Origin of the sequence: Cerasibacillus quisquiliarum (assembly GCF_014202495.1) — a bacterium.
GTDB classification, from domain to species: domain Bacteria; phylum Bacillota; class Bacilli; order Bacillales; family Amphibacillaceae; genus Cerasibacillus; species Cerasibacillus quisquiliarum.
In genome coordinates this window covers 1-57,211 of record NZ_JACHHA010000013.1, presented here as the reverse complement: position 1 = coordinate 57,211, position 57,211 = coordinate 1, and the positions used below count along the sequence as shown (strand labels likewise).

Here is a 57,211-nt window from a genome sequence, read left to right as displayed (position 1 = left end):
TGTGCTAGTGTTATAGAATGTAACCCTGTACGCAGAAAATGTCTCCTTTGGTCTTTGCTCATTTGTAACAATACAGCAGTTTGATATAATGCGGTAAGCCCCTTGTCTGTCGTATTCAACCCAGCAAGAATATGCCTCAATGAACTAAGTCCTTCTCCAAACATATCAGATAATGATTTATTTTCCACATCATTTAAATCTAATGCAGTAATATTTCCAGTTAATATTTTGATACGATTTGCTTTACGCTCATTTAATTTGTCTTTTAGCGAAGTTAGTTGGTCATCACTATTTTTTACTTTTCTAAGTGCTTGATCATCAAATTGATGTAAGTCTTGCATTAATTGTTGTAAAAATCGTTTTGATTCGTGTACAGATGATGAAAACAATTGTATCTGATAAGCATTCAAAGCAACGATATCACTTATCTTTTGATGAATCGTTTAAAGTGGGCCCCATCGTCAAGACAACTTTTTTATAAATTTAAGGTGCATTGAGTTTTGCTCCTTCCCATCTTGCCAACCAAGCCTTTCATGTGGCAGGTTCTGTCGCATGAAAGATAATTTCTCAAAGATGGGAAGGGCAATGACGAACCTGTTTAATTAAAATAAACTGATGATGGTGTTTTGTAATCAAGCGATTGATGAGGGCGATTGTAATTATAAAAATCGATGTAATCCCTTATATTTAATCTGGCTTCTCTTGGGCTTTCATAGTCTTTTAAATATACTTCTTCATACTTTATGTTGCGCCAAAAACGTTCTATGATAATATTGTCCAAAGCACGTCCTTTACTGTCCATGCTGATTTGAACTTCCTTAGAGTTTAGTAGATTGATATATTTGGGACTGGTAAAATGGCTGCCTTGATCACTATTAAAGATAACGGGTTTAGCTATAGAGAAGGCCCTTTGAACGGCATCTAGGATAAATCCAATTTCTAGGGATTGATCCAGCTCCCAGCTAATGACATAGCGGGAATACCAGTCAATAACCGCTGCTAAGTACATCCAGCTTCGTTGGAGTCGAATGTAGGTAATGTCAATGCTCCAAACGTGATTTGGATAGTTAATGTTCACTCCTTTCAGTAAATATGGATAAATTCGATGTTGCAGATTCCGTTTACTTAAATTTGGACCCGGATAGACAGCTTGAATCCCCATTTCTCGCATGTGACGTTGTACTCTTTTGCGATTGATATTCACTCCTTCTTGGTTTAGCAGTGCTGTTATCCTACGAGACCCATAAAATGGGTATTTTGTATAAATTTCATCGATACGGTGCTTGATGGCTACATCTTCTGCTGAAGGCCCGACTGGTTTACAATAAAGGCTTGAACGGTTAAGGCTTAATAGCTCTACCTGTTTTGTAATGGATAATTCTGAGTCTTGCCATTCGATCATATTCACACGTTCTTGCCTAGTTGTAGTAGATGCCAGATTTTTTTTGAGCCACGACAATTGCGTGGTTAATCGGCCTACTTCAGCGTATAGATTTTCAATTTGTTCTTCATAATCAGCTTTCATCTTTTCTTGATCCTTGTTCTGCTTTTGAAACAGTTGCGGCATTTGTTCTAAAAATTGTGTTTTCCATTTCCGCAGCTGATTAACATGAATCCCATATTCAGAGGACAACTCAGTTAAAGACTTCTCTTCCTTAAGAATTTCCAATACAACTTGTGCTTTAAATTCTGGTGAATATCGTTTCCTTTTTTGTTTCATAAACCTACCTTAACATTTCTTTTCTAGCTGTCTAAAATCTTGGGTCCATTATAATATTTATCCTTTTCAGTTAATTTCACGCTAATTCCCCACTTTTTTACTATTTCGTAACATAAACACCCACATAAATGCGAGTGATTGTTGCAGTTTCTTTGGTAAATCAGAAAAATCTTTTCCTTCTGTTTCTTTTTTGTCTACGCCAAAATCGGCTATTTGTTCAAAACCTAATTCTGTCGCTAACTGAGAAAACTCCCATGGCATCATCGTATTAATGATTACATTTTCTCCATATAACCGACGATATCCATGATTTCTAGGACCTGCAGTAGGGCCGAGGATACCGATGCAAAGATATCCGTTTGATTTTAACACTCGCTTCAGTTCCACCATTGCCTTATACGGATGACTCGTCCATTCTAAAACGTTCACAACCATCATTGCATCATAACTTTGATCAGAAAATGGAAGTTTATCGATAGACGCGGTCGTAAAAGGAACATTAGGAAAACGTCTCTTTGCAAGCTCAATCATCTTCTCAGAGATGTCGACTCCTTCTGCTTGATATCCGGCAAGATGTAATTTGTTCGTACCATATCCACTTGCACAACCGACGTCCAATATTTTCGCACCTTTTTTAATATGTTTTTGGATAAATGGGATGATTTCTTTTCGACTTCCATTATCCCACATAGATGCACTTTTCATATCCCACGTCTTTGCACGTGCTTTCCATTCACTTTTAACTTTATCTTCCCAACTAGAAGAAGGATTCATCTTTATTCTCCTTATCAAATGACGAACACAGTTCAAATGCTATCATTATCATACCAGTCTCAAAAGTTTGCGACAAGACTTCATTATTTAAACCAAGAAAAAACCATAGCAGCTTCGCTATGGTTTTTTCTTATTCCGCAAAATCTATGCCAAAATTACTCATTTCTATATATACATTTTCTGGTGTTAACCGTTCGAATAACGCTTCATCTTCATCAGATATATCGAGAAAGAACGGTACAGCTCCATCCGCTTCTAAAACACCCATATAATCCTCTGGTAGATCAACGACATAATCTTCAAAAATATATTCACCGTCTTGATGACCAAATGTTAATTCAAAGGTAAGGTTTCGAATCGGTTCATTCAATCGATTAATTGCGAGAAAAACAAGTCCTTTACTACCATCCTCATATTGTACGACGTTATAAGGGAGTAAACTAAAATCATTTTCATCTCCCATCTTTGGATCCGCAGCGATTTCTGCCTGAAGTGCTTGATATAGTTCATGATCGTCTATCGAAACCCCTGCTTCCTCATCCACCTTTAATATTTGAAGTGTTAAATCACCTTTTCCTTCTGTTACTGAATTTTCGGTACTACTTTCCTCTTTACTCACTTCTTCAGAAGAATCATTTACTTCCATCGTTTCTTCTTGCTGTTCCTGTTCGATTTCATTCGTGCTACTACCACATCCAAATAGTAATAATACAAATATAAGTGAGATAATTAACGATAATTTCTTCAACATAACCTCTCCATTCGCTGTAATATGATAAGTTATATACCAAAACCCATTTCTACAAAGGCTTTTCCATTATTACTTGATTTAAATTCAAAAAACATCGGTGTTTTTTGCTCTAATCCTCGATTTTTGATAAATCGCATTAAATCCCAATATTTTATTTGAGCCTCTTCTTCGTAATTTTCCATCACGCGCGTCATTACCATCGGTTCAATGTTGAAATAACTACGAAAGTACATTTCTTCATTAGAAGTATTATGAAAGTCATTTTCTTCAATTGGTATAAAAATTTCTGCCACCATCAACTCATCAGTCGGTTCACTTAATAGTGCATAAAAATAACGCCCAACCGGATGATATCCTAGTTGATCTAATAATTGAACAAAGTCACTGATTGCTGCATCAATCTCAGCCGGTGTAAATTTATAATATTTTGAAACGACATTTCGATAGTGGATGCGATGATTATCAAAAATCATGTTGTTCACCCGCTTTTATTACAGGGACGTATAAATCGATAGTATAATCACCGTATACGTTTAATAGTACGCAATAAAACTTATTTTCTAGCGAAATCTTCTGTTCTTTCGCATACTGTTTTAATTTTTCGTAGGCAACATGAAAGTCAACCTCTTGATCCGCTTGGCGTAATACGAGTGCATCCTCTAGACGAAATTGTTTTAAAAATCCGTAGTGAGGATTTTCTCCTAAGATCACTTCCTCATTAATGGGAAGATAGTATGTAAATCGGCCAAAGTGTCGTTCATTTAATTCCGATTCAACTGAGAAAAAAATCGGACCATTTTGATAAATATTTTTAGTTAACGTAAAGTCTTCCATCAATAAAATTCCTTCTTGCCAATCTGTCCTAAGTTGCCTCGTTTGATATGTAATGACATAATCAAAAATAAGTGATTTCTTCTCAAATTTCATTTACTTCATCCACCTCATTTATCATCGGGATAAGTTGTCCGTCTTTATCAAAATTGAAACTTTCAAAGCGATATTTACAATATAAAATGACTAATTGTTCGGGTAAGATAAACAGCATCGTAAAAAAAAGTAACGGACTTCCAATCACTAACATGATGACATTTCCTTCGAAAATAAACATATTGTTAAAGACGGATTGGACGAGCAAAGATAAACTTGTTCCGACAATAATCGCTGTAGGAACAATCGTTTTACCCTCAAACTTATTTCTTAGCCTCCCCTTTTTAGAACCCGTTCGGTACTCTCCTCTTCTTAAGAGGATGATAAAACGTATCCAAGTGAACACAAAAAGAATAAAACCACCTGCCAATAACATGATAGCTATCATTATTAATGAGCTTTCATCAAACAAAAAATATCTGTTCATACCTAACAATAGTAAAGTGGTAAGGAAAAAGAACAAACCAAAAATAAATTGTGACACTAAAACCATCATAAAGTATTGCATTTTCTGTCCTCTTTTATAAATAGCAGGGATAGAATAAAACAGTGCACCAATTATTAGTAAAATTGTTACGACAGAATAAATGTAGAATACGAGATCTTTATACGGAAAATTTGTGTTTGATGTTGTCATTAAGTACATCAGATACACAAAAAGTGCTAAGCTAAAGGTGGACATTACTAGTGTCCCAGCAATCGATTTTGGACTTTGTCTACCCGATTCCAACGGGCCCCTCAGTACCGCAAAATCTCGTTCATCTAATTTATTTAATTGTTTCAACAACATTTTGAATCGACTCCCTTTTAACTAAACCAACTTTTTAACTTTCTAAATCCATCCTTTATTCTATCCATTGCATTTATTAATTTATTAGGCTTTAAATTGTTCTTTATTAATAATTTGCTTTGAATATTTCTTTGTTCTTCCGTAAGATATTGATATCTTATATAAGGAGGATTACCAACAATAAAGTCAAAAGTTTTATGATTATATTCTTTATAGTACTCATAGAAATCCGTTGTAATAATTTCAAATCTATTATCCAATAGAATACGACTTCTTGCCTTATTTGCTTCTTCTGTTGATATTTCAACTCCTGTACATGAAAAGTCATGATTATCCATTTCTTTAATAGCATCCAAAAATACACCATCTCCACAACTTGGTTCTAGGATTTCTTTTGCATTTTCATTTAATCCACACTGGACAATAAATCTTGCTAAAGAAATCGGTGTATAGTATCTTCCAGATAATTTTTCTATAGATGCTTCACTTTTTAATAGCATTCTGATCACCTTTCATTATGATATCACATTGAAGTAACTAAATGTGGTTCTTTCAAAGTTTTTTGCATTAATTTCCTTCAAGCATTCGATCAAATTCCGATATATTTCTCTCTGTCTGATAATCATGAAACGTTTTATACAATGCTTTCTTTAATAAATATATTGTTCTATTTAACTCTAATGATGCTTTATTTAAAGGTTTAAAATCATAACGATACCTACCATTTTGCATCTTATAGCTGATATTACGGTTAATATTTTCATTGTTCGTTTTTAAATATTCATTTTTATAATATTTCTTCATTTCTGCTATTACAGAATTACCTAATCTTCTTTTTAATTCATCTAACTTGTTATCCTTGTATTTTTGATGATCGCTTTGTGAACCATAAAGTCTTTTCGATAATTCTACTTGTTCATCCAATATATCCATTAATTCTAGCATTTCATTCTTATGATATGTTTCCATATATAGTTTACTAATTTGATCAATAAATGGACGTGCATTGTTTACAGTATAATATCCGTATTTCCACTGTTTTAAATCATTAGGCATATTTTCAATCGCATTACAGAAAAGATCCTTCATTTTTTTATTACTGTGTAAATCAATTTCCTTAAATCTACGTGCATTATCTCTAATTAATTCATCAATACGTTTATAGGCGGTTGTACGATCAATTATTTTACTTATTACGGTTGACTTCATTTTCTTGATTGTACTTTGTTTTCGCATTCCTCGAAATTGCAAAATAGCATTCCCATTATCATCATAAATAGGCTCTTTGGTCTTTGGATTTATAGCTTGTACTTTAGGTAAATAAGAGGGATCTAAATCAACTGTAGCAATATGAACATGAATATTATCAGTATTATAATGAAAAGATGCTATCCAAATAGGCATCCGCATCTTTTCATTTTCAATCATTGTACTTATTGCTTCTCTAACGACATTTTTCATCTTGCTTTCGTTTAACCAATGTGTTTTTGAATTGTAAAGACCTTGTTCTTCTAACCATTCGTTATTTAACGATTTTATGGACGAGAATTAAGACATTAGTTCATAGGGGGAGTAACGGGGGAGTAAAAAGAAAAAATGTATGTAAAATGCCCATTCTCCTGAAATAGAAGAATGGGCTCAATCCCAATATTAATAATGGTTTTAACGTTTTGAGAACTGTGGTGCACGACGGGCTTTTTTAAGACCGTATTTCTTACGCTCTTTCATACGTGCGTCACGTGTTAGGAATCCTTCACGTTTTAGTACTGTACGGAATTCTGGGTTAGCTTCGAGAAGTGCACGAGCAATTCCGTGGCGGATTGCGCCAGCTTGGCCAGTGAAACCTCCACCATGAACGTTAACTAAAACGTCGTATGTGCCTTGTGTTTCTGTTGCTACTAATGGTTGGTTCATAATCAGTAGCTGTGTTTCATATGGAAAATAATCTTTCGCTTCACGATCATTAACGATGATACGGCCAGTTCCTGGAACTAAACGTACACGTGCAGTTGATTTTTTACGACGACCTGTGCCGTAGTACTGTACTTGTGCCAATTGATTTACCTCCCTTTAATTATCCACGAAGTTCGTAAACTTCTGGTTTTTGTGCTTCATGATGATGTTCAGAGCCCTTATAGACGAATAATTTCTTACCCATTTTGCGGCCAAGTTTACCTTTTGGTAACATGCCTTTTACTGCTTGTTCAACCATTCTTTCTGGGAACTTCTCACGCATTTCAGCCGCTGTACGCTCTTTAAGACCACCAGCATAGCCAGAATGGCGGTAATAAATCTTATCTGTTTCTTTATTACCTGTTAATTCGACTTTGTCAGCATTAATTACAATCACATAGTCACCTGTATCAGCATGTGGTGTATATGTTGGTTTATGTTTACCGCGAAGGATATGAGCTATTTCGCTCGCTAAACGACCAAGACGCTTTCCTTCTGCGTCTACAAGCAACCATTTGCGTTCAATATTACTTTCATTTGCCATAAATGTTGTACGCATCATGTTTCCCTCCAATTTCAAACTCGTTTCAAATGTTTATTCCTATCATTAACACAATTAGTTTCGGGGCTAATCGTGGTATTGAAAATAAAACGCCATAAGAAATTATATAACAAAATAAAGGGTGCTGTCAACAATTTAACTGCTTTTCTTTACTTTATTCAGGATATGTAACATCCCATAAATACAACCCTTGTGGTGGGGCTGTCTTACCACTTTGCTTACGATCTTGTTGTTTAAGTAACTGTTTAATATGCTCTGGCTTTCGCTTTCCTTGACCGACCTCTAATAATGTTCCGACTAAAATACGCACCATATGATATAAAAAACCATCGCCACGAAAAACGAACATAATGTCAGAGCCCTTTTGTTGACAAGATGCTTCATAAAGTGTGCGAACCTTACTTCCCTTTACAGTAGAGCGAGCGGATGAAAAAGCTGTAAAATCATGCTTTCCTTCTAAATAGTGACACGCTTTTCTCATCTGAGTCATATCTAATGCATATGGAAAGTGATAAGCATAATGTCTACGGAATACATCTGGCTCTTGAGTGTTTAATATGACATATCGATATTCTTTTTCAATCGCTGAAAAACGCGCGTGAAAAGATGATGGAACATGCTTTGTTTCCTTCACATACACATCTTCTGGTAACAAAGCGTTTAGTGCTTTTTTCCAACTTTTTTCATTCATTTGATTTGATGTGTCAAAATGAATCGTTTGTCGAATCGCATGTACTCCCCGATCAGTTCGACCAGAAGGAAATATTCGTATGTCTTGACCTTTATGAATTTTTTTGAGTGCTTTTTCTAGTTCACTTTGAACCGTTCGTTTTAAAGGTTGCACTTGAAATCCAGAAAAGTTCGTCCCGTCATAACTAATGACACATTTCATCCTCTTCATGAGTCATTCGACCTTTCTCTATAATTATCCATAATGTCTCGTTAAAAACAGGGCAATGATGACACAGATAAATAAACAATAAATCCATATATCTAATTTAGAAAGCTTTAATTCTCGTAATTTCGTTCGGCCTTCGCCACCTTGATAACCACGCGCTTCCATCGCCATTGCCAGTTCTTCTGCGCGTTTAAAGGCACTGACAAAAAGCGGGACGAGTAACGGGACAACGGCTTTGATACGGTCTTTAACTGGACCAGTTCTGAAATCAACACCTCTTGAAGCTTGTGCTTTAGAAATCTTATCCGTTTCCTGTACGAGAGTCGGAATAAAACGAAGCGAAATCGACATCATGAGAGCCAGTTCATGAACAGGGAATTTAATCCGCTTTAATGGATGAAGCATTTCTTCAACAGCATCGGTTATTTCAATCGGTGTCGTCGTAAGTGTCAATAAGGAAGTCATTAAAATTAATAAGAAAAAACGCATAGATATGGCGATTCCTTGAATAACACCACTGGAATAAATTTTAATAAATGACCAATCGATTAACAAAGTGCCTTCTTTATTAATAAATAAGTGCAAAATAAATGTAAAGACTATTAAAAACCAAACTGGCATTAACCCTTTCATCATAAAACGCATCGGAACCTTTGAAGCGAACATACTCGTTAAGCCGAATAACGTTAGGACAAAATAACTCCAAAATGAATTAGCGAAGAAGACGATAATAACGAAGAAGAAGATAATCGTTATTTTCGTTCGTGGATCAAGTCGATGAACGACTGAACGCCCTGGAACATATTGCCCAATAATAAGGTTATTCATGTTCGTTCATCCCCTTTAAACAGATGATACATCTGCTTTGCTAATTGTTTAGGGGTCTGCCGTTGAAAAGGAATCTTCATATTAAAGCGTTTAGAAAACTTATTCATAAATTGAATAATCTCTGGTGTATCAAGTTGCACCTTGTTCAATGCTTCTACCTCTGTAAAGACATCTTCTGGTCGGCCTTCCATATAAATCTTACCCTTATTCAAAATGAGAATATGGTCGGCATACTTCATCGCATCTTCCATACTATGTGTGACTAGAACAGTCGTTAGCTGTTCCTTTTGATGCAGTTGATAAAACATATCCATAATTTCCTGCTGCCCTCTTGGGTCTAAACCAGCTGTCGGTTCATCTAATACGAGGACCCGTGGTTTAACCGCCAATACCCCTGCAATCGCGACACGACGCATTTGTCCCCCACTTAAGTCAAAAGGTGAACGTCCTAAAAGCGCTTCAGATAAGCCTACCATTGGTAAAACTTCTTTGATTCGTTCGTTCGTCTCTTCTTCGGAAATTCCAAAGTTCTGTGGACCAAATGCGATATCCTTTTCAATCGTTTCTTCAAATAATTGATGTTCTGGATATTGGAAAACAACGCCAACTTGACTGCGTAACGTCTTCATGTCTTTAGGCTTTTCACGGTTCGTTATACGAACATCTCCAATTAAGACTTCTCCTTCACTAGGCGTGATAAGACCATTTAAATGTTGTATAAGGGTTGATTTACCTGAACCTGTATGTCCAATAATAGCAACAAATGAACCTGATGGTATATGAAATGAAATGCGATCGAGCGCTTTATGAGCGAACGGTGTGTTTTTCTGATAAATATAGCTCACATCTTTGAATGTAATGTCCATAGTTCCTCCAACAATTCCTCATGATTAAGTGGTTCCTTTTCAATTGGTATGTGATAGCGACGTAGTTCTTCTGCTAAGGTCGATGAAAATGGAACATCAAGTCCAATTTGCCGAAGTGATGCTTTTTCAGTAAATATTTCTCTTGGTGTGCCTTCTTTCCAAAGTTCACCACGATTCATGACAATCACTCGATCGGCTTGAGTCACTTCATTTAAGTCATGTGTAATCGTAATAAGTGATAAATCGCGTTCTGTTTGAATATGAGCGACGGTCTCCATAATTTCCAATCGTCCTTTTGGATCAAGCATCGATGTTGCTTCGTCTAGAATCAACACTTTAGGTGAAATAGCTAAGACACCTGCAATCGCGACACGTTGTTTCTGGCCACCTGAGAGTCGGTATGGTTCTGTCAAACGATATTTCTCCATACCGACAGCTGATAATGATTCATCGATTAAACGAATCATTTCTTCTCTTGGAAACCCTCTGTTCTCCATACCGAAAGCGACGTCATCTTGAACTGTAGTACCGACAAATTGGTTATCAGGATTTTGAAACACCATGCCTACTTCACGGCGTATTTCCCATACCGTTTGCTCATCAATAATCTTGTCACCGATTAATATTTCTCCCTTTTGTGGGAAGATTAATCCGTTCATAAGTTTTGCTATCGTTGATTTACCTGAACCGTTATGTCCGATAATGGCCACCCATTCATTTTCATAAATGGTGAACGAACAATCCTTCAATACCCAAGGCTGCTCATCTGTGTATCGAAAGGATACATTTCTAAACTCTATTAACTTATTCTCCATCGTGTGCCTCCTCATCCTTCGCTCAACTGCTTGGGTTTTTTTATACGTTCGCTTTTCACTTCACTTAATATGCAAAAAAAGGGCTTGGATTCACCTCATGAAAGAGATTCAGTCCTGCCCTTAGCTTGTATGGGGTATTACACAAGTTCAATAATCGCCATTTTTGATCCATCACCTTGACGTGTACCCAGTTTAAGTACGCGTGTGTAGCCACCTTGCCGTTCTTCATAACGTGATGCAATATCACCGAAAAGTTTGTCGATAACTTTTTCTTCTTCATTTGTTTTGTTATATAGAAATGCAGCTGCCTGGCGTCGTGCGTGAAGATCGCCACGTTTACCAAGTGTGATCATTTTTTCTACTACTTTTTTTAATTCCTTCGCTTTTGCTTCTGTTGTTTCAACACGTTCGTGAAGGATTAAATCAGATGCAAGGTTGCGAAGTAATGCCATACGAGCGTCCGTACTACGGCCTAGTTTTCTTGGCATGGACTATCCCTCCCTTATTTCCAAATGTAGCCGGTCAAAAAGCTGTAAAAAACGCTATAATTATTCGTTTCATTCTTGTTTTGTAAAATAAACTATTTTTTTGTAACAGAACGGTTCATAGCAAATAGTCGTAATCAAGAAATCAACGAAGAATAATATAGCGTATCGACGAGCTTTTTGTGCCTTTTCTCTAAAGATGTCGTTAAATGTTAGTCATCTTTACGCAAACTTAAATTTAGTTCGGCTAGTTTTGATTTGACCTCATCTAATGACTTGCGTCCTAGATTACGTACCTTCATCATATCTTCTTCAGATTTCGTTGTTAGTTCTTGAACAGTATTAATACCAGCACGCTTTAGGCAGTTGTAAGACCTTACAGAAAGATCAAGTTCTTCAACTGTCATTTCCATCACTTTTTCTTTCTGATCTTCTTCTTTTTCCACCATAATTTCAGCACTTTGAGCTTCTTCTGTTAAACTAACAAATATATTAAGATGTTCTGTTAAAATTTTAGCGCCAAGAGATACTGCTTCTTCTGGGCGTATACTTCCGTCTGTCCAAACATCAAATGTAAGTTTGTCGTAGTTTGCACTTTGACCTACACGAGTATTTTCAACTTGATAGTTTGCACGTGAAACTGGTGTAAAAACGGAATCAATTGGAATAACACCAATTGGAAAATCATCCCGCTTATTGTCCTCTGCTGGACGATAGCCGCGACCACGTTCGGCAGTGAGTTTCATATGCAGACTTCCTTTTTCATTTAGCGTTGCAATATGGAGATCCGGATTCAATACTTCTACATCACTATCATAAATCAAGTCTCGAGCCGTAACTGTCCCCTCTCCTTGCACATCAATTTCCAATGTTTTCGTTTCATCGGAATAAATTTTCAGAGCTAAATCTTTCAAATTTAAAATAATCGTTGTTACATCTTCAACGACTCCTTCAATTGTTGAGAATTCATGAAGAGCTCCATCAATTTGAACTGATGTAACAGCAGCGCCCGGAAGTGAGGATAGCAGGATACGACGCAAGGAGTTTCCTAATGTAGTTCCATACCCACGTTCAAGTGGTTCGACAACGAACTTCCCGAATGTAGCGTCCTCGCTGATCTCTACCGTTTCAATTTTCGGCTTTTCAATTTCGATCATTCCTTAAACCCCTCCTTAAAAACGTCGAAACCCCGGTTAAGTATGTTTAACCGAAATTCCCCCAAATAGGCAGTTTGCATCGTCTCTGCACTATTTCTTTCGTATCATTTTGTCTATGCGATGTTGTTTAATAGGTTTATGAGTTAAAAGACATATCTTATGTCATCATAACCCATTATAGACAGGCTGACAAATTCTATACGCCTTTAAGCGTTATACACGACGACGTTTTGGTGGGCGGCAACCATTATGTGGTACTGGAGTTACGTCGCGAATAGCTGTAACTTCTAGTCCTGCTGCTTGTAAAGAACGAATAGCTGCTTCACGACCAGCACCTGGACCTTTTACTGTAACTTCTAATGTTTTCATACCACTTTCTAATGCTGGTTTTGCTGCTGATTCCGCAGCCATTTGAGCGGCAAAAGGAGTGGATTTACGAGATCCTTTAAATCCTAATGCACCTGCAGAACTCCAAGAGACAACATTACCATGTGTATCAGTAATGGTTACAATTGTGTTATTAAACGTAGAACGAATATGTGCTACTCCAGATTCAACATTTTTTTTCACACGGCGTTTACGATTAGTAGTTTTTTGTTGTGCCATTGATGTTTGTTCCTCCTTTACTTATTATTTTTTACCAGCGGTCGCTTGACGTGGACCTTTGCGTGTACGAGCATTATTTTTTGTGCTTTGACCACGTACTGGTAATCCTTTACGGTGACGCATTCCTCTATATGAACCAATCTCTATTAAACGTTTAATGTCTAGAGATTTTTCACGGCGAAGGTCCCCTTCTATAGTGTAATGATTAACTTCTTGACGAATTCTTCCTAATTCGTCTTCTGTTAAGTCACGTACGCGTGTATCCTCTGATACACCTGCATCTTGAAGGATTTTTTGTGCGGTTGGTTTACCAATGCCATAGATATATGTTAATGAAATGACAACACGTTTATCACGTGGAATATCAATACCTGCTATACGAGCCATTTTATATCAGCACCTCCTCAAAGTTAACCTTGTTTTTGTTTATGCTTTGGATTTTCGCAAATCACCATGACTTTTCCTTTGCGTTTAATTATTTTACATTTTTCACACATCGGTTTTACAGATGCTCTTACTTTCATTATCTTTACCTCCTTTTATATCGGAGCTTATGCACTTATTTATAACGATACGTGATTCGTCCTTTAGTCAAATCATATGGTGAAAGTTCTACAGTCACTTTATCACCTGGTAGAATACGAATGAAGTGCATACGAATCTTACCAGATACATGTGCTAAAACAGTATGACCATTTTCGAGTTCTACATTAAACATCGCGTTCGGTAATGTTTCAGTAACAATACCTTCCACTTCAATAACGTCCTCTTTTGCCATCGTGTTGATCTCCCTTCTTTAATCAGTCACAATCTCATTTACAAATTTATCTAAAGCAAATCGTAATTTACCATTTGTGACACGACCAGTTTCTAGAAGGCTGTTTTGGACTTCTGGAGAAATATAATCTAAGAGCTCAATATGATTCAGATTTTTCTTCTTCGGTCTGTCATATTTACGCTTTTCACCATCAGCAAGCAGAACAAAACGATCATCGATCACATCTATAATAATCGCATACTGCCCTGCTTCTCGTCCTCGCAGAATACGGACAACTTCACCTATTCGCGGTATACCATCCACTTCGCTCAACAACGATCACCTTCATTTAGGTTTATTTAAAGTTTGCAAAGACCTTAGTAGTTCACTGCTATTCGTGTGTCACTTATATAGTCAAACACTACGACATCTATTATATAACGTCATAAAGAGAATTGCATCTCTCTAATGATTGTTTTCAAGAATGGTTTGAATATCCTTAAATACAAGGTCAATATCTTGATCACCATTAATATCAACTAGATAACCTTTCTTTTTATAAAAGTCTATTAATGGTTGACTTTGTTCGATATTAACTTGTAAACGATTTTTAACGGTTGCTTCTTGATCGTCATCTCTTTGAATAAGAGTCGCTCCATCTTTATCACATATGCCCTCTTGTTTAGGAGGGTTATATAACACATGATATGATGTACCACAAGTTGGACATATACGACGTCCTGTTAGACGTTCGACAAGCTTTTCTTTCGGTACATTGACATGTAATACATAATCAAGAGCCGTTCCCATTTCTTCTAATAGCTCTTCTAATGCTTCCGCTTGAGCTATTGTTCGTGGAAAGCCATCTAATAAAAATCCATCTTTACAGTCGTCTTTTGAAAGCCGCTCTTTCACTATACCAATCGTAACCTCATCAGGTACAAGATTACCTTGGTCCATGAAAGATTTTGCTTTCTTTCCGAGTTCTGTTCCTTCTTTCATTGCTAGACGGAACATATCTCCTGTTGAAATATGAGGGATATGATAGACTTCGCTTATCTTTTCTGCCTGAGTGCCTTTACCTGCACCAGGAAGACCCATTAGTATTAACTTCATCGTTTTCCCCTCGCTTTCATTGACCTTTCATCATCTTATAAAACCTCTGTAATGTCGTTTAACTAATTGGCTCTCTAACTGTTTCATCGTTTGTAATGCAACCCCTACGACAATGAGTAAGCTCGTTCCACCGATTTGGATACCTGATGGAAGGTTCGCTATTGCTGCTAATATGATCGGGAAGACAGATACAACAGCTAGGAAGATGGCGCCAACAAATGTTAATCGATTAATGACTCGGGTTAAATAAGTTTCTGTATGATTACCAGGTCGAATGCCTGGGATATACCCACCCTGTTTTTGTAAATTCTCAGCCATTTGTTCAGGGTTGACTTGAACGAACGTATAGAAATACGTAAACGCAATAATGAGCGCGACATAGATGATCATACCGACAGGGTTTGTATAATCAAAAATATACTCAATCGTATTCGCTACTTTACCATCAAAGAAGCCTGCAATAGTTCGCGGCGCCATAATAAACGCTACAGCGAAAATAACTGGTATAACACCTGCAGCATTTACTTTGAGTGGTAAATGGGTTGAATGACCACCGACTGGTGAACGGTTAACAATCTTTTTAGCGTATTGAATCGGTATCTTTCTTAACGCTTGTTGGATAAAAATAACCCCTACTGTTACGGCAATCGCGACTAATATGATTAAAGCAACAGTTACAATGTTAAGAAACAACTCATCACCTGGATTATCGAAATACTGGATATAAAGTTGCTGGATACCGTTTGGTACGGCAGCAACAATACCTGCGAAAATGATAATCGAAATACCGTTACCGACACCATTTGCGGTAATTTGTTCACCTAGCCACATTAAAAAGGTTGTTCCTGCAGTTAACACGAGTGCAATGATAATAAACTTCATAGCACTTGGATCTTTAATTAATAGTCCACCTGCCATCGCATTAAAGCCAATTGATGTTGCAATCGCTTGAATAAATGCAAGAACGACAGTTCCGTACCGCGTCACTTGAGCTAATTTCTTACGGCCTGTCTCGCCTTCCTTTTTCCATTCAGTAAACTTTGGTACAACATCCATCTGCAACAATTGCATGATAATCGATGCTGTAATGTAAGGCATAATTCCCATTGCAAAAATGGAGAAGTTTTGTAACGCGCCACCGCCAAATGTGTTTAAAAAGCCAAACACATTTTGTTGGTTCATAAAGTCAAGTGCTTGCTTATCTGTAAATGGTACCGGAATAAATGTGCCCAGACGGAATACAATGAGCATCAGTAATGTGAAAATAATCTTCCGTCTGATATCACCTACGCGCATAAAATTGGAGATTGTCCGGAACAATTAAATCACCTCAGCCTTACCGCCCGCTGTTTCTATCGCTTCTTTAGCTGAAGCAGAAAACTTATGAGCTTTTACTGTATATTTTTTATCAAGCGTTCCGTTTCCTAAAATCTTAACACCTGATTTCAGGTTTTTTACGATACCTTCTTGAAGTAAGAGCTCAGGTGTAATTGTTGTACCGTCTTCAAATCGATTTAATGTGTCAAGATTAACAATCGCATATTCTTTACGGTTAATATTAGTAAATCCACGTTTAGGCAGACGTTGGAATAGTGGTGTTTGACCACCTTCAAAACCTGGACGCACCTTTCCGCCTGCACGTGCCTTCTGACCTTTATGTCCTCTACCAGAGGTTTTTCCGTGGCCTGATGCCATTCCGCGTCCTACTCGATTGCGTTTCTTACGTGAACCTTCTTCTGGTTTTAATTCATGAAGTTTCATGCGAGCACCTCCTCTTTAAAGTATATAGTCATTATAGCTCTTCTACTGTTACAAGGTGAGATACTTTATCAATCATCCCACGAACAGCAGGTGTATCTGCTTTTTCAACGGAGTCATTAACTTTTTTTAAGCCGAGTGCTTCGACTGTTTGTAACTGTTTTTTTTGTGCGCCGATCACACTTTTTTTAAGGGTGATTTTAACTTTAGACATCTAACTTCCCTCCCTTAACCTAACAGTTCTTCAACCGTTTTGCCGCGTAATTTTGCTACATCTTCGGCACGCTTTAAGTTAGCTAAGCCATTAATTGTAGCACGGACAACGTTGATTGGCGTGTTTGAACCTAGGGATTTTGTCAAGATGTCACCAATTCCTGCAAGCTCTAGTACCGCACGAACTGGACCACCAGAGATAACTCCTGTACCTTCTGCTGCTGGTTTCATAAGGACGTTTCCAGAGCCAAACTTCCCATGAATTTCATGTGGAATTGTTGTTCCAACAATTGGTACTTTTATAAGGTTCTTCTTCGCGTTTTCAATTGCCTTTTTAATAGCATCTGGTACTTCTAACGCCTTTCCTGTACCAAATCCTACATGACCGTTTTTATCACCAACTACAACTAGCGCTGTGAAACGGAAATTACGTCCACCTTTTACTACTTTTGCTACACGATTAACTGTAACAACACGTTCTTCAAGATCTAACTTATTCGGATCAATAATTGTACGCATTTATAGGTCCCCTCCTTTTTATTAAAATTCAAGACCTGCTTTACGAGCAGCTTCTGCTAATGCTTTGACACGCCCATGGAATAGGTAGCCACCACGGTCAAAAACAACCGAAGTATAGCCTTTTTCTAGAGCACGTTTTGCGATTAATTCTCCTACTTTTTCAGCAGCTTCTACTGTACTTGTAGAATCAAGTGCTAATTCTTTATCTACTGTTGATGCTTCTGCTAAAGTTTTACCCTCAGTGTCATCAATCAACTGTGCATAGATATGTTTATTTGAACGAAAAACGTTAAGACGTGGTTGTTCTGTTGTACCTTGAAGGGTACGACGTACACGTGCATGTCTTCTTTTTCGCGTTACATTTTTACTTGTCTTAGTGATCATTAACGTCACTCCTTTCTGCTCTAACTAACCTTATTTAGCAGTCTTACCTTCTTTACGTTGTACGTATTCACCAACGTAACGGATACCTTTTCCTTTATATGGCTCAGGTGGTCTAATTGCACGAATGTTTGCAGCTAGCGCACCTACTGCCTCTTTGTCAATGCCTTTAACAACTAAATGTGTGTTTTTAGGAACATCGATTTCAGTACCTTCTAACGGTTCAACTTCTACAGGGTGTGAATATCCTGCGTTGATGATCACTTTATTACCTTGTTTTTGAGCACGGTAACCGACACCGATAATCTCTAGTTCTTTTTGGAAACCTTTGCTAACTCCTTCTACCATATTAGCAATGAGACTACGTGTTGTTCCATGTAAAGAGCGTTGTTCTTTCGTATCGCTTGATCGCTCAAGATATATCGTGTTTTCTTCTATTTTAACATGAATCGTGTCACTTATTTCTCTTGATAATTCGCCTTTTGGGCCTTTAACCTTAACAGTCGTTCCATCTAATGTAACTTCTACACCTTGTGGAATTTCGATAGGATTTAATCCTGTACGAGACATAACTTACACCTCCTCAACCTAATTGTTCCTTACCATACATATGCGAGAACTTCGCCGCCAACGGCTTGTGCACGTGCTTCTTTGTCTGAAAGCACGCCTTTTGATGTTGATACGATTGCAATTCCTAATCCATTTAATACACGAGGTACTTCTGTTGCTTTTGCATATACACGAAGACCTGGTTTACTAATACGTTTTAGACCAGTTATAACACGTTCATCATTTGGACCGTATTTAAGGAATATACGAAGTACACCTTGTTTATTGTCTTCGATTAATTCGTAATCACGGACGAATCCTTCACGTTTTAGAATATCTGCAATTTCTTTCTTCATTTTAGAAGCCGGAAGCTCTAATTTTTCATGTCTTACCTCGCTCGCATTACGAATACGAGTTAACATATCTGCAATTGGATCTGTCATTACCATTAATATTTACCTCCTTCCCTAATTTACGGGTTTACCAGCTTGCTTTTTTGACACCAGGAATTTGACCTTTATGGGCAAGTTCGCGGAAACAAATACGGCAAAGTCTAAATTTGCGGATTACAGAATGTGGACGACCACAGCGTTCACAACGTGTATATTCACGGACTTTATATTTCTGTGGGCGTTTCTGTTTCGCTATCATTGATTTTTTGGCCACAATTTTCCCTCCTTGTTTAGCTCTTAAACGTCTTTCTCGTCATAAAGCGCTATACAGTAGCAACACGATTTACGAAATAGCCTTTAAGAACGGTCATTCCTTCATATCCTTAAGAATTATTATCTTTGGAATGGCATACCTAGTTGAGCTAACAGTTCACGAGCTTCTTCATCAGTATTGGCAGTAGTTACAATAACGATATCCATACCACGAACTTTGTTTACTTTATCATAGTCGATTTCTGGGAAAATCAATTGTTCTTTAATTCCAAGTGTATAGTTTCCACGGCCATCGAATGCCTTTTTAGATACACCACGGAAGTCACGCACCCTTGGTAAAGCAACACTGATTAGTTTTTGTAAAAATTCATACATACGAGTTCCGCGAAGCGTTACTTTTGCTCCTATTGGCATACCTTCACGTAATCGGAAACCTGCGATTGATTTTTTCGCACGTGTGATTACAGGCTTTTGCCCAGAAATTAATGAGAGCTCTTCAACTGCACTATCTAACGCTTTAGCGTTTTGAACAGCGTCGCCTACTCCCATATTAATAACAATTTTTTCGATTTTTGGTACTTCCATAACGGATGAATAGTTAAACTTCTCAACTAGAGATGGAACGATTTCTTCTTGATATTTTTGTTTCAATTGATTCATCATGATGCCCTCCTTTCGCCAACAAATTATTTATCTAAAGGTTCACCGGATTTTTTTGCAATGCGAACTTTCTTGCCGTCACGAACCTCATAACCAACTCGTGTCGGTTCACCTGTTTTTGGATCAATAGGCATAACATTGGAAACATGGATCGGTGCTTCTTGATTAAGAATTCCGCCTTGCGGATTTTCTTGTGAAGGCTTTGCGTGTTTGTGAACCATGTTAATACCTTCTACAAGTACACGATCCGTTTTAGGAAATGCTTCTAAAACTGTACCTTGTTTTCCGCGGTCTTTTCCGGAAATCACTTTAACTTTATCGCCTTTTTTTACATGCATGCTTGATGCACCTCCTTACAAGGTCAATTCGTTTATTACAATACTTCTGGAGCTAAAGAAATAATTTTCATGAAGTCTGCGTCACGTAATTCACGTGCAACAGGTCCAAAAATACGTGTTCCACGTGGACTCTTATCATCACGGACGATGACAGCCGCATTTTCATCAAAACGGATATAAGAACCGTCATTGCGGCGGATACCTGTTTTTGTACGTACGATGACCGCTTTAACGACTTCACCTTTTTTGACAACGCCTCCTGGTGTAGCTTGTTTAACTGAACAAACAACTACATCTCCAATATTAGCTGTTTTGCGTCCAGTTCCACCGAGGACTTTAATCGTCTTTACTTCACGTGCACCAGAGTTATCTGCTATTTTCAAAGTACTTTCTTGTTGGATCATAATACTGTGACCTCCTTTCGGACACCTTCCGAGCGAACATTATATAATGACTGCTTCTTCAACGATTTCGACTAAGCGAAAGCGTTTTGTCGCTGATAGTGGGCGAGTTTCCATAATACGAACGATATCGCCTGTTTTTGCTTGATTATTTTCGTCATGTGCTTTAAATTTTTTCGAGTCTTTAATACGTTTCTTATATAATGGATGGACTTTGTAAGTCTCAACTAAAACAGTAATTGTTTTATCCATTTTATCTGATACGACTCGACCAGTATAAACTTTTCGATCATTACGTTCAGCCATAATGAGGTTAACCTCCTCTCATAATCAGTTATTAACGCTTAATTCACGTTCACGGATAACTGTTTTCATACGTGCGATAGACTTTTTAACTTGACGGATACGTGCAGTATTTTCAAGTTGGCCAGTCGCTAGTTGGAAACGAAGATTAAATAATTCTTCTTTTAAAGATTGTACTTTTTGCTCAATTTCGGCAGTGGTCAGTTCTCTAATTTCATTAGCCTTCATTGATTTCACCACCAATTTCTTCACGTTTTACAAATTTAGTTCTAATCGGCAGTTTATGAGAGGCAAGGCGCAATGCTTCACGTGCAACCTCTTCTTCTACACCTGCGATTTCAAATAGGATTTTTCCTGGTTTTACAACAGCGACCCATCCTTCTGGAGCACCTTTACCAGATCCCATTCGTACTTCTAGAGGCTTTGCAGTATATGGTTTGTTTGGGAAAATTTTAATCCAAACTTTACCACCACGTTTCATGAAACGTGTCATGGCGATACGTGCTGCCTCAATTTGGCGTGCTGTAATCCATGTTGGTTCTAATGCTTGTAATCCGTATTCACCAAAGGATATTTCTTTTCCACCTTTAGCTTGGCCTTTCATTCTGCCACGATGTTCTTTACGATATTTCACGCGTTTAGGCATTAACATAATTCGTTGCCCCCTTCCTTATTTTTTTGGTTTTTCTGGAAGGACTTCTCCACGATAGATCCACACTTTTACACCAAGTTTACCATATGTGGTATCTGCTTCTACACTTGCGTAGTCAATGTCTGCGCGTAAAGTGTGTAGTGGTACTGTCCCTTCACTATATTGTTCTGCACGAGCGATGTCTGCTCCTCCTAGTCGGCCTGAAACAATCGTTCTAACACCTTTTGCTCCTGCGCGCATAACGCGTTGGATCGCTTGTTTCTGTGCACGACGGAATGAGATACGTCCTTCTAATTGGCGTGCAATATTTTCTGCAACTAATTTAGCATCTAAATCAACTTTTTTAATTTCAACAATGTTAATATGAACACGTTTGCCAGTTAGTTTATTAAGTTCTTTTCGTAAAGCTTCTACTTCAGAACCGCCTTTACCAATCACCATTCCTGGTTTACCTGTGTGAATTGTAATATTAACACGGTTAGCTGCGCGCTCAATTTCAATTGTAGATACAGCAGCTTTGCTTAAGCGGTCCTCAAGATATTCTCTGATTTTAATATCTTCATGTAGTAAGTCTGCATAGTCTTTGTCATCGGCATACCATTTAGACTCCCAGTCTTTTATAATCCCGACACGAAGACCTGTTGGGTTAATTTTTTGGCCCACTGATTACCCCTCCTTCTTTTCTGTTAAAACCACGGTAATGTGGCTTGTGCGTTTATTAATTCCGCTTGCACGGCCTTGTGCACGAGGACGGAATCGTTTAAGTGTTACACCTTCATTAACATATGCTTCAGATACAACTAAATTATCTGTATCCATTTCATAGTTATGTTCAGCATTAGCTATTGCTGAATTTAATAATTTCTCAACGACTGGTGAAGCGCTGCGCTGTGTATGTTTTAAAATAGCAATCGCTTCATGCACGTCTTTTCCTCGAATCAAATCTATAACTAAGCGTACTTTACGAGGCGCTATGCGAACTGATTTCGCTACGGCTTTTGCTTGCATACGAAGTGCCTCCTCTCATTATTTTACTGTAATTTTCTCAGTAGCAGAATGCCCTTTGAACGTACGTGTTGGTGCAAATTCACCTAGTTTATGTCCCACCATGTCTTCTGTAATGTATACAGGCACATGTTTACGTCCGTCATAAACAGCTATAGTGTGTCCTACGAATGATGGGAAAATAGTTGAACGACGTGACCATGTTTTAATAACACGTTTTTTATCTTGTTCATTTAATTCATCGATTTTCTTCATCAGATGGTCATCTGCAAAAGGTCCTTTTTTTAGACTACGGCCCATGAATGAACCTCCTTTCAGAGTTAAGAGACGGGGATTCTCCCTCCCGTCATCCTATTCTGTTTCGTTTATTTTTTACGTCTACGTACAATGTACTTATCAGACTTTTTCGTTTTACGTGTTTTGTATCCAATTGTAGGCTGACCCCATGGTGTAACAGGGGATTTAAGACCAATTGGTGTACGTCCTTCACCACCACCGTGTGGGTGATCGACTGGGTTCATAACAGAACCACGTACATGTGGTCGTTTACCTAACCAGCGTGAACGTCCGGCTTTACCAACACGAATTAATTCGTGTTCAACATTTCCTACCTGACCGACCGTTGCACGACATGTTCCTAGAATTAAGCGAACCTCACCTGAAGACAGACGAACTAGTACATATTTATCTTCACGTCCTAGGATCTGCGCTTCTGCTCCTGCTGAACGTGCGAGTTGACCGCCACGTCCTGGTTTTAATTCAACATTATGGATAATTGTACCTACAGGAATGTTTTTAAGTGGTAATGCGTTTCCTGTAATGATATCCACATGTTCACCAGACTCAATTGTGTCGCCAACTTTTAAACCTTTCGGTGCTAAAATATAACGTTTTTCACCATCTACATAATGAATTAATGCGATGTTTGCAGAACGGTTTGGATCATATTCGATTGTAGCAACGCGTCCTGGTATGCCGTCTTTGTTTCGTTTGAAATCAATTAAACGGTACCGACGTTTATGGCCGCCTCCTTTGAAGCGTGCGGTTGTTCTTCCTTGGTTATTACGTCCAGCTTTTTTGTTTAATGCGTTTAATAGTGATTTCTCAGCACGATCTGTTGTGATTTCTGAGAAAGTAGATACTGTCATTGTACGTCTACCACCTGTGGTAGGTTTAAACTTCTTAATCGCCATTGTATTTTCCCTCCTTCACTTTATTATAGGAAATCTAATTCCTTACTATCTTCGGAAAGCTGTACAATCGCCTTTTTACGATTTGGACGAAAGCCACCGTAACGGCCCATTCTCTTAAACTTTCCTTTTAAATTCATCGTGTTAACTTTATCAACTTTCACATCAAAGATAACTTCAATTGCATGTTTGATCTCTGCTTTGTTTGCTTTCGGGCTAACTTCAAATGTGTATTTTTTATCTGCCATCAAATCAGCAGAATGTTCTGTAATGACAGGGCGTTTAATAATATCACGTGGGTCTTTCATTACGCGAACACCTCCCCTGCTTTTTCCGCTGCGTCTTTTGTTAAGATCAGCTTGTCATGCGCCAGCAAATCTAATACATTTACTTCTTCAACAGTTAGCACTTTAACTTCTTGAAGGTTATTTGCTGAGCGAATTACATTTTCGTCTTTGTCTGTTGTAACTACTAGTGCTTTCGTATCTACTTTTAGATTATTTAGCATATCTACAAATTGTTTTGTCTTAGGCGCTTCAAACACAAGCTCTTCTAATACAATAACGTTGTCGTTTGCTACTTTTGATGATAGAGCAGACCGTAATGCTAGACGGCGTACTTTTTTTGGAAGTTTATAGCTATAGCTACGTGGTGTCGGTCCAAAGACGACTCCGCCTCCTACCCATTGTGGTGAGCGGATAGAACCTTGACGTGCACGACCTGTTCCTTTTTGACGCCACGGTTTACGTCCGCCTCCTCGTACTTCGGAACGGTTTTTCACTTTATGTGTTCCTTGACGTAGAGATGCGCGTTGCATAACGACTGCTTCATGTAAAACATGTGTATTCGGTTCAATTCCGAAAACAGCCTCATTTAATTCGATGTCACCTGTTTGTGAACCATCTTGCTTAAATAGTGCTACTTTAGGCATGACATTTCCTCCCTTCATTTATATGATTATTTAGCCTTCACTGCACTCGTAATTTTTACGACTGATTTTTTTGCACCAGGTACATTTCCTTTAATTAATAATAAGTTGCGTTCTGTATCGACTTTAACAACTTCTAAATTTTGAATGGTTACTTGTTCTGAACCCATTTGTCCTGGAAGTTTCTTTCCTGGTAATACACGTGCTGGATCAACTGGCCCCATTGTACCGTGTCCTCTATGATATCTAGAACCATGAGACATTGGTCCGCGCGCATAATTGTGGCGTTTAATAGATCCTTGGAAACCTTTCCCTTTAGATGTTCCAGTAACATCAACTTTATCTCCTGCTGCAAAAACATCTACGCTAACCTCTTGACCTACTTCATATTCATCAAGGTTTGCGTTACGGATCTCACGAATGTAGCGCTTAGGGGTTGTGTTTGCTTTTTCAGCATGGCCCTTTGCAGCTTTATTAGTACGTGATTCCTTTTGATCTTTAAAACCGATTTGAATGGCTTCATAGCCGTCATTTTCCATCGTACGCTTTTGTAATACAACATTTGGCTCAGCTTGAATAACAGTTACTGGGATAAGTTCTCCATTCTCAGTAAACAATTGAGTCATGCCGATTTTGCGGCCTAAGATTCCTTTCGTCATATCCGTTACACCTCCTAAATTCTTTCATAAATTATAGTTTAATTTCTATATCAACACCAGACGGTAAGTCAAGACGCATTAACGAATCAACTGTTTGTGGCGTTGGATTGACAATATCGATTAAGCGTTTATGTGTACGCATTTCGAATTGTTCACGAGCATCTTTATACTTATGGACCGCTCTAAGAACTGTATAAACTGACCTTTCGGTTGGTAAAGGAATTGGTCCAGAGACATTTGCTCCAGAGCGTTTTGCTGTGTTAACAATCTTTTCAGCAGACTGATCTAAAATACGATGATCATATGCTTTTAAACGAATTCTAATTTTCTCTTTTGCCATTACTTTCCCTCCTTTTCGCCCATTTTATAATAGACTTGCTCCACGAAAATTTCTTGACTCACCGCCATGGCAAAGGGGCCGGGTGTGCCAACAACCTTTCGCATCATTGCCTATTTTTTCAGTCAACGTCAATATTATATAAAATTGCCGCTGATAGTGCAAGTTCCACCATTTATAACGGATTGCACATTTATTAATTATACAAACTATCTATATAGATTGCAAGGATTACGGCAAGTTTTTTTCATTTAATATATTCCTTTTATTGGATCTACCTGAAATAAATCTCAGAAAAAGAAAATCAGGTAGTACTCTCATATAAGAGTCTACCTGATTTAAATCAGTTATTGATTACTCAACAATTTCAGTTACAACACCTGAACCTACTGTACGTCCACCTTCACGAATTGAGAAACGTGTACCGTCTTCAATCGCGATTGGTGAAATTAATTCAACTTCCATTTCTACGTTGTCACCTGGCATAACCATTTCTACACCTTCTGGTAAGTTAACAACACCAGTTACGTCAGTTGTACGGAAGTAGAATTGCGGACGATAGTTTGAGAAAAATGCTGTGTGACGTCCACCTTCTTCTTTAGAAAGAACGTAAACCTCTGCTTTAAATTTTGTATGTGGTGTAATTGTACCTGGCTCAGCAATTACTTGACCACGTTTAACATCTTCACGCTCTACTCCACGAAGTAATGCACCGATGTTATCTCCTGCTTCTGCATAGTCAAGAAGCTTACGGAACATCTCAACACCTGTAACAGTTGTTTTTGTAGCTTCATCAGCAAGTCCGATGATTTCTACTTCGTCTCCTACTTTAACTTGACCGCGTTCTACACGTCCAGTAGCAACTGTTCCACGTCCAGTAATAGAGAATACGTCCTCAACTGGCATCATGAATGGTTTGTCAGTATCACGCTCTGGAGTAGGTACATATTCGTCAACTGCGTTCATAAGTTCAACGATTTTTTGTTCGTATTCTTCAACACCTTCTAATGCTTTTAGTGCTGAACCTGCGATAACTGGAATATCGTCACCTGGGAATTCGTATTCAGATAATAGTTCACGGATTTCCATTTCTACTAATTCTAGTAATTCTTCGTCATCAACCATATCTACTTTGTTCATGAACACAACGATTGCTGGAACACCTACGTTACGTGAAAGTAGAATATGTTCACGAGTTTGTGGCATTGGGCCATCTGCAGCAGATACAACTAGAATAGCACCGTCCATTTGTGCCGCACCAGTAATCATGTTTTTAACATAGTCAGCGTGTCCTGGGCAGTCAACGTGTGCATAGTGACGTGTTTCTGTTTCGTATTCTACGTGAGAAGTAGCAATAGTAATACCACGTTCTCTTTCTTCTGGTGCACCGTCGATTTCATCATATGCTTTTGCTTCACCTGAACCGTTTAATTTGTTCATAACGTTAGTGATAGCAGCTGTTAATGTAGTTTTACCGTGGTCAACGTGTCCGATTGTACCAATGTTAACGTGCTCTTTGGAGCGATCAAATTTTTCTTTAGCCATTTATAGTTCCTCCTTCAATATGAAAAGAATAATTTTTTATTTAAACTTAGAAAATCTAAGTCTTACTAAAAGTTATACTTGACATAGGCGAAAAAATCAATTATTCACCTGTGTTTTTCTCAATAATTTCTTCTGCAATGCTTTTTGGCACTTCTTCATAGTGATCAAAGTACATCGTGTATGTTCCACGACCTTGCGTATTAGAGCGAAGTGCTGTTGCATAACCAAACATTTCTGCAAGTGGTACAAACGCTCTTACAACTTGTGCGTTACCACGAGCTTCCATTCCATCTACACGGCCACGACGTGATGTGACATCACCCATGATATCTCCCATGTATTCTTCAGGAACGACGATCTCAACTTTCATCATCGGCTCAAGTAGTACTGGATCACATTTATCTTTTGCAGCCTTTAATGCCATAGATGCTGCAATTTTAAATGCCATCTCATTCGAGTCAACGTCATGATAGCTTCCATCGAATAATGAAGCTTTTACATCGATAAGCGGGTAACCAGCTAGAACACCGTTTTCCATTGCTTCTTGAATACCTTGTTCAACAGCCGGAACGTATTCGCGTGGAACGACCCCACCGACAATGTTGTTTTCAAATTCAAATCCAGCGCCTTCTTCTAGTGGTTCGAATTTCACCCAAACATGTCCATACTGTCCACGACCACCAGATTGACGGATAAATTTACCTTCCACTTCTGCTGCTTTACGGAATGTTTCACGATATGCAACTTGTGGTGCACCGACGTTAGCTTCAACTTTGAACTCACGTTTTAGACGATCAACAATAACGTCTAAATGAAGTTCTCCCATTCCAGAAATGATTGTTTGGCCTGTTTCGGCGTTCATTTCTGTTTTGAATGTCGGGTCTTCTTCCGCCAACTTACCTAAAGCAATTCCCATCTTATCTTGGTCTGCTTTAGTTTTAGGTTCAATAGCTACAGAAATAACTGGCTCTGGAAATTCCATTGATTCAAGAATAACAGGATGTTTCGAATCACATAATGTATCCCCTGTTGCTGTATCTTTTAAACCTACAGCTGCCGCAATTTCTCCACTGTAAATAGTTGGGATCTCTTCACGGTGGTTCGCATGCATCTGTAATATACGTCCAATACGCTCACGCTTACCTTTCGTTGGGTTCTGGACATATGAACCTGCATCCAGTGTACCAGAATATACACGGAAGAATGTAAGTTTACCAACGTATGGGTCCGTCATAACTTTAAACGCTAGGGCTGAGAATGGTGCGTTATCATCTGCTGGACGTTCTACTTCTTCTTCTGTCTTAGGAACAATCCCTTTAATAGCAGGGATGTCTGTTGGAGCTGGTAGATAGTTAATAACACCATCTAATAATAGCTGTACACCTTTGTTTTTAAAAGCAGAACCACAGAATACTGGATAAAATTCAACACTTAATGTTGCCTTACGGATAGCAGCTCTAAGTTCATCGTTTGTGATCTCTTCGCCTTCTAGATATTTCATCATTAATTCTTCATCTAATTCAGCGACAGCTTCCACTAATGATTCACGAAGCTCTTCCGCTTTGTCTTTATATTCTGCTGGAATTTCTCCAGAATCTGATTTAGTTCCCAGATCATCTAAATAGAAATGGGCTTCCATTTCAATTAAATCAATGATTCCCTCGAATTGGTCTTCAGCACCGATTGGAAGTTGTACAGGATGAGCATTCGCTCCTAAGCGATCTCTCAATGTGCTTGTTGCGAATAAAAAGTCTGCTCCTGTTTTATCCATTTTGTTAATAAAGACAATTCTTGGTACACCGTATGTTGTCGCTTGACGCCATACAGTTTCTGTTTGCGGCTCAACACCTGACTGTGCATCAAGTACAGTTACTGCCCCATCAAGTACACGAAGTGAACGTTCAACTTCAACTGTGAAGTCTACGTGTCCTGGTGTATCAATGATGTTGATACGATGGCCGTCCCACTCAGCAGTGGTTGCTGCGGATGTTATTGTGATTCCGCGCTCTTGTTCTTGCTCCATCCAGTCCATCTGTGAAGCACCTTCATGTGTTTCACCAAGCTTATGAATGCGTCCTGTATAGAAAAGAATACGCTCTGTTGTAGTGGTCTTACCAGCATCAATATGTGCCATAATACCAATGTTTCGCGTCTTTTCCAAGGAGAACTTTCTAGCCATATCTCTTTCTCCTTCCTATTCTTTATTGTTCTATAAATAATTAACTCATTACCAGCGATAGTGAGCAAACGCCTTGTTAGCTTCTGCTTGTTTATGAAGTTCTTCGCGTTTTTTCACTGCTGCACCTGTATTATTAGAAGCATCTAGAATTTCATTAGCTAAACGCTCTTCCATTGTTTTCTCCCCGCGTAGACGAGCATAATTTACAAGGTAGCGTAAGCCTAATGCTTGACGTCGATCTGGACGTACTTCCATTGGCACAAGATAGTTGGAACCTCCAACACGGCGTGCGCGTACTTCTAATACTGGCATGACGTTTTTCATTGCTTCTTCAAAAACGTCCATCGGTTGTTGACCGCTTTTTTCTTTAACTAATTCGAATGCTTTATATAAAATCTTCTGTGCCTTTCCTCGTTTACCATCTATCATAATTTGGTTGATTAAACGAGTGACCAACTTTGAGTCGTACACCGGATCTGGTAATACATCTCTCTTTGGCACTGGACCTTTACGTGGCATGTAAAATCCTCCCTTCTGTCTCTATTAGTTTATTTTTTCGGTTTTTTAGCACCGTATTTAGAACGTCCTTGCATACGTCCTTCGACTCCTGCAGTATCCAATGCACCACGTACAACGTGATAACGAACACCCGGTAAGTCTTTAACACGCCCTCCACGTAATAAAACAACGTTATGTTCTTGGAGGTTGTGACCAATTCCTGGAATGTATGCAGTTACTTCCATGTTATTAGATAAACGAACACGCGCATATTTACGTAATGCTGAGTTCGGCTTTTTAGGTGTTAATGTTCCTACACGTGTACATACCCCGCGTTTTTGTGGGGAGTTAACGCGTGTAAATTGTTTTTTAAAGCTGTTATAGTTTCTGCTAAGAGCAGGTGAGTCTGATTTTTTCGGTTTGCTCTTACGACCTTTGCGAATTAATTGGTTAATTGTAGGCATTTTATCGGCTCCTCCTTTCCTTTTGTCATTCATTTGAACCAGATTAAATGGGCTTTTTCTAATGCCACACATCCAGGTGGTTCATCTTTTGGTAAAAAACAAAGCTTTCGTGGTAACACCCACCAAAACTAAGGTTTTCTTATGGAAACTGTTGCTGCGTGTACTTCAATTCCACATGCCTGACCTAATCGCTTCTTAGAGTCAACATAATGGCATGGAATGCTTAATTCTTCTGCCAAATCAATGACCCCTTGAGTGACTTTTCGGTCAGCATCTTCAGCTATAAACACCTCGCTCACATCGCCATTTTTCATAGCTTTGAGCGATTGTTTTGTTCCAATAATTAAACGCGATTTTGCTTGAGTTACTTTTTCATAAGACATTCCCTATATCCTCCAAAGCAACACATAGTAAAACGGAATCACCTTGAATATATTATCATTCTCTTTTTTTAATGTCAACTGAATATATCGGTTTTTTCCGTATTTTTTACAAACATTTAATCTGCTATTAAAGAGTAGTAAAGATGTCCGCAAGAAACTAGAAAAGACTTGTTTCTTGCTGGACATATTTCTTTACTATTATTAAACGGTTTCTTCTACTTCGTCTGTCTCTTCTGTTTCAACTTCGTCAAAAGAAGGTGCTTGAATCTTACGGTAGCGCTCAATTCCCGTCCCAGCTGGAACGAGTTTACCGATAATAACATTCTCTTTTAGACCTAGTAATTCATCGACTTTACCCTTGATTGTTGCATCTGTTAGAACACGAGTTGTTTCTTGGAAAGATGCAGCCGATAAGAATGAATCTGTTTCTAATGATGCTTTTGTAATTCCAAGTAATACAGGTTTTCCTACCGCGAGCTGCTTTCCTTCTTCTAAAGCTTTGCGGTTCGCATCTTTGAATTGATGTATTTCCATTAATGATCCTGGTAGTACATCTGTTTCTCCTGCATCAAGTACTCGGATTTTACGTAGCATTTGACGTACCATAACTTCTACGTGCTTGTCACTAATTTCTACACCTTGAAGTCGGTATACACGTTGAACTTCACGTAGCAAGTAGTCTTGAACACCTTCTACACCTTGAACTTTGATAAGTTCTTTCGGATCGACTGACCCTTCTGTTAATTCCTGTCCAGCAATCACTTCATCGCCGACAGAAACTTTTAGACGAGCATTTAGTGGGACAGAATATGTTCGTTCTTCAACTTCACTTTTTACAACAATTTCTTGTTTGTCTTTTTCACTTATAATTTCATGAACGAAGCCGTGAATCTCACTAATCGTTGCTTTTCCTTTAGGATTACGTGCTTCAAACAATTCTTGAATACGTGGTAAACCTTGAGTGATGTCATCACCTGCTACTCCACCTGTATGGAATGTACGCATAGTAAGCTGTGTACCCGGCTCTCCGATTGATTGAGCAGCAATAATTCCGACCGCCTCACCAACTTCAACTTCAGCACCGGTTGCTAAATTGCGTCCGTAACATTTCTTACACACTCCGTGACGTGTATTACAATTAAAGACTGTCCGGATTGTAACCGTTTCTATACCGGCTTCTACAATTTGTTTAGCTTGGTTTTCTGTAATGATTTCATTAATCGTTACGATGACCTCTCCTGTTTCAGGATGGGTCACTTCCTCGAAGGCGGTTCGACCGACTAAACGATCATATAACGGTTCAATCACTTCAGCTCCTTCAGTAATAGCTGAAACTTTAGAACCGCGATCTGTACCACAATCTGTTTCGCGAATAATAACGTCTTGAGCGACATCGACAAGACGACGGGTTAAATATCCTGAGTCAGCTGTCTTCAACGCTGTATCAGCAAGCCCTTTACGCGCACCGTGTGTTGAAATAAAATATTCTAACACCGATAAACCTTCGCGGAAGCTAGATTTGATCGGTAATTCAATAATCCGACCAGATGGATTAGCCATTAGACCACGCATACCTGCTAACTGTGTAAAGTTAGATGGGTTTCCTCGTGCACCGGAATCACTCATCATGAAGATTGGATTGAGTCGATCAAGTGATGCCATTAATTTATCCTGAACAACATCCTTTACATCAGACCAAATTGAGATGACACGTTCATAACGTTCTTCTTCAGTGATTAATCCACGTCTAAACTGCTTAAGAACACGGTCTACTTTTTGTTGTGCCTCATCGAGAAGTTCTTCCTTTTCTGGTAGGACGACAACATCTGAAATCCCTACTGTCATTCCAGCAACAGTTGCAAAATGGAATCCGAGATCTTTCATTAAGTCAAGCATTCTAGATGTTTCACTTACTTTAAATCGTTTAAAGACTTCAGCGATAATATCGCCTAAGAAACCTTTTTTGAACGGTTTTACTAATTCTCTTGATTTTATTTCTTCTACTACATTTGCTCCACGTTCAATAAAGTATTTCTCTGGCGTCTGTACTTCTAAGTTCGTCCGTGTCGGCTCATTGATGTAAGGGAATGAGTTAGGAAGCATCTCATTGAAAATAAGTTTCCCGATGGTTGTAATCAATAATTTCTCATTTTGCTCATCTGTAAAGGTTTCGTTATTTAAGCTTGACGCTCGAACGGCTACACGCGTGTGTAAATGTACATAGCCTGCTTGGTACGCCATTAGAGCTTCATTTGCATCTTTAAAGACCTTGCCTTCACCAATAGCATTCTCTCTTTCGAGTGTTAGATAATAGTTACCTAAAACCATATCTTGTGAAGGTGTAACAACAGGTTTTCCATCTTTCGGGTTTAAGATATTTTGTGCAGCTAGCATTAAAACACGTGCCTCAGCCTGCGCTTCAGCTGATAGCGGAACGTGAACAGCCATTTGGTCTCCATCAAAGTCTGCGTTATATGCTGTACAGACGAGTGGATGAAGATGGATGGCACGACCTTCAACCAATGTTGGTTCAAACGCCTGAATACCTAATCTGTGTAATGTCGGCGCTCTATTAAGAAGTACAGGGTGTTCTTTGATTACTTCTTCTAAAACATCCCACACTTCTGGATGCATCCGTTCAATTTTACGTTTTGCTGATTTAATATTGTGAGCAATCCCTTTATCAACAAGTTCTTTCATAACGAAAGGTTTGAACAATTCCAGTGCCATTTCCTTTGGCAATCCACATTGATACATTTTTAAACTTGGGCCAACAACGATAACTGAGCGACCTGAATAGTCGACTCGCTTACCGAGAAGGTTCTGACGGAAACGGCCTTGCTTTCCTTTCAACATATGTGAAAGCGACTTTAATGGTCTGTTTCCAGGACCTGTAACAGGACGTCCTCGGCGACCGTTATCAATTAAAGCATCTACTGCTTCTTGGAGCATTCTTTTTTCGTTTTGAACGATAATTCCTGGTGCACCAAGATCTAATAAACGTTTCAAACGATTGTTACGGTTAATAACACGACGATATAAATCGTTTAAATCTGAAGTTGCAAATCTGCCACCATCTAGCTGAACCATCGGACGGATCTCCGGTGGGATGACCGGTAGTACATCTAATACCATCCATGACGGATCATTGCCAGAGTTACGAAATGCTTCAAGCACTTCGAGTCTTCTTATTGCTCTTGTTCTACGTTGACCTTGGACAGTTTTAAGCTCTTCTTTAATTTGTGCCACTTCTTTATCCAGATCAATATCCTGAAGCAACTTCCGAATAGCTTCTGCACCCATTTGCGCAGTAAAAGTGTTTCCGTATTTTTCATAATAAGAGCGGTATTCTTTCTCAGATAGTAACTGCTTCTTTTCTAACGGTGTGTTTCCTGGTTCTGTAACAATATACGCTGCAAAATATATAACCTCTTCTAAAGCTCTTGGGGACATGTCTAACAAAAGACCCATTCGACTTGGAATGCCTTTAAAATACCAAATATGTGAGACGGGTGCTGCTAGTTCTATATGTCCCATACGTTCACGACGAACAGATGCTTTCGTTACTTCAACACCGCAGCGATCACATACAATTCCTTTATAGCGGATGCGTTTATACTTTCCACAATGACATTCCCAGTCTTTAGCTGGTCCAAAAATTCGCTCACAGAAAAGCCCGTCTTTTTCTGGTTTTAATGTACGGTAATTAATCGTTTCTGGTTTCTTTACCTCACCATATGACCAAGAACGAATTTTTTCAGGTGAAGCTAATCCTATTTTCATATACTCAAAATTATTTACATCTAACAAGGGGCTACCTCCCTTTTTAATGTATGGTTTCTTTATATCATAAACCACTGATGAATAAAGGAGTCCCTTCATTCATCAATGGCTTTTTCCTTTTTTTAAGGTACCAATCCTTATTTATTGTTTAATTCTAAGTTAAGCTTACTCGCCGTTTGAGAATCTTCTTTCTCGAGTTCACGAATCTCAATTTCTTCTTGATCACTTGATAGAATCTTTACATCGATTCCTAAGCTTTGTAACTCTTTAATTAATACTTTAAAAGACTCTGGAACGCCTGGTTCTGGAACGTTATTACCTTTAACAATTGCTTCGTAAGTCTGAACACGTCCAATGACATCATCAGACTTAACAGTTAGTAGTTCTTGCAACGTGTAGGCGGCTCCATAAGCTTCAAGAGCCCAAACTTCCATTTCTCCAAAGCGTTGGCCACCAAACTGAGCTTTACCGCCCAGTGGTTGCTGGGTAACTAAAGAGTACGGTCCAGTTGAACGTGCATGTAATTTATCGTCAACCATATGTGCTAGTTTTAACATATACATGACACCGACCGAGACACGATTATCAAAAGGTTCTCCGGTTCTTCCATCATATAGTACTGTCTTGGCATCACGTGGCATGCCTGCTTCTTCTAAGGCATCCCATACGTCTTGTTCTGTCGCTCCATCAAATACTGGTGATGCGACATGGATGCCGAGTTTTCTAGCAGCCATCCCTAAATGTAATTCAAATACTTGCCCAATATTCATTCTCGAAGGTACACCTAATGGGTTCAACATGATATCAATTGGTGTTCCATCAGGTAAAAATGGCATATCTTCTTCTGGTAAAATCTTGGAAATAACACCTTTGTTTCCGTGTCTTCCTGCCATTTTGTCCCCTTCTTTAATTTTACGTTTCTGAACGATATAAACGCGAACAAGTTTATTAACGCCTGGTGGAAGTTCGTCACCATCTTCTCGGTTAAAGATCTTCACATCAAGAACGATTCCACCTGCTCCATGTGGTACACGTAATGATGTATCACGAACTTCACGAGCCTTTTCACCGAAAATGGCATGTAGGAGTCGTTCTTCTGCAGATAGTTCTGTAACGCCTTTTGGTGTTACTTTCCCAACGAGAATATCGCCATCTTTCACTTCTGCACCGATACGAACAATCCCTTGTTCGTTAAGGTTTTTAAGAGCATCTTCTCCAACATTCGGGATATCTCTTGTAATTTCTTCAGGGCCTAATTTTGTATCACGTGATTCTGACTCATATTCCTCTATATGAATGGATGTATATACATCATCTTTAACGAGACGTTCACTCATAATAATGGCGTCTTCATAGTTGTAGCCTTCCCACGTCATGAAAGCAATTAAAATATTTCTTCCTAAAGCTAATTCACCATTTTCCATTGAAGGTCCATCTGCTAAGATTTCGCCTTTTGCAACGCGATCACCTTTTTTGACGATAGGGCGTTGGTTATAGCACGTACCTTGGTTAGAACGTTCATACTTCCTTAGACGGTAACGATCAACATCACCTTTTACTTCTTTACCATCTACTTCAGAAATTCGGCGAACGACGATTTCCTTCGCTTCCACACTTTCAACAATTCCAGTATGTCGACAAATGATAGCAGCTCCTGAATCTTTACCTGACACGTACTCCATCCCCGTTCCAACGATTGGGGCTTCAGGTTCCAATAATGGAACAGCTTGACGTTGCATGTTTGCTCCCATTAAGGCACGGTTGGAGTCATCGTTTTCTAAGAAAGGAATGCATGCTGTCGCTGCTGAAACAACTTGTTTTGGCGATACGTCCATATAATCGATTTGACTGCGTTTCACCTCAATATTTTCGCCACGGAAACGAGCAATAACTTCCTCATCGGCAAAATATCCTTCTTCATCTAAAGGAGCATTGGCTTGTGCAACGACGTAGTTATCTTCTTCATCTGCTGTTAGATAATCAATTTCTCCTGTTACCTTACCTGTTTCTGGATCTACTCTACGGTATGGCGTTTCAATAAATCCAAATTTATTCACCTTTGCATAGCTTGATAATGAGTTAATCAGTCCGATATTTGGGCCTTCAGGTGTTTCGATCGGACACATTCTCCCATAATGTGAGTAGTGTACGTCTCGTACTTCAAACCCTGCACGTTCTCGTGTTAGACCACCTGGTCCAAGAGCAGATAGTCGACGCTTATGTGTGAGTTCTGCAAGTGGATTCGTCTGATCCATGAACTGTGATAATTGGGAACTACCAAAGAATTCTTTAATCGATGCAATAACTGGACGAATATTAATCAGTTGCTGTGGTGTAATGCTAGATGTATCTTGGATTGACATCCGTTCTCTAACAACACGTTCCATGCGTGATAATCCAATTCTAAACTGATTTTGTAATAGCTCTCCTACTGAGCGTAAGCGACGATTCCCTAAATGATCAATATCATCAGTGTGTCCAACTTGATGCAATAAGTTAAAGAAATAGCTAATGGAAGAAAGTATATCAGCTGGTGTAATGTTTTTAACATTTGATTCGATGTTCCCATTACCAATGACATGAAGTACACGCTCTCCACTTGGGTCAGTTGGGTCAACAATTTTAACCGATTGTAAGTGAACTGGTTCACCTAAAATCGCTTCCTCTGAATCTAGAACGACTTCACCGATTAGTGAGTCTTTATTCTCTAGATAAGGAATAATTTTATCTAGTAATTTCCGTTCTAGTTTATCGCCTTTCTGAGCAAGTACTTCACCAGTTTCCGGATCTACAATTGGCTCTGCAAGCACTTGGTTAAATAATCTATTTTTTAAATGAAGCTTCTTATTGATTTTATAACGACCGACATGCGCAAGATCGTAACGCTTCGGATCAAAAAAGCGTGATATGATGAGACTCTTAGCATTTTCCACTGTAGGTGGTTCACCTGGACGCAGACGTTCATATATTTCTAACAATGCTTTCTCAGTTGATTCGGTATTATCTTTTTCTAGCGTATTTAATAGGTATTCATTTTCACCTATTAAATCAATGATTTCCTCGTCTGAATCAAAGCCAAGAGCACGTAATAGAACAGTAATTGGTAGTTTTCTCGTACGATCAATACGAACATAGACGACATCTTTCGCATCTGTCTCGTATTCTAACCATGCACCACGGTTTGGTATCACTGTTGCTGATAGTCCGCGTTTACCATTTTTATCGATTTTTTCATTGTAATAAACACTTGGCGAGCGTACTAATTGTGATACAATCACTCGTTCTGCACCATTGATAATGAATGTCCCAGTATCCGTCATTAACGGGAAATCACCCATAAATACTTCTTGTTCTTTTACTTCTCCAGTTTCATTGTTAATTAATCGTACTTTCACTCGAAGTGGAGCGTCATAGGTTACATCTCTTTCCTTTGATTCTTCGACAGGGTATTTCGGTTCACCTATCGAATAATCAACGAACTCTAATGACAAGTTTCCTGTGAAGTCTTCAATCGGAGAAATATCTTGAAACATCTCTCGCATTCCTTCTTCTAAAAACCATTGGTAGGAAGCGGTTTGAATTTCAATTAAATTTGGTAACTCCAACACTTCACTAATTCGAGCATAACTTCTACGTTTGCGATGTTGTCCATACTGAACTAGTTGACCTGCCAACTGCTTCACCTCTCAAATCTCGCATTATTTGCATGTAATTATGTACCTGTACGTATACATACAAAAATGAATAATATATTTTAGAAAAACCGGCATTTAATACATCACGGTTTCTCTTAATACCTATATACCTTAAATAAAACATCTACGCTAAATAGGATTTTTCAAAAGAATAACTTGCCTTATACAAATAATGGTCGTAAAATAGTAAATAATAATCTTGCTTATAATGGATTAATGCGTTATCTTAAAAATAGAAAAGATATTTAACAGGAATCATTAAGCATTGAATAAAAAATCGGAAAACAAATATTTACATCCATTTTATCATTGTTTCCGATTTAAGTTAGATTATACCTTTCTCATTTTCATATCTTTCCATATAAAATCACATAAAAGACTTGACAAGAGAAATCCCATGTTAGCATTTAATAATATTATCATACTAAGTATGTCACGTCAAACTTTTACCGCTCTTAGTATATAATATCCTTTGCTTTTTGTTACGACTTCTACATGACCAAATAATTCATCAAGTTTTCTCTTCGCTGATGGAGCCCCTTGTTTTTTTTGGATGACGACCCATAACTCACCTTCAGTATACAAGGAAGACTTGCTTTCTTCAAATATTGCATGAACAATCTTTTTTCCAGCTCGAATAGGAGGATTCGTCAATATTGTAGCAAATAAACGATTGGGAAGCTCTTTAAAACGATCACTTACAAAAGCTTCTGCATTCTTTATCTGATTCATTCGGATATTTTCTTTAGCAAGATTAACCGCTCGTTCATTAATGTCAATCATTGTTATTTTACGATCAGGAAAGCTTGCAGCAATTGCTATACCGATTGGTCCATACCCACAACCGAGATCTAAAATATCACCCGGCCTTGACGGTTCGGTAAAATGTTCAATTAAAAGACGACTCCCATAGTCGACTTCGTTTTTGGAAAACACACCTGTATCACTTATAAAAGTAAATTCCTTTTTGCGTAGTTGATATTTCCATATCTTTGGTGAACTTTTTGATTGGGGCTTATTGGAATAGTAATGATTTGTCATGATAAACACCTGCTTTTTATTCGTTAATAGGTGTAAATTTAAAGCTCGCCGTAATCCGACGAGCTTTTTTTAATTGAGTAGCATTATTTTAATTCTACAGCTGCTCCAACTTCTTCTAATTTTTCTTTGATTTCTTCTGCTTCTTCTTTCGCAACGCCTTCTTTTACTGGTTTTGGAGCGTTGTCAACTAATTCTTTCGCATCTTTTAAGCCGAGACCTGTGATTTCGCGAACCACTTTGATAACTTTAATTTTAGATGATCCCGCACTTTCAAGTACAACGTCAAATTCAGATTTTTCTTCAGCAGCATCGCCACCAGCAGCACCGCCAGCAACCGCTACAGGAGCTGCAGCTGTAACGCCGAATTCCTCTTCAATAGCTTTAACTAAATCATTTAATTCTAAAACAGACATTTCTTTAATCGCTTCGATAATTTGTTCTGGTGTCATGTTATTTCCTCCTATTATTTTTTATATACATTGTTAATAACATTCTAGATTAAGCACCTTGCTCTTCTTTTTGCTCAGCAACAGCTTTTGTAACATAAGCAAAGTTGCGAATTGGAGCTTGAAGAACACTAAGCAACATAGAAACCATACCTTCGTAGTTCGGTAGGCTTGCAAGTTCTTTAATATCATCTAAAGATGCGATTTCCCCTTCAATCACTCCGCCTTTAATCTCTAATGCTTCGTGATCTTTAGCGAAATCGTTTAAAATACGCGCTGGCGCGACAACATCTTCATCACTAAATGCGATAGCTGTTGGACCGACCAATGTTTCAGTTAACTCACTTAAACCCGCAGCTTCTGCCGCACGTCTTGCAAGTGTGTTTTTATAAACTTTATAATCAACGCCGGCATCACGTAATTGTTTACGTAGCTCTGTTACTTCAGCAACATCAAGACCTCTGTAGTTAACAAGTACTGTTGATTGACTATTACGGAATTTTTCAGTGATTTCTTCAACAATTTGTTTCTTTGTTTCCATTACGTTGGACATTGTTCCACCTCCCAAAAAGAATCATCATACCGTATAAATACAATATAAAAAGGAGCCTTAGACAGAGAGGCTCCTTTTATTAAGATGATTAACGGAATCGCATCATCTTACTTTATAAGAAAAACCTCGGCAGGATATTAAGCTTAACGCCCCTGCTGTCTACGGTATAACGTATTTATTTTGATAACGTCATACATTATATCGACTTCAATTTAAAAAGTCAACTTTATGATGGACGAAAATCTGATACATCTACTTGAATACCAGGGCCCATAGTTGATGTAATTGCAACGTTTTGTAAATACTTTCCTTTAGAAGATTGTGGTTTTGCTTTCACGATTGTTTCTGTTAAAGCTTTAAAGTTCTCTATAAGCTTTTCAGCATCAAATGAAAGCTTTCCAATTGGCGCATGTATATTCGAAGCTTTATCGACACGGTATTCTACTTTACCAGCTTTAATATCTTTAACCGCCTTTTCAACTTCAAATGTTACTGTGCCCGTTTTAGGGTTTGGCATTAAGCCTTTTGGTCCAAGGACACGACCTAATTTCCCTACTTCGGCCATCATATCAGGTGTCGCTACAATAACATCGAACTCTAACCAACCTTGGTTAATTTTTTCGATATATTCTTGATCTCCAACATAATCAGCACCTGCAGCTTCTGCTTCTTTAGCTTTTTCACCTTTTGCAAACACGAGAACTGTTTGTGTTTTCCCTGTTCCGTGTGGTAGTACCATAGCACCGCGAATTTGTTGGTCCGCTTTTTTCGGATCAACTCCTAGGCGGTAGGCTACTTCAACGGTTTCGTCGAACTTTGCTTTAGGAAATTGCTTTAAAAGTTCAACAGCTTCATCTATTTGATAAGTCTTTGAGCGGTCTACTAATTTTGCCGCTTCTTGATATCTTTTACCTTTTTTAGCCATTATTATTTCCTCCTCTATTGTGGTTATAACGGTTTAACCTCCCACTTATAAAAGCACGAACAAGCCTTTATAAAGCTTAGATGATGACTCTTTAACATATAGAGCAAATCATCATATGAAAAGGTTGCGAGTTGAATTCTAACTTGCCGCAACCTGATAGATTTCAGAATTAATCTTCAATCGTAATTCCCATACTGCGTGCGGTTCCTTCTACCATACGCATGGCAGCTTCTACATCAGCCGCGTTTAAGTCTTGCATTTTCAATTCTGCAATTTCTCTTACTTTGTCACGCTTTACCGTTGCTACTTTATTACGGTTCGGTTCACCAGATGCTTTATCAATTCCTGCTTCTTTTTTCAATAATACAGAAGCTGGTGGTGTTTTTGTAATAAATGTGAAAGAACGATCTTCAAAAACAGTAATTTCTACAGGAATAACTAACCCTGCCTGTTCTTGTGTACGTGCATTAAATTCTTTACAGAATCCCATGATATTAATACCCGCTTGACCTAATGCTGGTCCCACTGGTGGTGCTGGGTTTGCTTTCCCTGCAGGAATCTGTAATTTTACGACTTGAATAACTTTTTTAGCCACGAGACACACCTCCTTAAAGTCCGTGATGTGGTAATAGGAGACTTTCCTCTCCTCCCACTCTAAATCGTCTGTCCTATCGATTAGAACAGAACGTGAATAACAAAAAAATTTTAGCATGTTCTAACCTATTTTGCAAGTCTTTCAATCATTATAGTTTTTCAATTTGTCCAAATTCTAGCTCTACAGGTGTATCGCGACCAAACATATTAACATGCACTTTTACCTTTTGTTTATCAGTATCAATTGACTCTATTGTTCCTGTAAAGTTAGCAAATGGACCATCAGTTACGCGGACGTTTTCCTTAATTTCAAAGTCAACTTGAACCGTTTGATCGGCTAAGCCCATTTGTTTTAGTATCTGATCGACTTCATGTGGTAATAACGGTGTTGGTTTTGTACCACCGCCACTTGAACCGATAAAGCCAGTCACACCTGGTGTATTTCGGACGACATACCATGAATCGTCTGTCATAATCATTTCTGTTAATACATATCCTGGGAAGACTTTCTTTTTCGTTACTTTTTTCTTACCATCTTTCATTTCTGTTTTTTCTTCTTCTGGTACGATAACTCGGAAAATCTTATCTTCCATACCCATCGTTTCAACGCGCTTTTCTAAGTTCGTTTTAACTTTATTTTCATAACCAGAATACGTATGAATAACGTACCATTTCTTATCCATCTTCATTTCCCTCCCTTAAATTATGAATCACTCTATTTGTAAACGATAAAAAACACATCTATGTTTTAAACAATTTAAAAAACCCGTTAAATCGGGTTTTTGTAATAGGTATATATAGCATTATATCATATTTATAATACATTTATTCAAAATATAAGTCCAAAAGCTAGTTAGCGAACCCACTCAATGAGTTGAGTAATACCAAGGTCAACAATAAAAAAGAATATAGCTACAAAAGCAACCGTCGCAATAACGGTTATCGTATAACTCGTTAACTCTTTTCCTTTTGGCCAAGAAACTTTTCTCATCTCTCGTGCAACGTCTTTTAAAAATTTAAACATCGTCGTTTGTACCTCCTACTCTTCGCTAATAGCTTTAATCTATCATTTTGTTTCACGATGCCACGTATGTTTGCCACATGTTTTACAAAACTTTCTAACTTCTAAACGTTTGGAATCGTGTGATGCATTTTTATGCGTCGTATAGTTGCGACGAGCGCAATGTATACATGCTAAAGTGATTTTCTTACTCATTATATCACCCCGTCTTCGGGATATGCTCATTTTAATGTAGCATGTCTGAGTTATGAATGTCAATAGTCGACATAGTCATTAAATGATAGCATCACTTCTCCAGAGCGGTGAAACTCTCCTAATTTCCGTTTTACCCTTTGTAGTGCATTGTCTATCGATTTGACATGTCTTTTTAATTCGATTGATATTTCTTCATAAGATTTACCATCAAGATATAAAACAAGTACTTTTCTCTCAAGATCACTTAAAGACTGAGTTAACTTAAGGTGAATACGTCCTTCGTTTTCCCGAGAAATTAGCAGTTCTTGTGGATCAGTTGTTTCAGCCCCTGCAATTGTATCTAATAATGTTCGGTCTGATTCTTCATCATAAATGGGTTTATCTAAGGAAATGTAAGAATTTAGTGGGATATGCTTTTTTCTCGTCGCTGCTTTGATTGCTGTAATGATTTGCCGCGTTATACAAATGTCTGCAAATCCACGAAACGAGGTCAACTTATCTTTATCGTAATCACGAATGGCTTTATATAATCCAATCATACCTTCTTGAAAAATATCTTCATGATCTGCCCCAACGATAAAATATGTGTGTGATTTTGCTCTAACGATATGTTTGTACTTGCGAATTAGAAAATCTAATGCTTGTCCACATCCTCGATGGATTAATTGAATCAATTCCTCATCTTTAAGATGGTTGATTTGATTCGATCGAGCCCTCAGTTGTTTTACACTCACCTAGTATGCCCTCCCCCACCAAATTGTTGGCAATTATGGAACTATTATACAATATGGCGGATAAATTCTCAATAAAATATGATGGGTATTTTCTCTCAATTTTAAAAATTACCAATAATTAGTGGGGGTGTTTTAGGACTTTAGATATAGTCATTTTCTTCCGCGACGCCATTTTTCAAAAACTGCTTGAACTTCAGGGTCTAACGGAATCTTTGAAATGGGTTTGTATTGGTTTTGGCTTATGATGCGCCTACTAATATCTTTTTGCATTGCTTCCATCTCGATGTAGAGTTCTCTGGCCGATTTACGCAAAGCACCGCTTCCGAAAATCGTTCGTTGCTCATCATAATCTGATGTTGCTACATACACTTTATCACGAACATTTTGTAGCTCTTTTACGAGTCTTTCAATACATTCATCAGCTGTTTCATTTTCTTTCGTAAATATGACATCAAGCTTGGACTTTCGATATGTTGCTCTCTTTCCTTTGACAAAATAAGCATCAAATACGACGATAACGTGATAACCAGAATAAGCTTGATATTCAGCCATCATGTCAAGTAAGCGATCACGAGCTTGTCCAATATCTTTTTCTTTTAATCTCTGTAATTCTTCCCACGCTCCGATAATGTTATAACCGTCAACTACAAGATAAATCATATCTGGTCGCTTAGCGGATGACGCTTGCGATAAACTTCATATAATAACAGACTACAAGCAACTGAGGCATTAAGTGATGACACATGGCCAACCATTGGAAGCTTCACTAACCAGTCGCATTTTTCCTTGACGAGGCGGCTCATACCTTTTCCTTCATTTCCAATGACTATAGCAAGTGGCATCGTTAAATCTAGTGACCGATAATCCTCTTTAGCTTCTCCGGCTGTTCCTATAATCCAAAGACCTTTCTCTTTTAGTTGTTCAATAGTTTGGGCAATATTTGTTACGCGAACAACAGGAACATATTCAATAGCCCCAGCTGACGTTTTAGCGACTATTTCAGTTAAACCGACGGCACGGCGTTTGGGGATAATCACACCATGTGCTCCTGTAGCATCAGCTGTTCTTAAAATTGAACCTAAATTATGTGGGTCCTCTAATTCATCTAGAATAATAAAAAAAGGATCTTCGTTAAGCTCTTTAGCAATTGTAAATAAGTCGTCTAACTGTGCATATTTATAGGGAGCTACAAATGCTACAATTCCTTGGTGATTACCTCTTGATAATTGATTTAACTTATGTTTGGGCACTTGATGAATAACAGCATCTACCTTCTTATTGAGTCGATTGATTTCTCGGCGTGTATTCACATTTAATTGATCTGATATAAATATTTTATGAATCGTTCGCCCTGATTTTAAAGCCTCTATGACTGGATTTCGGCCTATAATTATTTCCTCTTTCATCATAAGCTTCCTCCCTTCTGATTTTCTAAATGTTCAATTGCTTTTCGTAACAACGTATCTAAACGCTCCTTATGATCGAGTAAATAATGATAACCAATTAACGTTTCAAAAGCTGTTGAATAACGGTAAGCTTGTACACTTGCGTTTTTCGGAATTGATCCAGATTTCGCATTACGTCCACGAATCGTTACTTTCTTCTCTTCTTCTGTTAAAAAATCTGTCTTAAGCCAGGCTAATATAACATTAGCCTGAGCTTTTGCTGAAACAAAAGTGACAGCTCTTTGATGTAATTCATTCGGTTTTACTTCTCCTGATTTTAATAAATATTCACGAACATAAACTTCATAAACAGCATCGCCCATATAAGCAAGTGCTAAGCTTTTCATTTGTTTAACATCTAGTTTCATTATGAACCTCTTTTCCACCGGACACCTTGAGGCGTATCCTCTAATATAATCTGTTTTTCTTTTAAAAGATCTCTAATTTCATCAGCGCGTTTAAAATCGCGATTCTTACGTGCTTCATTTCTCTCTTCTATTAAACGTTCTATATCTTCATCTAATAAGTCCTCTTCTGTTTCTAGCCGAATACCTAAAATATGAAGCATGGTTTTCATTGCCTCTTGAAAAGCATCAATCACTTCTGTCGCTGTTTGATCTTTTTCTACATATAGATTTGCTTCTTTTGTCACATCAAACAAGACAGATATGGCATTAGCTGTATTAAAGTCATCATCCATCGCCGCTTCAAAGTTTTCTTTTAACTGTTCAATTTTTTCAAGCCATTCGTTGTTATCTTTCGTTAAATTCATGCTCGCTTTTTTACGATGTTCTAAATTTAAATAAGCTGTTTCTATTCGTTCAAAGCTTTGTTTTGCCCCTTCTAACAATTCTTCCGAAAAGTTAATCGGATGACGATAGTGAACGCTTAACATAAAAAAACGGATAATTTTCGGATCATGAAGACGTAATAGTTCACGTGTTAATACGAAGTTACCTAGGGATTTGGACATTTTTTCATTATTAATGTTGATATAACCATTATGCATCCAATAATTTGCAAAAGGCTTACCAGTTTTAGCTTCTGATTGAGCAATTTCATTCTCATGATGTGGGAATGTTAAGTCTTGGCCACCAGCATGAATATCAATCGTCTCGCCTAGATATTTCTTCGCCATTGTTGAACATTCAATATGCCAACCCGGACGGCCTTTTCCCCATGGTGAATCCCAAGCAACCTCTCCGGCTTCTGCCTTTTTCCACAACGCAAAATCAAGTGGATCGCTTTTTTTCTCACCGATTTGAATACGTGCACCTGCTCTTAGCTCATCAATTGATTGATGTGATAATTTACCATAATCTTCAAATGCTCTCGGTTTAAAATAAACATCACCGTCTACTTCATATGCAAAACCTTTATCAATAAGCCCTTCAATAAATTGAATAATCTCTTCAATTGTTTCTGTTACACGTGGATGGTAAGTCGCTTCTTTAACACCTAATGCTGCGACATCTTCCTTATATGCTTTAATATAACGATCGGCAATCGTTTTTGCATCTTCTCCTGCTTCTTGTGCGGCACGAATAATCTTATCGTCAATATCTGTAAAATTAAGAACATACGTGACGGCATATCCTTTATATTCTAAATAACGTCTAACCGTATCAAAAACAATGGCAGGTCGGGCATTTCCTATATGGATATAATTATATACCGTCGGGCCACAGACATACATGCGCACCTTGCCTTTTTCAATTGGTTTAAAGACTTCTTTTTCCCTCGTTAATGTATTATAAATTTGAATCGTCATTCTGTTCCCCTTCCTTTCGTTGAGCGATCTCCTTTTTTAATGTATCAATTTCTTTTTGTAATTGATTAAATCGATCTTGAATTGGGTCTGGTAGTTTGTGGTGGTCCAATGTCTTTTCAACTTTTTTTCCGTGTTGTCTAACGACTCTACCCGGAATACCAACAACTGTTGCATGTGCTGGAACATCTTTTAGCACAACAGAGCCAGCTCCAATTCGTGCATATTCACCTACCGTAATAGATCCTAATACTTTTGCTCCAGTAGCAATTAAGGCATGATCTTTTATTGTTGGATGACGCTTCCCCTTCTCTTTACCAGTTCCGCCTAATGTTACACCTTGAAATACAGTCACGTCGTCACCGATTTCACATGTTTCACCAATGACGACACCCATGCCATGGTCTATGAAAAAGCGACGACCTATTTTAGCTCCTGGATGAATCTCAATACCGGTTAAAAAACGGCTGATTTGTGAAATAGCACGTGCAATAAAGAACATTTTTCGTTTGAAAAAAGCATGTGCAACCCGATGCCACCATATAGCATGTAAACCTGAATATGTTAAGAATACTTCTAGATACGTTCGTGCCGCTGGGTCTTGTTCAAAAACGACATCCATATCCTCTTTCATCCGCTTAAAAATTTTCATCTATTAGACCTCCTCTACATGTCATTAAAAAAAGCGTCTCTGTGTTTAACACAGAGACGCTCATTTAGCGCGGTTCCACTCTGATTGAGGCATATAATCCCCCAGCTCAATCCCTAAATAACGGTAGGATTCCGCCGTCATATACTATCTTTCCATGACGGACTCAGAGGTGCATTTCAAAAATAATGGTTAAAACCACTTACAGCCTTGGTGGTTCTCTCTGTGTAACCGATTTATTTTTTACTTTTCCTCTTCAACGCACAAGTATGTGATATTACTATATTATATTTATTTCATAATGTGAATTGAAATGTATGGTTTATTATGCCTATTTTATTAAGCATTTAATTTATTCAATAAGGCATCTAGTCGGTTAACAACGACTTCTTTGCCAAGTAATTCAATTGCTAATGGTAACTCTGGTCCGTGCTTTTGACCTGTTGTCGCAACGCGAATAGGCATAAACAATTTCTTCCCTCTATGCCCTGTTTCTTTTTGTGTGGCTTTTATTTGTGCTTTAATTTCTGTTGCATTAAAATCATCTAGATGAATGAGCTTGTCAGTAAAAACTTGAAGAACTTCTGGGACTTGTTCTTCCTTTAATACATCCATTGCCGCTTCATCATATGTGATTTCTGTTTTAAAAAATAACTCTGTCAGTTCGACAATTTCTTTACCATAATGTAACTGCTCTTGATAAAGCTGAATGAGCTTTTCTGCCCATTCGCGTTTTTGATCATCCATATCTTCAGGAAGTTTCCCTGCATCAATTAAATATGGCAACGCTAATGAAACAGCTTCTTCAGGTGATAATGTTTTAATATATTCTCCATTCATCCATTTTAGCTTTTGCTGATCGAATATTGCCGCAGAGGTTGATAGACGATCTGGGTCAAATATTTTAATCAATGTCTCCTGATCGAAAATCTCTTCCTCACCAACTGGTGACCAACCTAGTAATGTAATAAAGTTAAATAATGCTTCTGGTAAATAACCCATATCTTTATATTGCTCAATAAATTGCATGATATGTTGATCACGTTTACTTAACTTCTTACGGTTCTCATTTAAAATCAATGTCATATGTCCGAATTGTGGTGGTTCCCAGCCAAGCGCTTCATATACCATCAATTGTCTAGGTGTATTTGAAATATGTTCCTCTCCACGTAATACATGAGATATTTTCATTAAATGGTCGTCAATAACGACGGCAAAATTATATGTTGGAATGCCATTTTTCTTAACCATAACCCAGTCTCCAACATCACTGGATTCAAATGTAATATCACCACGAACAATATCTTTAAATGTGTAAGTCACATTGTCAGGCACACGAAAGCGAATGCTTGGCTTTCTTCCTTCTGCTTCGAATTGTTGAATCTGTTCTTCTGTTAAATTCCGATGTGCTCCTGAATACTTTGGCATTTCACCACGAGCTCTTTGTTCTTCACGTTCCTGTTCGAGTTCTTCCTCTGTCATATAGCATTTGTAAGCTAGACCTTTTTCCAATAACTCATCAATATATTTTTGATAAATTTCAAGGCGTTCCATTTGGCGATATGGTCCATAATCACCGCCAATGTCAGCTCCTTCATCCCAATCAAGACCGAGCCATTTCAAATATTTTAATTGGCTTTCTTCGCCACCTTCTACATTCCGTTTCTCATCCGTATCTTCTATACGAATAATAAATTTCCCATTAAAATGTCTTGCAAATAAATAATTAAACAAGGCAGTACGTGCATTTCCAATATGTAAATGCCCTGTTGGACTTGGCGCATAGCGTACGCGAACTTCTTTTGTCATGGTGGTACCCCTTCCTCAACATAAATAAATTCAATAAGTGTGTAACAACGCATACGACGTTGTTATAGTTTATAAGTATCCTATATCAGTATAACAAAAAGCGATAACAATTACTGTTATCACTTTTCATTTCTAAACATCTTATATAATGTTATACCTTTTTTATAATGCTTTTTCAAGTAGTTTTGGCTTAGCAAAGATCATGCGACCGGCTGATGTTTGTAGAACGCTTGTAATAATGACATCAATCTTTTTACCAATATAGCGCATCCCTTCTTCTACAACGATCATTGTCCCATCGTCTAAATAAGCAATACCTTGATTATGTTCTTTCCCATCTTTAATGACTTGGACGGCTAATTCTTCTCCAGGAAGAACAACAGGCTTCACTGCATTTGCTAAATCGTTGATATTTAATACGCGTACACCTTGCAGATCACAGACCTTATTTAAGTTAAAATCATTTGTGACAACTGTTCCATCGATCACTTTAGCTAACTTAATTAATTTACTATCAACTTCAGGGATATCTTCAAAGTCACCTTCATAAATTTTAACTTCAATCGGCAATTCTTTTTGAATACGATTTAAGACATCTAAGCCTCGGCGTCCGCGATTGCGCTTTAATACGTCGGAAGAATCTGCAATATGTTGTAATTCACCGAGAACAAACTGTGGAATAACAAGTGCCCCTTCTAAAAACTCAGTTTGACATATATCAGCTATACGGCCATCTATAATAACACTTGTATCGAGTATTTTAGGTTTTTGATACTCTCTTTTAACCCGCTCTTCTGATGTTTGACGCTTTTTTTCTCGGTCTTTTTTCGTTGCTAATAATTGCAGAAATTCTTCACGTCTGCGAAAACCGACTTGAAAGCCAAGATAACCGAGAATAATCATGATGAATAATGGAACAACTTGAGATACAACGCTTATCTTAATATCTTGAATCGTAATATTAATCAAATAAGCAACTACTAAACCAACGATTAATCCGAATGTACCAAATGCTAAATCACCAAGCGGCACTTTAATTAATGCTTCTTCTACCCACTTCAAAAAACCAACAATGTAGTCCGTTATGAAGTATGATATAAGAAAGAAAATAACCGCACCGGCAATTAAACCAAAATAATTAGACTGTAACAAACCAACATCAGTAATACCTAGTAAAATAATAATTTCAGGTATATACAAATAACCTACTGTTGCTCCTGTAATTAAAAAAAACAAATGAACTATCTTTTGCAACAAGTTATTTCACCTCCTAATTCTATTATTGCCTCAACTTCTGAAAAAATAACCGTTATCTTAAGATTCTATATGATTTCACTAAAATGATAGCATAGCCTTGAATAAGTCTCAACTTAGTAAATTTATTATCTTATCACATATTTTATTTTATGTCAATTTGTTTTTTATCGATGTAAACCAATATTAAGTGCTTCTTGAACAGTATTAACACCTATAATCTCAATTGTCTCTGGTAAGGTCCATCCGTCTATGTTTTTTTGTGGGCAAATAACTCGTTTGAAACCTAATTTAGCTGCTTCTTGTACACGCTGTTCTATTCTAGACACACGTCTGACTTCACCTGTTAATCCAACCTCTCCTATAAAAATATCATCTGGGCGAGTCGGTTGATTACGAAAACTAGATGCAATGCTAACACTAATCGCTAAATCAATAGCTGGCTCATCCAACTTAACTCCTCCAGCTACTTTCACATAAGCATCTTGATTTTGCAACATAAGGCCGACACGCTTTTCCAATACGGCCATTAATAATGGAATACGATTATAATCAACTCCTGTAGCCATACGTCGTGGGTTTCCAAAGCTAGTAGGTGAAATAAGTGCTTGAATTTCTACTAATACTGGGCGCGTTCCTTCCATTGAGGCGACGACAGTTGATCCTGCAGCTCCTTTTGAACGTTCTTCTAAAAAGATTTCTGACGGATTCATCACTTCTTTAAGTCCTTCTTCCTTCATTTCAAATATACCCATTTCATTTGTACTTCCGAAACGATTTTTAACACTACGGAGAATTCGATAAGTATGATGCCTTTCCCCTTCAAAATATAGAACGGTATCTACCATATGTTCTAAAACTCGTGGACCAGCAATCGCCCCTTCTTTTGTCACATGACCGACAATGAAAATGGGTATATGATTTGTCTTAGCAATGCGCATCAACTCACTTGTACATTCTCTTACTTGTGACACACTACCAGGTGCGCTTGTCACTTCATCTTTATAAATTGTTTGAATCGAATCAACAATAACGAGTGAAGGTTTTAGTTCCTCTATATGATTAGCAATATCGAAAAGGTTCGTTTCTGCTAAGACGTAAAGTAAATCAGAAGAAACATTTAAGCGGTCCGCACGCAATTTCGTTTGGCGGGTCGATTCTTCACCAGAAATATATAAAACCGGTAATTGTTGTTCAGCAAGTTGTGATGATATTTGTAGAAGTAGTGTTGATTTCCCAATTCCTGGGTCTCCACCGATAAGAACGAGTGAGCCATGGACAATTCCTCCACCTAGAACGCGATTAAATTCTTTCAGCGAAGTCAATATACGTGGTTCTTCTTGTGATTCAATAGATGTAATTTTGATAGGTTTTCTCGAAGTCAGTCCAGTTGATGGGCGATTCGTTTTTGTCTTTCTCTCTATTTCCTCAACGAGTGTATTCCAATTTGAACAACCAGGACATCTTCCCATCCATCTCGGAGATTCATAGCCACATGATTGACAGACATACTTTGTCTTTGTTTTAGCCAATTTTCTCGTCCTTTCCGCAGGCGAAGAAACAAAATATCTTCTTACCTAATTTTATTGTATATGAAATTCTTTACCATGAAATTACAAATAGTTATCATTTCTTTTGCTTTGTCACATATTTATGCCACAATTAAACAAAAGATAGGAAAAACAGCCAGAAGAAATCATCCTTCCAGCTGTTAGTAAATCAAAGTTATGTTCTTATGGAAGAACAATAAATTCCCCTTTATTATTTAAACCAACTTTAACCTTTTCTCCTTTATTAATTGTCCCTTTTAACAGTTCTTCAGAAAGCAAGTCTTCGATGTTTTTTTGGATGGCACGGCGTAGTGGACGTGCACCATATTCTGGTTGAAAACCTTTTTCAGCAATTTTTTCAATCGCTTTATCTGTTAATGTAAATTCAATATCTTGCTCTTTTAGACGCTTTTGTAATTGCTTTAGCATTAATTTAGCAATTTCTTTCATATGCTTTTCCTCAAGTGTGTGGAAAACAATGGTCTCATCAATTCGGTTTAAAAATTCTGGACGAAATGCTTTCTTTAAGGCATCGAGTACATTTTCTTTCATATCTTTGTACTCTTGATCATCGTCATTTAGTGTAAAGCCGACATATTTATTTCGCTCTAATTCACTCGCACCTACATTAGATGTCATAATAAGCACTGTATTACGAAAATCAACGAGTCTACCTTTAGAGTCTGTTAAACGGCCATCCTCTAACACTTGAAGTAAAATATTAAATACTTCAGGATGAGCCTTTTCAATTTCATCAAGAAGGACTACAGAATATGGCTTACGACGAACTTTCTCGGTTAATTGTCCTCCTTCTTCATAACCTACATATCCCGGTGGTGAGCCGACTAAGCGAGATGTTGCGTGTTTTTCCATGTACTCTGACATATCAATTCGAATCATCGCGTCTTCGTCTTCAAACATAGCTTCTGCCAAGGCACGAGCCAATTCTGTTTTACCGACACCAGTAGGTCCTAAGAAAATAAATGAACCGATTGGTCGTTTCGGATCTTTTAAACCAGCTCTAGCCCTTCTAATCGCTGTAGAAACTGCTTTTACTGCTTCTTCTTGACCTATGACACGTCCGTGTAATATGTCCTCAAGATGCAATAAGCGTTCTGTTTCATCTTTTGTCATACTTACAACAGGTACACCTGTCCAACTCGATACAACAGTTGCTATATCTTCAGCAGTTACTTTAGAATCTTCTTTTCCTTGTTTTTCCTTCCATTTTTCACGGGTCGCTTCTAACTCTTCTCTTAAGCGTTGTTCAGAATCACGTAAAGAAGCAGCTTTTTCAAATTCTTGACTTTGTACAGCGGCATCTTTTTCTTTACGTACTTCTTCTAGCTTTTGTTCCAATTCTTTTAAGCTTGGTGGAATCGTATAAGAACGAAGGCGTACTTTCGAACCAGCTTCATCAATTAAATCGATCGCTTTATCTGGTAAGAAACGATCCGTAATATAACGGTCCGACAAATTTACTGCTGCTTCAATAGCTTCATCTGTAATCGTTACACGATGGTGAGCCTCATAACGATCTCGTAAGCCATTTAATATTTGTACGGTTTCTTCTGGGCTCGGTTCATCAACCTGGATTGGTTGGAAGCGTCGCTCTAAAGCAGCATCTTTTTCAATATATTTGCGGTATTCATCAAGTGTTGTTGCTCCAATACATTGTAATTCACCTCGAGCAAGAGAAGGCTTTAATATGTTAGAAGCATCAATGGCTCCTTCAGCACCTCCAGCACCTATTAACGTATGCAATTCATCAATAAATAGAATAACATTATTTGCTTGACGAATTTCTTCCATTACTTTTTTCAATCGGTCTTCAAATTCTCCACGATATTTTGTTCCAGCTACAACTGTTCCCATATCTAAAGTCATGACACGCTTATCACGAAGTGTTTCTGGAACTTCATTATTCACAATTTGCTGAGCTAATCCTTCAGCAACAGCTGTTTTACCAACACCGGGTTCACCAATTAAGACTGGGTTATTTTTAGTCCGACGGCTTAATACTTGAATGACGCGTTCAATTTCTTTACTACGACCAATTACCGGATCAACTTTCCCTTCTTTAGCACTTTCTGTTAAATCTCGCGCTAATGAATCTAGTGTCGGTGTACTGACATGATTTTGTCGTCCGCGTCCTTGTCTAGAAGCTTCCGTTTCATTACTGCCTAATAATTGTAGAACCTGCTGTCTCGCTTTATTCAAACTTACCCCTAAATTATTTAATACTCTTGCAGCCACACCTTCTCCTTCTCGAATAAGCCCTAATAAGATATGTTCAGTCCCTACATATGAGTGACCCAACTTTCGCGATTCATCTTGAGAAAGTTCGACAACTCTTTTAGCGCGTGGGGTATAATGAATGACTTGCACGGGTTGCTTTCCTTTTCCAATTAACTTAAGAACTTCTTCTTGAATCTTATCTACTTCTAAACCTAGCGACTGTAACGCTTTAGCAGCAATGCCGTTACCTTCTCGAATAAGCCCTAATAAGATATGTTCGGTTCCGATATTATTATGTCCGAGTTTAACCGCTTCTTCTTGTGACAAAGCTAGAACCTTTTGTGCTCTTTCTGTAAAACGTCCAAACATCATCATGTAAACCTCCCATCAATTCGTAAGCATTTATATTTTATGCTTCTATTAACTTTTTCCTGATGACTGATGCTCGTAATACATCTCGCTCTCTAGGTGTTAATGTTTTTTGAGCATGATATTGTAAAAAGCCTGGTTGAGTTAATACGGTTAATTCAGTTAAAATATGACGCGAAAGATCAATTAATTCTAAATCAACACCGAGTCGAACGTGTGACAAGCGGGTTGCCATTTCTTTCGTATCCATAATCCTACTATACTTTAATACACCTAAAGAGCGAAAGATACGATCTTCTAATCCCGTTCCTAACTCTTTTAATAATTTATCACGGGCATGTCGTTCATGTTCAATGAGTTGACGAACGACACCTTGTAAATCTTCAATGATATTCTTCTCTGATTTACCAAGAGTAATTTGATTGGATATTTGAAATAAATTACCTAATGCCTCACTACCTTCACCATATATGCCTCTTACAACGACACCTAAATGGTTAATGGCTGGAATCATTCGATTTAATTGCTTTGTAATAACAAGGGCTGGTAAATGCATCATAACTGAAGCACGCATGCCTGTTCCAACATTCGTTGGACAACTTGTTAAATAGCCTCTTTTTTCATCAAAAGCGTAATTCACTTTATCTTCTAGCCAATCATCAACTTCAAATGCTTTATTAAGAGCATCTTGAAGTTGAAAACCAGGATAGTAAAGCTGAATACGTAAATGGTCTTCCTCATTAATCATAATCGATATTTGTTCATCTTGCGAAATAAGTGATGCCGCAGTATCAGACTTTTTCGTTAACAAAGGACTGATCAGATGCTTTTCAACTAAGACCATTTTCTCGATTGTACTTAAATCTTGAATAGATATAAATTGAAGTGGGCCACTTTCATTAAAAGATGCTTGATTATACTCCTTTTCAATGAATTGTTTAACATGGTTTAGTTCTTCGCTTGGCGCAATGACTGGAAATTTATAATCTGCTAAATTTCTCGCTAAACGAACTCGACTACTTAAAACAATATCATGGTCTGGTCCGTCTTCAAGCATCCACGGACTAACCGCTTGATCCATAAACTGGTCATAGCTCATCGTTATCACCCGCTTCTTTACTTCGTATTTTCTGTTCGAGCTCCTTAATGTTATCCCGTACGATAGCAGCTTTTTCAAATGCTTCATTTTCTATCAAAGTTGCCAATTGTTCACGGTAATCTGCGAGTTGTTTCTTTAAATGTAAATGTCCGCCTTTTCGTTTAGGAATTTTACCAAGGTGACGGGTATTTCCACTATGGACTCTGCTAAAAATGGGATCTAAGCGATTAGAAAACGTATGATAACAATCTATACAACCGAATTTCCCAATTCTTTTAAACTCTGCAAAAGTCATTGCGCATGAAGGACAGCGTAATTCTTCAATTTGTTGAAAGGGATGGCCTTGATAATCTACTTTCGGTGTATCTAAATGAAATAATCCAGTTAATAAATCATGGAGAGAAAAGCCTTCTTCAGGATAAGTCATATAACCGCTGTCCTTAGCACACACTTCACAAACATGTATATTTGTTTTTTTCCCATTTATCACATGTGTGTAATGCACTGTTGCAGGACGTTTTTGACATTGTTGACATTTCATCATGCATCTCTCCTTTCATCCATTTGACTTTCAATGCTTCATATACTTCAATGTATTTAACATTTGGGTAAAAATTCTTGCTCTTACTTCATCACGTAACGGTAATTTGAAAGCCAACGTTTCTCGATCTAAAGCACTTATCATTATTTGTGCTTCTCGCTTAGTAATAATATCTTCATCTAATAAACGTTCAACGACATCAACAGCAGATTGAAAACTGATCTTTGGATTGATCATATCAATAATTTCATCAATTAACTCTGCCTCATCCTTATACTTTACTCTAATAATACGAATATACCCACCACCACCGCGTTTGCTTTCCACCTTATAACCCTTTTCAGTCGTAAAACGTGTATTGATCACATAATTTATTTGTGAAGGTACGCATTGAAACTGATCAGCTATTTCGTTACGTTTAATTTCAATGAAGTTAGTGCCTTTGTTCTCCAATATTTCTTTTAAATATTGTTCAATAATATCAGTAATATTCTTCATGTAGCCACCTCCTCATACACATCACAACACGTTTTATACGGATATGGACATGTTGCCTGACTTTGACTATCTTTGACTTTATTTTTATTATACTGCAATTTAATAGAAGTTGCCAATATCTTCTTTTATATTATTGTTGACAAAAAAATGGAAAGGAAAACATTTAAAAAGTATTTCATATATAATTAAAAGCGATCTTAAAAATTCATTCATTCCTTCAACAAGTCAATAAAAAACGGGATACACTGTTTTATAGTGTATCCCGTTTAATTTATATTGCCTGGCAACGTCCTACTCTTGCAGGGGCTATGCCCCAACTACCATCGGCGCTGAAGAGCTTAACTTCTGTGTTCGGTATGGGAACAGGTGTGA

The 57,211-nt window shown here is 37.8% G+C and carries 72 protein-coding genes, 1 rRNA gene, 1 pseudogene and 2 other annotated features (1 of these 76 cut by a window edge); all 74 genes and pseudogenes read right to left on the bottom strand.

Annotated elements, in window-relative coordinates; translation table 11 throughout:
• Positions 1–410 carry the start of a bacteriocin class II family protein gene (locus HNQ35_RS11885; RefSeq protein WP_183330166.1) on the bottom strand. 766 nt of this gene lie to the left of the window's left edge, so only the first 410 of its 1,176 coding nucleotides appear in the window; the start codon lies at positions 408–410; its stop codon lies beyond the left edge, outside the window.
• Positions 411–598: 188 nt separating this feature from the next.
• Positions 599–1,720: an IS3 family transposase gene (locus HNQ35_RS11880; protein ID WP_146938388.1), complete on the bottom strand. Its 1,122-nt coding sequence runs from the start codon at positions 1,718–1,720 to the stop codon at positions 599–601.
• A gap of 81 nt (positions 1,721–1,801) precedes the next feature.
• Positions 1,802–2,494, bottom strand: coding sequence for a class I SAM-dependent methyltransferase (locus HNQ35_RS11875; protein ID WP_146938387.1), 693 nt, complete (start codon positions 2,492–2,494; stop codon positions 1,802–1,804).
• 130 nt (positions 2,495–2,624) lie between these two features.
• Positions 2,625–3,242, bottom strand: a complete 618-nt coding sequence (locus HNQ35_RS11870) for a hypothetical protein (protein ID WP_146938386.1) — start codon at positions 3,240–3,242, stop codon at positions 2,625–2,627.
• A gap of 32 nt (positions 3,243–3,274) precedes the next feature.
• Entirely contained in the window at positions 3,275–3,718 is a 444-nt protein-coding gene (locus HNQ35_RS11865; RefSeq protein WP_146938385.1) for a DUF5085 family protein, read from the bottom strand.
• Complete coding sequence (locus HNQ35_RS11860; RefSeq protein WP_146938384.1) at positions 3,708–4,172, bottom strand: DUF5085 family protein; 465 nt, start codon at positions 4,170–4,172, stop codon at positions 3,708–3,710. The genes HNQ35_RS11865 and HNQ35_RS11860 overlap by 11 nt, the downstream gene beginning before the upstream one ends.
• Entirely contained in the window at positions 4,162–4,962 is an 801-nt protein-coding gene (locus HNQ35_RS11855) for a hypothetical protein (RefSeq protein WP_146938383.1), read from the bottom strand. The genes HNQ35_RS11860 and HNQ35_RS11855 overlap by 11 nt, the downstream gene beginning before the upstream one ends.
• 17 nt (positions 4,963–4,979) lie before the next feature.
• On the bottom strand, positions 4,980–5,462 hold the full coding sequence (locus HNQ35_RS11850; RefSeq protein WP_146938382.1) for an N-6 DNA methylase: 483 nt from the start codon (positions 5,460–5,462) through the stop codon (positions 4,980–4,982).
• A 67-nt stretch (positions 5,463–5,529) separates the two neighbouring features.
• A complete protein-coding gene (mobP2, locus tag HNQ35_RS11845) occupies positions 5,530–6,501 on the bottom strand; it encodes a MobP2 family relaxase (protein ID WP_170226717.1) in 972 nt (323 codons plus the stop codon).
• 123 nt (positions 6,502–6,624) lie between these two features.
• Positions 6,625–7,017, bottom strand: a complete 393-nt coding sequence (rpsI, locus tag HNQ35_RS11840; protein ID WP_146938380.1) for a 30S ribosomal protein S9 — start codon at positions 7,015–7,017, stop codon at positions 6,625–6,627.
• Positions 7,018–7,036: 19 nt separating this feature from the next.
• Positions 7,037–7,474: a 50S ribosomal protein L13 gene (gene rplM, locus HNQ35_RS11835; protein ID WP_146938379.1), complete on the bottom strand. Its 438-nt coding sequence runs from the start codon at positions 7,472–7,474 to the stop codon at positions 7,037–7,039.
• A 157-nt stretch (positions 7,475–7,631) separates the two neighbouring features.
• Positions 7,632–8,378 (bottom strand): tRNA pseudouridine(38-40) synthase TruA, encoded by a 747-nt coding sequence (gene truA / locus HNQ35_RS11830; RefSeq protein ID WP_146938378.1) that lies wholly within the window; start codon positions 8,376–8,378, stop codon positions 7,632–7,634.
• 24 nt (positions 8,379–8,402) lie between these two features.
• Entirely contained in the window at positions 8,403–9,203 is an 801-nt protein-coding gene (locus HNQ35_RS11825) for an energy-coupling factor transporter transmembrane component T family protein (RefSeq protein WP_146938377.1), read from the bottom strand.
• Positions 9,200–10,069, bottom strand: coding sequence for an energy-coupling factor ABC transporter ATP-binding protein (locus HNQ35_RS11820; RefSeq protein WP_146938376.1), 870 nt, complete (start codon positions 10,067–10,069; stop codon positions 9,200–9,202). The genes HNQ35_RS11825 and HNQ35_RS11820 overlap by 4 nt, the downstream gene beginning before the upstream one ends.
• Positions 10,045–10,884: an energy-coupling factor ABC transporter ATP-binding protein gene (locus HNQ35_RS11815; protein ID WP_146938375.1), complete on the bottom strand. Its 840-nt coding sequence runs from the start codon at positions 10,882–10,884 to the stop codon at positions 10,045–10,047. The genes HNQ35_RS11820 and HNQ35_RS11815 overlap by 25 nt, the downstream gene beginning before the upstream one ends.
• 137 nt (positions 10,885–11,021) lie before the next feature.
• A complete protein-coding gene (gene rplQ / locus HNQ35_RS11810; RefSeq protein ID WP_146938374.1) occupies positions 11,022–11,372 on the bottom strand; it encodes a 50S ribosomal protein L17 in 351 nt (116 codons plus the stop codon).
• A 209-nt stretch (positions 11,373–11,581) separates the two neighbouring features.
• The gene (locus HNQ35_RS11805) at positions 11,582–12,526 is read right to left on the bottom strand and encodes a DNA-directed RNA polymerase subunit alpha (RefSeq protein WP_146938373.1); all 945 of its coding nucleotides are present in this window, start codon (positions 12,524–12,526) and stop codon (positions 11,582–11,584) included.
• Between the two features lie 213 nt (positions 12,527–12,739).
• A complete protein-coding gene (rpsK, locus tag HNQ35_RS11800) occupies positions 12,740–13,132 on the bottom strand; it encodes a 30S ribosomal protein S11 (RefSeq protein WP_146938372.1) in 393 nt (130 codons plus the stop codon).
• Positions 13,133–13,156: 24 nt separating this feature from the next.
• On the bottom strand, positions 13,157–13,519 hold the full coding sequence (gene rpsM, locus HNQ35_RS11795) for a 30S ribosomal protein S13 (RefSeq protein WP_146938371.1): 363 nt from the start codon (positions 13,517–13,519) through the stop codon (positions 13,157–13,159).
• 23 nt (positions 13,520–13,542) lie between these two features.
• Positions 13,543–13,656, bottom strand: coding sequence for a 50S ribosomal protein L36 (gene rpmJ, locus HNQ35_RS11790; RefSeq protein WP_146938370.1), 114 nt, complete (start codon positions 13,654–13,656; stop codon positions 13,543–13,545).
• A 35-nt stretch (positions 13,657–13,691) separates the two neighbouring features.
• Positions 13,692–13,910, bottom strand: coding sequence for a translation initiation factor IF-1 (gene infA, locus HNQ35_RS11785; RefSeq protein WP_146938369.1), 219 nt, complete (start codon positions 13,908–13,910; stop codon positions 13,692–13,694).
• Positions 13,888–14,222, bottom strand: a pseudogene (locus tag HNQ35_RS11780) (KOW motif-containing protein). Before HNQ35_RS11780 ends, infA begins: the two are co-directional and overlap by 23 nt.
• Before the next feature lie 132 nt (positions 14,223–14,354).
• Entirely contained in the window at positions 14,355–15,005 is a 651-nt protein-coding gene (locus tag HNQ35_RS11775; RefSeq protein ID WP_146938368.1) for an adenylate kinase, read from the bottom strand.
• 30 nt (positions 15,006–15,035) lie between these two features.
• Positions 15,036–16,325: a preprotein translocase subunit SecY gene (secY, locus tag HNQ35_RS11770; protein WP_146938367.1), complete on the bottom strand. Its 1,290-nt coding sequence runs from the start codon at positions 16,323–16,325 to the stop codon at positions 15,036–15,038.
• A complete protein-coding gene (gene rplO, locus HNQ35_RS11765) occupies positions 16,326–16,766 on the bottom strand; it encodes a 50S ribosomal protein L15 (RefSeq protein WP_146938366.1) in 441 nt (146 codons plus the stop codon).
• Positions 16,767–16,797: 31 nt separating this feature from the next.
• Positions 16,798–16,977 (bottom strand): 50S ribosomal protein L30, encoded by a 180-nt coding sequence (gene rpmD, locus HNQ35_RS11760; RefSeq protein WP_146938365.1) that lies wholly within the window; start codon positions 16,975–16,977, stop codon positions 16,798–16,800.
• A 14-nt stretch (positions 16,978–16,991) separates the two neighbouring features.
• Positions 16,992–17,495: a 30S ribosomal protein S5 gene (rpsE, locus tag HNQ35_RS11755; protein WP_146938364.1), complete on the bottom strand. Its 504-nt coding sequence runs from the start codon at positions 17,493–17,495 to the stop codon at positions 16,992–16,994.
• Between the two features lie 21 nt (positions 17,496–17,516).
• Positions 17,517–17,879 (bottom strand): 50S ribosomal protein L18, encoded by a 363-nt coding sequence (rplR, locus tag HNQ35_RS11750; RefSeq protein ID WP_146938363.1) that lies wholly within the window; start codon positions 17,877–17,879, stop codon positions 17,517–17,519.
• 30 nt (positions 17,880–17,909) lie between these two features.
• Positions 17,910–18,446: a 50S ribosomal protein L6 gene (rplF, locus tag HNQ35_RS11745; RefSeq protein ID WP_146938362.1), complete on the bottom strand. Its 537-nt coding sequence runs from the start codon at positions 18,444–18,446 to the stop codon at positions 17,910–17,912.
• A 29-nt stretch (positions 18,447–18,475) separates the two neighbouring features.
• On the bottom strand, positions 18,476–18,874 hold the full coding sequence (gene rpsH / locus HNQ35_RS11740) for a 30S ribosomal protein S8 (protein WP_146938361.1): 399 nt from the start codon (positions 18,872–18,874) through the stop codon (positions 18,476–18,478).
• A 31-nt stretch (positions 18,875–18,905) separates the two neighbouring features.
• Entirely contained in the window at positions 18,906–19,091 is a 186-nt protein-coding gene (locus HNQ35_RS11735; protein ID WP_146938360.1) for a type Z 30S ribosomal protein S14, read from the bottom strand.
• A 119-nt stretch (positions 19,092–19,210) separates the two neighbouring features.
• Positions 19,211–19,750, bottom strand: coding sequence for a 50S ribosomal protein L5 (rplE, locus tag HNQ35_RS11730; RefSeq protein WP_146938359.1), 540 nt, complete (start codon positions 19,748–19,750; stop codon positions 19,211–19,213).
• A 26-nt stretch (positions 19,751–19,776) separates the two neighbouring features.
• Positions 19,777–20,088 (bottom strand): 50S ribosomal protein L24, encoded by a 312-nt coding sequence (gene rplX / locus HNQ35_RS11725; RefSeq protein WP_146938358.1) that lies wholly within the window; start codon positions 20,086–20,088, stop codon positions 19,777–19,779.
• A gap of 35 nt (positions 20,089–20,123) precedes the next feature.
• Positions 20,124–20,492 (bottom strand): 50S ribosomal protein L14, encoded by a 369-nt coding sequence (rplN, locus tag HNQ35_RS11720; RefSeq protein WP_146938357.1) that lies wholly within the window; start codon positions 20,490–20,492, stop codon positions 20,124–20,126.
• Between the two features lie 39 nt (positions 20,493–20,531).
• On the bottom strand, positions 20,532–20,795 hold the full coding sequence (gene rpsQ / locus HNQ35_RS11715) for a 30S ribosomal protein S17 (protein ID WP_146938356.1): 264 nt from the start codon (positions 20,793–20,795) through the stop codon (positions 20,532–20,534).
• Between the two features lie 24 nt (positions 20,796–20,819).
• The gene (gene rpmC, locus HNQ35_RS11710; RefSeq protein WP_146938355.1) at positions 20,820–21,020 is read right to left on the bottom strand and encodes a 50S ribosomal protein L29; all 201 of its coding nucleotides are present in this window, start codon (positions 21,018–21,020) and stop codon (positions 20,820–20,822) included.
• Positions 21,010–21,444, bottom strand: a complete 435-nt coding sequence (gene rplP, locus HNQ35_RS11705) for a 50S ribosomal protein L16 (protein ID WP_146938354.1) — start codon at positions 21,442–21,444, stop codon at positions 21,010–21,012. The genes rpmC and rplP overlap by 11 nt, the downstream gene beginning before the upstream one ends.
• A gap of 18 nt (positions 21,445–21,462) precedes the next feature.
• A complete protein-coding gene (gene rpsC / locus HNQ35_RS11700) occupies positions 21,463–22,107 on the bottom strand; it encodes a 30S ribosomal protein S3 (protein WP_146938353.1) in 645 nt (214 codons plus the stop codon).
• A 3-nt stretch (positions 22,108–22,110) separates the two neighbouring features.
• Complete coding sequence (gene rplV / locus HNQ35_RS11695) at positions 22,111–22,452, bottom strand: 50S ribosomal protein L22 (protein ID WP_146938352.1); 342 nt, start codon at positions 22,450–22,452, stop codon at positions 22,111–22,113.
• 18 nt (positions 22,453–22,470) lie between these two features.
• Positions 22,471–22,749, bottom strand: a complete 279-nt coding sequence (rpsS, locus tag HNQ35_RS11690; RefSeq protein WP_146938351.1) for a 30S ribosomal protein S19 — start codon at positions 22,747–22,749, stop codon at positions 22,471–22,473.
• A gap of 65 nt (positions 22,750–22,814) precedes the next feature.
• A complete protein-coding gene (rplB, locus tag HNQ35_RS11685; RefSeq protein WP_146938350.1) occupies positions 22,815–23,642 on the bottom strand; it encodes a 50S ribosomal protein L2 in 828 nt (275 codons plus the stop codon).
• Between the two features lie 23 nt (positions 23,643–23,665).
• Positions 23,666–23,947: a 50S ribosomal protein L23 gene (gene rplW / locus HNQ35_RS11680; protein WP_146938349.1), complete on the bottom strand. Its 282-nt coding sequence runs from the start codon at positions 23,945–23,947 to the stop codon at positions 23,666–23,668.
• On the bottom strand, positions 23,947–24,570 hold the full coding sequence (gene rplD, locus HNQ35_RS11675) for a 50S ribosomal protein L4 (protein WP_146938348.1): 624 nt from the start codon (positions 24,568–24,570) through the stop codon (positions 23,947–23,949). Before rplD ends, rplW begins: the two co-directional genes overlap by 1 nt.
• Before the next feature lie 26 nt (positions 24,571–24,596).
• Positions 24,597–25,226: a 50S ribosomal protein L3 gene (gene rplC / locus HNQ35_RS11670; protein ID WP_146938347.1), complete on the bottom strand. Its 630-nt coding sequence runs from the start codon at positions 25,224–25,226 to the stop codon at positions 24,597–24,599.
• 31 nt (positions 25,227–25,257) lie between these two features.
• A complete protein-coding gene (gene rpsJ, locus HNQ35_RS11665; RefSeq protein ID WP_146938346.1) occupies positions 25,258–25,566 on the bottom strand; it encodes a 30S ribosomal protein S10 in 309 nt (102 codons plus the stop codon).
• A 351-nt stretch (positions 25,567–25,917) separates the two neighbouring features.
• Complete coding sequence (gene tuf / locus HNQ35_RS11660; RefSeq protein ID WP_146938345.1) at positions 25,918–27,108, bottom strand: elongation factor Tu; 1,191 nt, start codon at positions 27,106–27,108, stop codon at positions 25,918–25,920.
• Positions 27,109–27,208: 100 nt separating this feature from the next.
• Positions 27,209–29,287 (bottom strand): elongation factor G, encoded by a 2,079-nt coding sequence (gene fusA / locus HNQ35_RS11655; RefSeq protein ID WP_146938344.1) that lies wholly within the window; start codon positions 29,285–29,287, stop codon positions 27,209–27,211.
• Between the two features lie 48 nt (positions 29,288–29,335).
• Positions 29,336–29,806, bottom strand: coding sequence for a 30S ribosomal protein S7 (gene rpsG, locus HNQ35_RS11650; RefSeq protein ID WP_146938343.1), 471 nt, complete (start codon positions 29,804–29,806; stop codon positions 29,336–29,338).
• A gap of 29 nt (positions 29,807–29,835) precedes the next feature.
• Positions 29,836–30,249 (bottom strand): 30S ribosomal protein S12, encoded by a 414-nt coding sequence (gene rpsL, locus HNQ35_RS11645; RefSeq protein ID WP_146938342.1) that lies wholly within the window; start codon positions 30,247–30,249, stop codon positions 29,836–29,838.
• A 128-nt stretch (positions 30,250–30,377) separates the two neighbouring features.
• Entirely contained in the window at positions 30,378–30,632 is a 255-nt protein-coding gene (locus tag HNQ35_RS11640) for a 50S ribosomal protein L7ae-like protein (protein WP_146938341.1), read from the bottom strand.
• A gap of 201 nt (positions 30,633–30,833) precedes the next feature.
• Entirely contained in the window at positions 30,834–34,442 is a 3,609-nt protein-coding gene (gene rpoC, locus HNQ35_RS11635) for a DNA-directed RNA polymerase subunit beta' (RefSeq protein ID WP_146938340.1), read from the bottom strand.
• A 110-nt stretch (positions 34,443–34,552) separates the two neighbouring features.
• Entirely contained in the window at positions 34,553–38,089 is a 3,537-nt protein-coding gene (gene rpoB / locus HNQ35_RS11630; protein WP_146938339.1) for a DNA-directed RNA polymerase subunit beta, read from the bottom strand.
• Positions 38,090–38,548: 459 nt separating this feature from the next.
• The gene (locus HNQ35_RS11625) at positions 38,549–39,151 is read right to left on the bottom strand and encodes a class I SAM-dependent methyltransferase (RefSeq protein ID WP_146938338.1); all 603 of its coding nucleotides are present in this window, start codon (positions 39,149–39,151) and stop codon (positions 38,549–38,551) included.
• A gap of 83 nt (positions 39,152–39,234) precedes the next feature.
• On the bottom strand, positions 39,235–39,600 hold the full coding sequence (rplL, locus tag HNQ35_RS11620; protein ID WP_146938337.1) for a 50S ribosomal protein L7/L12: 366 nt from the start codon (positions 39,598–39,600) through the stop codon (positions 39,235–39,237).
• A 49-nt stretch (positions 39,601–39,649) separates the two neighbouring features.
• Positions 39,650–40,150, bottom strand: coding sequence for a 50S ribosomal protein L10 (rplJ, locus tag HNQ35_RS11615; protein WP_146938336.1), 501 nt, complete (start codon positions 40,148–40,150; stop codon positions 39,650–39,652).
• Positions 40,151–40,186: 36 nt separating this feature from the next.
• Positions 40,187–40,333 (bottom strand) — a sequence feature (ribosomal protein L10 leader region).
• Positions 40,334–40,376: 43 nt separating this feature from the next.
• Positions 40,377–41,075 carry a 50S ribosomal protein L1 gene (gene rplA / locus HNQ35_RS11610; RefSeq protein WP_146938335.1) on the bottom strand — a complete coding sequence of 233 codons (699 nt, stop codon included), beginning with the start codon at positions 41,073–41,075 and terminating at the stop codon, positions 40,377–40,379.
• A 169-nt stretch (positions 41,076–41,244) separates the two neighbouring features.
• Positions 41,245–41,670 carry a 50S ribosomal protein L11 gene (gene rplK, locus HNQ35_RS11605; RefSeq protein ID WP_146938334.1) on the bottom strand — a complete coding sequence of 142 codons (426 nt, stop codon included), beginning with the start codon at positions 41,668–41,670 and terminating at the stop codon, positions 41,245–41,247.
• A 148-nt stretch (positions 41,671–41,818) separates the two neighbouring features.
• Complete coding sequence (nusG, locus tag HNQ35_RS11600; RefSeq protein WP_146938333.1) at positions 41,819–42,352, bottom strand: transcription termination/antitermination protein NusG; 534 nt, start codon at positions 42,350–42,352, stop codon at positions 41,819–41,821.
• Between the two features lie 170 nt (positions 42,353–42,522).
• Positions 42,523–42,693: a preprotein translocase subunit SecE gene (gene secE / locus HNQ35_RS11595; RefSeq protein WP_146938332.1), complete on the bottom strand. Its 171-nt coding sequence runs from the start codon at positions 42,691–42,693 to the stop codon at positions 42,523–42,525.
• 42 nt (positions 42,694–42,735) lie between these two features.
• A complete protein-coding gene (rpmG, locus tag HNQ35_RS11590; protein ID WP_146938331.1) occupies positions 42,736–42,885 on the bottom strand; it encodes a 50S ribosomal protein L33 in 150 nt (49 codons plus the stop codon).
• A gap of 59 nt (positions 42,886–42,944) precedes the next feature.
• Positions 42,945–43,619, bottom strand: coding sequence for an RNA polymerase sporulation sigma factor SigH (sigH, locus tag HNQ35_RS11585; protein ID WP_146938330.1), 675 nt, complete (start codon positions 43,617–43,619; stop codon positions 42,945–42,947).
• 150 nt (positions 43,620–43,769) lie between these two features.
• A complete protein-coding gene (locus HNQ35_RS11580; RefSeq protein ID WP_146938329.1) occupies positions 43,770–44,279 on the bottom strand; it encodes an NYN domain-containing protein in 510 nt (169 codons plus the stop codon).
• Positions 44,276–45,025 carry a 23S rRNA (guanosine(2251)-2'-O)-methyltransferase RlmB gene (gene rlmB / locus HNQ35_RS11575; protein ID WP_146938328.1) on the bottom strand — a complete coding sequence of 250 codons (750 nt, stop codon included), beginning with the start codon at positions 45,023–45,025 and terminating at the stop codon, positions 44,276–44,278. Before rlmB ends, HNQ35_RS11580 begins: the two co-directional genes overlap by 4 nt.
• Entirely contained in the window at positions 45,025–45,432 is a 408-nt protein-coding gene (locus HNQ35_RS11570; RefSeq protein WP_146938327.1) for a Mini-ribonuclease 3, read from the bottom strand. Before HNQ35_RS11570 ends, rlmB begins: the two co-directional genes overlap by 1 nt.
• Positions 45,432–46,835, bottom strand: coding sequence for a cysteine--tRNA ligase (gene cysS, locus HNQ35_RS11565; RefSeq protein WP_146938326.1), 1,404 nt, complete (start codon positions 46,833–46,835; stop codon positions 45,432–45,434). The genes HNQ35_RS11570 and cysS overlap by 1 nt, the downstream gene beginning before the upstream one ends.
• Positions 46,816–47,478, bottom strand: a complete 663-nt coding sequence (gene cysE / locus HNQ35_RS11560; protein WP_146938402.1) for a serine O-acetyltransferase — start codon at positions 47,476–47,478, stop codon at positions 46,816–46,818. The genes cysS and cysE overlap by 20 nt, the downstream gene beginning before the upstream one ends.
• A gap of 55 nt (positions 47,479–47,533) precedes the next feature.
• Positions 47,534–47,750: a binding site (T-box leader), on the bottom strand.
• Positions 47,751–47,820: 70 nt separating this feature from the next.
• On the bottom strand, positions 47,821–49,290 hold the full coding sequence (gene gltX, locus HNQ35_RS11555; protein ID WP_146938325.1) for a glutamate--tRNA ligase: 1,470 nt from the start codon (positions 49,288–49,290) through the stop codon (positions 47,821–47,823).
• 162 nt (positions 49,291–49,452) lie between these two features.
• Entirely contained in the window at positions 49,453–50,547 is a 1,095-nt protein-coding gene (locus HNQ35_RS11550) for a PIN/TRAM domain-containing protein (RefSeq protein ID WP_146938324.1), read from the bottom strand.
• A gap of 164 nt (positions 50,548–50,711) precedes the next feature.
• Positions 50,712–52,076 (bottom strand): DNA repair protein RadA, encoded by a 1,365-nt coding sequence (radA, locus tag HNQ35_RS11545; protein WP_146938323.1) that lies wholly within the window; start codon positions 52,074–52,076, stop codon positions 50,712–50,714.
• Between the two features lie 201 nt (positions 52,077–52,277).
• Positions 52,278–54,704: an ATP-dependent protease ATP-binding subunit ClpC gene (clpC, locus tag HNQ35_RS11540; RefSeq protein ID WP_146938322.1), complete on the bottom strand. Its 2,427-nt coding sequence runs from the start codon at positions 54,702–54,704 to the stop codon at positions 52,278–52,280.
• 37 nt (positions 54,705–54,741) lie between these two features.
• Positions 54,742–55,800, bottom strand: coding sequence for a protein-arginine kinase McsB (gene mcsB / locus HNQ35_RS11535; protein ID WP_146938321.1), 1,059 nt, complete (start codon positions 55,798–55,800; stop codon positions 54,742–54,744).
• The gene (gene mcsA, locus HNQ35_RS11530; RefSeq protein WP_146938320.1) at positions 55,790–56,341 is read right to left on the bottom strand and encodes a protein-arginine kinase activator protein McsA; all 552 of its coding nucleotides are present in this window, start codon (positions 56,339–56,341) and stop codon (positions 55,790–55,792) included. The genes mcsB and mcsA overlap by 11 nt, the downstream gene beginning before the upstream one ends.
• A 30-nt stretch (positions 56,342–56,371) precedes the next feature.
• On the bottom strand, positions 56,372–56,839 hold the full coding sequence (locus tag HNQ35_RS11525) for a CtsR family transcriptional regulator (protein WP_146938319.1): 468 nt from the start codon (positions 56,837–56,839) through the stop codon (positions 56,372–56,374).
• Between the two features lie 278 nt (positions 56,840–57,117).
• Positions 57,118–57,211: ribosomal RNA gene (gene rrf, locus HNQ35_RS11520) — 5S ribosomal RNA — on the bottom strand; the annotation flags it as partial.

Coding starts and splice junctions, on each gene's coding strand:
- HNQ35_RS11820 (WP_146938376.1), bottom strand. CDS start 10,069: ATGGACATTACATTCAAAGATGTGAGCTATATTTATCAGAAAAACACA.
- HNQ35_RS11640 (WP_146938341.1), bottom strand. CDS start 30,632: ATGTCTTATGAAAAAGTAACTCAAGCAAAATCGCGTTTAATTATTGGA.
- mcsA (WP_146938320.1), bottom strand. CDS start 56,341: ATGAAATGTCAACAATGTCAAAAACGTCCTGCAACAGTGCATTACACA.
- HNQ35_RS11625 (WP_146938338.1), bottom strand. CDS start 39,151: ATGACAAATCATTACTATTCCAATAAGCCCCAATCAAAAAGTTCACCA.
- rplP (WP_146938354.1), bottom strand. CDS start 21,444: ATGTTAATGCCTAAACGCGTGAAATATCGTAAAGAACATCGTGGCAGA.
- rplC (WP_146938347.1), bottom strand. CDS start 25,226: ATGACGAAAGGAATCTTAGGCCGCAAAATCGGCATGACTCAATTGTTT.
- HNQ35_RS11880 (WP_146938388.1), bottom strand. CDS start 1,720: ATGAAACAAAAAAGGAAACGATATTCACCAGAATTTAAAGCACAAGTT.
- HNQ35_RS11825 (WP_146938377.1), bottom strand. CDS start 9,203: ATGAATAACCTTATTATTGGGCAATATGTTCCAGGGCGTTCAGTCGTT.
- clpC (WP_146938322.1), bottom strand. CDS start 54,704: ATGATGTTTGGACGTTTTACAGAAAGAGCACAAAAGGTTCTAGCTTTG.
- rplV (WP_146938352.1), bottom strand. CDS start 22,452: ATGCAAGCAAAAGCCGTAGCGAAATCAGTTCGCATAGCGCCTCGTAAA.
- rpmG (WP_146938331.1), bottom strand. CDS start 42,885: ATGAGTAAGAAAATCACTTTAGCATGTATACATTGCGCTCGTCGCAAC.
- HNQ35_RS11815 (WP_146938375.1), bottom strand. CDS start 10,884: ATGGAGAATAAGTTAATAGAGTTTAGAAATGTATCCTTTCGATACACA.
- rpmD (WP_146938365.1), bottom strand. CDS start 16,977: ATGTCTAAAGTTAAAATCACCCTTAAAAAAAGTGTGATCGGCGCACAA.
- HNQ35_RS11805 (WP_146938373.1), bottom strand. CDS start 12,526: ATGATCGAAATTGAAAAGCCGAAAATTGAAACGGTAGAGATCAGCGAG.
- rpsH (WP_146938361.1), bottom strand. CDS start 18,874: ATGGTAATGACAGATCCAATTGCAGATATGTTAACTCGTATTCGTAAT.
- secE (WP_146938332.1), bottom strand. CDS start 42,693: ATGTTTAAATTTTTAAAAGACGTTGCACGAGAGATGAGAAAAGTTTCT.
- rpsK (WP_146938372.1), bottom strand. CDS start 13,132: ATGGCACAACAAAAAACTACTAATCGTAAACGCCGTGTGAAAAAAAAT.
- infA (WP_146938369.1), bottom strand. CDS start 13,910: ATGGCAAAAGAGGACGTTATTGAAGTGGAAGGTATTGTTACTGAAACA.
- gltX (WP_146938325.1), bottom strand. CDS start 49,290: ATGACAAAAGAAGTTCGCGTACGCTATGCGCCAAGTCCAACAGGGCAT.
- nusG (WP_146938333.1), bottom strand. CDS start 42,352: ATGGATAAGAAATGGTACGTTATTCATACGTATTCTGGTTATGAAAAT.
- HNQ35_RS11570 (WP_146938327.1), bottom strand. CDS start 45,432: ATGAAACTAGATGTTAAACAAATGAAAAGCTTAGCACTTGCTTATATG.
- rplB (WP_146938350.1), bottom strand. CDS start 23,642: ATGGCGATTAAGAAGTTTAAACCTACCACAGGTGGTAGACGTACAATG.
- tuf (WP_146938345.1), bottom strand. CDS start 27,108: ATGGCTAAAGAAAAATTTGATCGCTCCAAAGAGCACGTTAACATTGGT.
- HNQ35_RS11580 (WP_146938329.1), bottom strand. CDS start 44,279: ATGATTTATCTTGTAGTTGACGGTTATAACATTATCGGAGCGTGGGAA.
- rplF (WP_146938362.1), bottom strand. CDS start 18,446: ATGTCTCGTACAGGATTAAATCCTATCGAAATTCCACAAGGTGTAGAA.
- fusA (WP_146938344.1), bottom strand. CDS start 29,287: ATGGCTAGAAAGTTCTCCTTGGAAAAGACGCGAAACATTGGTATTATG.
- rpsG (WP_146938343.1), bottom strand. CDS start 29,806: ATGCCACGTAAAGGTCCAGTGCCAAAGAGAGATGTATTACCAGATCCG.
- rplW (WP_146938349.1), bottom strand. CDS start 23,947: ATGAAAGACCCACGTGATATTATTAAACGCCCTGTCATTACAGAACAT.
- rpsQ (WP_146938356.1), bottom strand. CDS start 20,795: ATGGCTGAACGTAATGATCGAAAAGTTTATACTGGTCGAGTCGTATCA.
- rplR (WP_146938363.1), bottom strand. CDS start 17,879: ATGATCACTAAGACAAGTAAAAATGTAACGCGAAAAAGAAGACATGCA.
- rplA (WP_146938335.1), bottom strand. CDS start 41,075: ATGGCTAAAAAAGGTAAAAGATATCAAGAAGCGGCAAAATTAGTAGAC.
- HNQ35_RS11525 (WP_146938319.1), bottom strand. CDS start 56,839: ATGAAGAATATTACTGATATTATTGAACAATATTTAAAAGAAATATTG.
- mcsB (WP_146938321.1), bottom strand. CDS start 55,800: ATGAGCTATGACCAGTTTATGGATCAAGCGGTTAGTCCGTGGATGCTT.
- rpsJ (WP_146938346.1), bottom strand. CDS start 25,566: ATGGCAAAAGAGAAAATTAGAATTCGTTTAAAAGCATATGATCATCGT.
- rlmB (WP_146938328.1), bottom strand. CDS start 45,025: ATGAAAGAGGAAATAATTATAGGCCGAAATCCAGTCATAGAGGCTTTA.
- HNQ35_RS11850 (WP_146938382.1), bottom strand. CDS start 5,462: ATGCTATTAAAAAGTGAAGCATCTATAGAAAAATTATCTGGAAGATAC.
- truA (WP_146938378.1), bottom strand. CDS start 8,378: ATGAAGAGGATGAAATGTGTCATTAGTTATGACGGGACGAACTTTTCT.
- HNQ35_RS11860 (WP_146938384.1), bottom strand. CDS start 4,172: ATGAAATTTGAGAAGAAATCACTTATTTTTGATTATGTCATTACATAT.
- HNQ35_RS11875 (WP_146938387.1), bottom strand. CDS start 2,494: ATGAATCCTTCTTCTAGTTGGGAAGATAAAGTTAAAAGTGAATGGAAA.
- rplO (WP_146938366.1), bottom strand. CDS start 16,766: ATGAAACTTCATGAATTAAAACCAGAAGAAGGTTCACGTAAGAAACGC.
- HNQ35_RS11865 (WP_146938385.1), bottom strand. CDS start 3,718: ATGATTTTTGATAATCATCGCATCCACTATCGAAATGTCGTTTCAAAA.
- rplL (WP_146938337.1), bottom strand. CDS start 39,600: ATGACACCAGAACAAATTATCGAAGCGATTAAAGAAATGTCTGTTTTA.
- rplX (WP_146938358.1), bottom strand. CDS start 20,088: ATGCATGTAAAAAAAGGCGATAAAGTTAAAGTGATTTCCGGAAAAGAC.
- rpsS (WP_146938351.1), bottom strand. CDS start 22,749: ATGGGCCGTAGTCTAAAAAAAGGACCTTTTGCAGATGACCATCTGATG.
- rplE (WP_146938359.1), bottom strand. CDS start 19,750: ATGAATCAATTGAAACAAAAATATCAAGAAGAAATCGTTCCATCTCTA.
- rpmJ (WP_146938370.1), bottom strand. CDS start 13,656: ATGAAAGTAAGAGCATCTGTAAAACCGATGTGTGAAAAATGTAAAATA.
- rpsE (WP_146938364.1), bottom strand. CDS start 17,495: ATGCGTACAATTATTGATCCGAATAAGTTAGATCTTGAAGAACGTGTT.
- rpsM (WP_146938371.1), bottom strand. CDS start 13,519: ATGGCTCGTATAGCAGGTATTGATATTCCACGTGATAAACGTGTTGTC.
- rplQ (WP_146938374.1), bottom strand. CDS start 11,372: ATGCCAAGAAAACTAGGCCGTAGTACGGACGCTCGTATGGCATTACTT.
- HNQ35_RS11775 (WP_146938368.1), bottom strand. CDS start 15,005: ATGAAGTTAATACTAATGGGTCTTCCTGGTGCAGGTAAAGGCACTCAG.
- rplN (WP_146938357.1), bottom strand. CDS start 20,492: ATGATCCAACAAGAAAGTACTTTGAAAATAGCAGATAACTCTGGTGCA.
- HNQ35_RS11855 (WP_146938383.1), bottom strand. CDS start 4,962: ATGTTGTTGAAACAATTAAATAAATTAGATGAACGAGATTTTGCGGTA.
- rpsL (WP_146938342.1), bottom strand. CDS start 30,249: ATGCCTACAATTAACCAATTAATTCGCAAAGGTCGTAAGAGCAAACCG.
- rpmC (WP_146938355.1), bottom strand. CDS start 21,020: ATGAAGGCTAATGAAATTAGAGAACTGACCACTGCCGAAATTGAGCAA.
- rplJ (WP_146938336.1), bottom strand. CDS start 40,150: ATGTCCAACGTAATGGAAACAAAGAAACAAATTGTTGAAGAAATCACT.
- rplD (WP_146938348.1), bottom strand. CDS start 24,570: ATGCCTAAAGTAGCACTATTTAAGCAAGATGGTTCACAAACAGGTGAC.
- rplM (WP_146938379.1), bottom strand. CDS start 7,474: ATGCGTACAACATTTATGGCAAATGAAAGTAATATTGAACGCAAATGG.
- cysS (WP_146938326.1), bottom strand. CDS start 46,835: ATGACGATTCAAATTTATAATACATTAACGAGGGAAAAAGAAGTCTTT.